Origin of the sequence: Burkholderia cenocepacia (assembly GCF_900446215.1) — a bacterium.
Taxonomy (GTDB): Bacteria; Pseudomonadota; Gammaproteobacteria; order Burkholderiales; family Burkholderiaceae; genus Burkholderia; species Burkholderia cenocepacia.
Genome location: NZ_UAQZ01000007.1, coordinates 346029 through 403145, shown reverse-complemented (window position 1 = coordinate 403145; position 57117 = coordinate 346029). Strand labels below are relative to the sequence as shown.

The 57117-nt window shown below is 66.5% G+C and carries 49 protein-coding genes (2 of these 49 running past the window's edge); 23 read left to right on the top strand and 26 right to left on the bottom strand.

The annotated features are described in order from the left end of the window. Positions 1-2435, bottom strand: the 5' portion of a protein-coding gene (locus DTA15_RS15805; protein WP_012493508.1) for a non-ribosomal peptide synthetase. 1939 nt of this gene lie to the left of the window's left edge; 2435 of the gene's 4374 nt are visible here — the first part of the coding sequence; its start codon is at positions 2433-2435; its stop codon lies beyond the left edge, outside the window. A gap of 123 nt (positions 2436-2558) precedes the next feature. After that, on the bottom strand, positions 2559-3500 hold the full coding sequence (locus tag DTA15_RS15800) for a helix-turn-helix transcriptional regulator (RefSeq protein ID WP_043033097.1): 942 nt from the start codon (positions 3498-3500) through the stop codon (positions 2559-2561). 217 nt (positions 3501-3717) lie between these two features. Between DTA15_RS15800 and DTA15_RS15795 the strand changes: the two genes are divergently transcribed. The 4 genes from DTA15_RS15795 to DTA15_RS15780 are packed head-to-tail and all read left to right on the top strand — an operon-like array spanning position 3718 to position 7869. Beyond that, complete coding sequence (locus DTA15_RS15795; protein WP_012493510.1) at positions 3718-5367, top strand: (2,3-dihydroxybenzoyl)adenylate synthase; 1650 nt, start codon at positions 3718-3720, stop codon at positions 5365-5367. Continuing rightward, positions 5364-6137, top strand: coding sequence for a thioesterase II family protein (locus DTA15_RS15790; protein WP_006484733.1), 774 nt, complete (start codon positions 5364-5366; stop codon positions 6135-6137). The genes DTA15_RS15795 and DTA15_RS15790 overlap by 4 nt, the downstream gene beginning before the upstream one ends. Further along, entirely contained in the window at positions 6134-6439 is a 306-nt protein-coding gene (locus tag DTA15_RS15785) for an isochorismate lyase (RefSeq protein WP_006484772.1), read from the top strand. The genes DTA15_RS15790 and DTA15_RS15785 overlap by 4 nt, the downstream gene beginning before the upstream one ends. After that, positions 6436-7869: an isochorismate synthase gene (locus DTA15_RS15780; protein ID WP_006484730.1), complete on the top strand. Its 1434-nt coding sequence runs from the start codon at positions 6436-6438 to the stop codon at positions 7867-7869. Before DTA15_RS15785 ends, DTA15_RS15780 begins: the two co-directional genes overlap by 4 nt. Before the next feature lie 12 nt (positions 7870-7881). Here DTA15_RS15780 and DTA15_RS15775 read toward each other — a convergent pair whose 3' ends face one another. Next, positions 7882-8766 (bottom strand): LysR family transcriptional regulator, encoded by an 885-nt coding sequence (locus DTA15_RS15775; RefSeq protein WP_012493511.1) that lies wholly within the window; start codon positions 8764-8766, stop codon positions 7882-7884. A 77-nt stretch (positions 8767-8843) separates the two neighbouring features. Between DTA15_RS15775 and DTA15_RS15770 the strand changes: the two genes are divergently transcribed. Then, entirely contained in the window at positions 8844-10145 is a 1302-nt protein-coding gene (locus DTA15_RS15770; protein ID WP_006484775.1) for an aspartate aminotransferase family protein, read from the top strand. 68 nt (positions 10146-10213) lie between these two features. On the opposite strand, the gene DTA15_RS15765 is transcribed toward DTA15_RS15770, so the two are convergent. Further along, a complete protein-coding gene (locus DTA15_RS15765) occupies positions 10214-10963 on the bottom strand; it encodes an SDR family oxidoreductase (RefSeq protein ID WP_006484718.1) in 750 nt (249 codons plus the stop codon). A gap of 41 nt (positions 10964-11004) precedes the next feature. Between DTA15_RS15765 and DTA15_RS15760 the strand changes: the two genes are divergently transcribed. The 3 genes from DTA15_RS15760 (at position 11005) to DTA15_RS15750 (ending at position 13365) form a co-directional block, all read left to right on the top strand. After that, the gene (locus DTA15_RS15760) at positions 11005-11979 is read left to right on the top strand and encodes an AraC family transcriptional regulator (protein WP_006493043.1); all 975 of its coding nucleotides are present in this window, start codon (positions 11005-11007) and stop codon (positions 11977-11979) included. 76 nt (positions 11980-12055) lie between these two features. Further along, a complete protein-coding gene (locus DTA15_RS15755) occupies positions 12056-12913 on the top strand; it encodes an AraC family transcriptional regulator (protein WP_006484752.1) in 858 nt (285 codons plus the stop codon). A 44-nt stretch (positions 12914-12957) separates the two neighbouring features. Beyond that, on the top strand, positions 12958-13365 hold the full coding sequence (locus tag DTA15_RS15750) for a DUF2000 domain-containing protein (protein WP_006484757.1): 408 nt from the start codon (positions 12958-12960) through the stop codon (positions 13363-13365). A 30-nt stretch (positions 13366-13395) separates the two neighbouring features. Here DTA15_RS15750 and DTA15_RS15745 read toward each other — a convergent pair whose 3' ends face one another. The 4 genes from DTA15_RS15745 to DTA15_RS15730 form a co-directional block, all read right to left on the bottom strand. Further along, positions 13396-13746, bottom strand: a complete 351-nt coding sequence (locus DTA15_RS15745; RefSeq protein WP_006484732.1) for a VOC family protein — start codon at positions 13744-13746, stop codon at positions 13396-13398. 65 nt (positions 13747-13811) lie between these two features. Then, positions 13812-14735: a DMT family transporter gene (locus DTA15_RS15740; protein WP_006484773.1), complete on the bottom strand. Its 924-nt coding sequence runs from the start codon at positions 14733-14735 to the stop codon at positions 13812-13814. Positions 14736-14748: 13 nt separating this feature from the next. Further along, on the bottom strand, positions 14749-15735 hold the full coding sequence (locus tag DTA15_RS15735) for a 2OG-Fe(II) oxygenase (protein WP_006484762.1): 987 nt from the start codon (positions 15733-15735) through the stop codon (positions 14749-14751). Between the two features lie 29 nt (positions 15736-15764). Then, a complete protein-coding gene (locus tag DTA15_RS15730) occupies positions 15765-16745 on the bottom strand; it encodes a hypothetical protein (RefSeq protein ID WP_006484709.1) in 981 nt (326 codons plus the stop codon). A 133-nt stretch (positions 16746-16878) separates the two neighbouring features. Between DTA15_RS15730 and DTA15_RS15725 the strand changes: the two genes are divergently transcribed. Next, complete coding sequence (locus DTA15_RS15725) at positions 16879-17730, top strand: LysR substrate-binding domain-containing protein (protein WP_006484768.1); 852 nt, start codon at positions 16879-16881, stop codon at positions 17728-17730. A gap of 93 nt (positions 17731-17823) precedes the next feature. Here DTA15_RS15725 and DTA15_RS15720 read toward each other — a convergent pair whose 3' ends face one another. The 5 genes from DTA15_RS15720 to DTA15_RS15700 form a co-directional block, all read right to left on the bottom strand. Next, the gene (locus tag DTA15_RS15720; RefSeq protein ID WP_006484776.1) at positions 17824-18525 is read right to left on the bottom strand and encodes an ABC transporter ATP-binding protein; all 702 of its coding nucleotides are present in this window, start codon (positions 18523-18525) and stop codon (positions 17824-17826) included. Then, positions 18525-19298, bottom strand: a complete 774-nt coding sequence (livG, locus tag DTA15_RS15715) for a high-affinity branched-chain amino acid ABC transporter ATP-binding protein LivG (protein WP_006484760.1) — start codon at positions 19296-19298, stop codon at positions 18525-18527. The genes DTA15_RS15720 and livG overlap by 1 nt, the downstream gene beginning before the upstream one ends. Next, on the bottom strand, positions 19295-20566 hold the full coding sequence (locus tag DTA15_RS15710; RefSeq protein ID WP_006484731.1) for a high-affinity branched-chain amino acid ABC transporter permease LivM: 1272 nt from the start codon (positions 20564-20566) through the stop codon (positions 19295-19297). Before DTA15_RS15710 ends, livG begins: the two co-directional genes overlap by 4 nt. 11 nt (positions 20567-20577) lie before the next feature. Then, a complete protein-coding gene (livH, locus tag DTA15_RS15705; protein WP_006484734.1) occupies positions 20578-21504 on the bottom strand; it encodes a high-affinity branched-chain amino acid ABC transporter permease LivH in 927 nt (308 codons plus the stop codon). A 183-nt stretch (positions 21505-21687) separates the two neighbouring features. Further along, positions 21688-22806, bottom strand: coding sequence for a branched-chain amino acid ABC transporter substrate-binding protein (locus DTA15_RS15700; protein WP_006484706.1), 1119 nt, complete (start codon positions 22804-22806; stop codon positions 21688-21690). 786 nt (positions 22807-23592) lie between these two features. On the opposite strand from DTA15_RS15700, the gene DTA15_RS15695 reads away from it, so the two are divergent. After that, positions 23593-24246 carry a hypothetical protein gene (locus tag DTA15_RS15695; protein WP_077180933.1) on the top strand — a complete coding sequence of 218 codons (654 nt, stop codon included), beginning with the start codon at positions 23593-23595 and terminating at the stop codon, positions 24244-24246. Between the two features lie 179 nt (positions 24247-24425). Here DTA15_RS15695 and DTA15_RS15690 read toward each other — a convergent pair whose 3' ends face one another. The 8 genes from DTA15_RS15690 to yfiR form a co-directional block, all read right to left on the bottom strand. Further along, positions 24426-24824: an immunity protein PIM1 family protein gene (locus tag DTA15_RS15690; protein ID WP_012493513.1), complete on the bottom strand. Its 399-nt coding sequence runs from the start codon at positions 24822-24824 to the stop codon at positions 24426-24428. A 48-nt stretch (positions 24825-24872) separates the two neighbouring features. Beyond that, positions 24873-26129 (bottom strand): RHS repeat domain-containing protein, encoded by a 1257-nt coding sequence (locus DTA15_RS15685; RefSeq protein WP_227743194.1) that lies wholly within the window; start codon positions 26127-26129, stop codon positions 24873-24875. A 302-nt stretch (positions 26130-26431) separates the two neighbouring features. Next, positions 26432-30979: a DUF6531 domain-containing protein gene (locus DTA15_RS15675; protein WP_006484765.1), complete on the bottom strand. Its 4548-nt coding sequence runs from the start codon at positions 30977-30979 to the stop codon at positions 26432-26434. Positions 30980-30986: 7 nt separating this feature from the next. Then, positions 30987-31409, bottom strand: coding sequence for a DcrB-related protein (locus DTA15_RS15670; protein ID WP_006484761.1), 423 nt, complete (start codon positions 31407-31409; stop codon positions 30987-30989). A gap of 21 nt (positions 31410-31430) precedes the next feature. Next, positions 31431-33551 carry a type VI secretion system Vgr family protein gene (locus DTA15_RS15665; protein WP_012493514.1) on the bottom strand — a complete coding sequence of 707 codons (2121 nt, stop codon included), beginning with the start codon at positions 33549-33551 and terminating at the stop codon, positions 31431-31433. A gap of 404 nt (positions 33552-33955) precedes the next feature. Beyond that, a complete protein-coding gene (yfiB, locus tag DTA15_RS15660) occupies positions 33956-34465 on the bottom strand; it encodes an outer membrane lipoprotein YfiB (RefSeq protein WP_012493515.1) in 510 nt (169 codons plus the stop codon). A gap of 86 nt (positions 34466-34551) precedes the next feature. Continuing rightward, on the bottom strand, positions 34552-35820 hold the full coding sequence (gene dgcN, locus DTA15_RS15655) for a diguanylate cyclase DgcN/YfiN (RefSeq protein WP_006484728.1): 1269 nt from the start codon (positions 35818-35820) through the stop codon (positions 34552-34554). Continuing rightward, a complete protein-coding gene (gene yfiR, locus DTA15_RS15650; RefSeq protein ID WP_006484729.1) occupies positions 35817-36512 on the bottom strand; it encodes a regulatory sequestration protein YfiR in 696 nt (231 codons plus the stop codon). The genes dgcN and yfiR overlap by 4 nt, the downstream gene beginning before the upstream one ends. A 438-nt stretch (positions 36513-36950) precedes the next feature. Here yfiR and DTA15_RS15645 point away from each other — a divergent pair, with 438 nt between their 5' ends. From DTA15_RS15645 to DTA15_RS15630, 4 genes are all read left to right on the top strand, one after another. Then, on the top strand, positions 36951-37838 hold the full coding sequence (locus DTA15_RS15645; protein WP_012493516.1) for a LysR family transcriptional regulator: 888 nt from the start codon (positions 36951-36953) through the stop codon (positions 37836-37838). A gap of 169 nt (positions 37839-38007) precedes the next feature. Beyond that, positions 38008-39519, top strand: coding sequence for an N-acyl-D-amino-acid deacylase family protein (locus tag DTA15_RS15640; RefSeq protein ID WP_006484727.1), 1512 nt, complete (start codon positions 38008-38010; stop codon positions 39517-39519). After that, complete coding sequence (locus DTA15_RS15635) at positions 39516-40856, top strand: MFS transporter (RefSeq protein ID WP_006484710.1); 1341 nt, start codon at positions 39516-39518, stop codon at positions 40854-40856. The genes DTA15_RS15640 and DTA15_RS15635 overlap by 4 nt, the downstream gene beginning before the upstream one ends. Positions 40857-40870: 14 nt before the next feature. Then, positions 40871-42211: an amidase family protein gene (locus DTA15_RS15630; protein WP_006484737.1), complete on the top strand. Its 1341-nt coding sequence runs from the start codon at positions 40871-40873 to the stop codon at positions 42209-42211. Between the two features lie 97 nt (positions 42212-42308). On the opposite strand, the gene DTA15_RS15625 is transcribed toward DTA15_RS15630, so the two are convergent. After that, complete coding sequence (locus DTA15_RS15625; RefSeq protein ID WP_006484714.1) at positions 42309-44555, bottom strand: xanthine dehydrogenase family protein molybdopterin-binding subunit; 2247 nt, start codon at positions 44553-44555, stop codon at positions 42309-42311. A 1-nt stretch (position 44556) separates the two neighbouring features. Continuing rightward, positions 44557-45051: a (2Fe-2S)-binding protein gene (locus DTA15_RS15620; protein WP_006484745.1), complete on the bottom strand. Its 495-nt coding sequence runs from the start codon at positions 45049-45051 to the stop codon at positions 44557-44559. Between the two features lie 117 nt (positions 45052-45168). Here DTA15_RS15620 and DTA15_RS15615 point away from each other — a divergent pair, with 117 nt between their 5' ends. Continuing rightward, complete coding sequence (locus tag DTA15_RS15615) at positions 45169-46062, top strand: LysR substrate-binding domain-containing protein (protein ID WP_006484763.1); 894 nt, start codon at positions 45169-45171, stop codon at positions 46060-46062. Between the two features lie 10 nt (positions 46063-46072). On the opposite strand, the gene DTA15_RS15610 is transcribed toward DTA15_RS15615, so the two are convergent. Further along, entirely contained in the window at positions 46073-46963 is an 891-nt protein-coding gene (locus tag DTA15_RS15610; protein WP_006484720.1) for a LysR substrate-binding domain-containing protein, read from the bottom strand. A 241-nt stretch (positions 46964-47204) separates the two neighbouring features. Between DTA15_RS15610 and DTA15_RS15605 the strand changes: the two genes are divergently transcribed. The 8 genes from DTA15_RS15605 to DTA15_RS15570 all read left to right on the top strand — a co-directional run bounded on the left by DTA15_RS15605 (position 47205) and on the right by DTA15_RS15570 (position 55873). Next, positions 47205-48107 carry an amidohydrolase family protein gene (locus DTA15_RS15605; RefSeq protein WP_006484723.1) on the top strand — a complete coding sequence of 301 codons (903 nt, stop codon included), beginning with the start codon at positions 47205-47207 and terminating at the stop codon, positions 48105-48107. Between the two features lie 34 nt (positions 48108-48141). Further along, positions 48142-49047: an amidohydrolase family protein gene (locus DTA15_RS15600; protein ID WP_006484751.1), complete on the top strand. Its 906-nt coding sequence runs from the start codon at positions 48142-48144 to the stop codon at positions 49045-49047. Positions 49048-49122: 75 nt separating this feature from the next. Then, positions 49123-50517 carry a UbiD family decarboxylase gene (locus DTA15_RS15595; RefSeq protein ID WP_006493041.1) on the top strand — a complete coding sequence of 465 codons (1395 nt, stop codon included), beginning with the start codon at positions 49123-49125 and terminating at the stop codon, positions 50515-50517. Then, the gene (locus DTA15_RS15590; RefSeq protein ID WP_006484736.1) at positions 50514-51128 is read left to right on the top strand and encodes a UbiX family flavin prenyltransferase; all 615 of its coding nucleotides are present in this window, start codon (positions 50514-50516) and stop codon (positions 51126-51128) included. Before DTA15_RS15595 ends, DTA15_RS15590 begins: the two co-directional genes overlap by 4 nt. Then, positions 51125-52228, top strand: a complete 1104-nt coding sequence (locus DTA15_RS15585; RefSeq protein ID WP_006484767.1) for a CobW family GTP-binding protein — start codon at positions 51125-51127, stop codon at positions 52226-52228. The genes DTA15_RS15590 and DTA15_RS15585 overlap by 4 nt, the downstream gene beginning before the upstream one ends. 61 nt (positions 52229-52289) lie before the next feature. Further along, positions 52290-53663, top strand: a complete 1374-nt coding sequence (locus tag DTA15_RS15580; protein ID WP_006484715.1) for a nucleobase:cation symporter-2 family protein — start codon at positions 52290-52292, stop codon at positions 53661-53663. A gap of 87 nt (positions 53664-53750) precedes the next feature. Beyond that, positions 53751-55133, top strand: coding sequence for an amidohydrolase family protein (locus DTA15_RS15575; RefSeq protein WP_006484764.1), 1383 nt, complete (start codon positions 53751-53753; stop codon positions 55131-55133). Between the two features lie 14 nt (positions 55134-55147). Continuing rightward, entirely contained in the window at positions 55148-55873 is a 726-nt protein-coding gene (locus DTA15_RS15570; RefSeq protein WP_006484770.1) for a maleate cis-trans isomerase family protein, read from the top strand. Between the two features lie 10 nt (positions 55874-55883). Here DTA15_RS15570 and DTA15_RS15565 read toward each other — a convergent pair whose 3' ends face one another. Next, positions 55884-56381: a PIN domain-containing protein gene (locus DTA15_RS15565; RefSeq protein WP_012493518.1), complete on the bottom strand. Its 498-nt coding sequence runs from the start codon at positions 56379-56381 to the stop codon at positions 55884-55886. After that, positions 56378-57117 carry the 3' portion of an XRE family transcriptional regulator gene (locus tag DTA15_RS15560; RefSeq protein WP_006484766.1) on the bottom strand. The gene runs 433 nt beyond the window's last position, so the window shows 740 of its 1173 coding nt (coding positions 434-1173); its start codon lies off the right edge, out of view — the gene reads right to left on this strand; it ends in the stop codon at positions 56378-56380. Before DTA15_RS15560 ends, DTA15_RS15565 begins: the two co-directional genes overlap by 4 nt.

Sequence of the window (57117 nt, the reverse complement as noted above, 5' to 3'; positions counted from 1 at the left end):
GCCGCCGGCACGGCCAGCGCCATTTCCAGCAGCGCGGGCGCCGAGTTCCACAGCGTCACGCGGTGCTGCGCGATCAGTTCGATCCAGCGTGCCGCATCGCGCGCTTCGTCCTGCGTCGGCAGCACGAGCTGCGCACCGGCGCCCAGCGCGCCGAACAGGTCGTACACCGACAGATCGAAATCGAGCGCCGACACCGCCAGCAGCCGGTCGTCCGCGCGCACGCCGAGCAGCGCATCGATCGCATCGATCGTGTTGACGGCCGCCGCGTGCGTCATCTCGACGCCCTTCGGCACGCCCGTCGAACCGGACGTATAGATCACGTAAGCCGTCGCCCGCGGCGCGACCTCGAGCGGCGCGGCCAGCGGCACATGCCGCAGCAGCGCGGCGATGCCGACATGCGGCAGCGGCCCGTCCGCGCAGGCGGTGTCGACGATCGCGGCCTTCACGCCCGCCGCGCGCTCGATCAGCGCCTTGCGCGCGACCGGCTGCGCGATGTCGAGCGGCACGTAGCACGCGCCGGCCGCCAGCACGCCGAATACGGCCGCGACCTGCTCGGGCCCGCGCGGCAGGCTGATCTCGACGGCATCGCCGTGCCCGATCCCGGCCGCGCGCAACCCGCCCGCGATCGCGAGCGCCTGCGCGGCCAGTTCGCCGCGCGTCACCGCGCGATCGCCGCATCGCACGGCGACGGCGGCCGGCTCGCGTGCGGCCAGCGCGAAGAAATCGTGATGCAGCGTGCGTGCACGGCCGGGGGCCGGCAACGCGTTGAGCGCATCGCGCACGCGCCGCTGCGCGGACGGCAACTCGACCGCGATCGGCAGCCGCCAGTCGCGATCGCACAGCGCCTGCACGAACGCGACATACGCGCCGAACATCGCGTCGATCATCCCGTCCGGGAACAGGCCGTCGACGCTGTCCCACGCAAGCAGCGCGCCGCCCGGCACGCGATAGAGCTGATGATCGAGCCATACCTGCGGCGTCTGCGAAATCATGTCGTGCAGATCGCCGAACACCTGCGCGAACGCAGCGGGCACGAACGGCTCGTCGCCGAGATTGCACGAGAACACGACCGGCGCCGCGCGCGGCGTGCCCTGCCGACGCGCATCGCGCAGCACGTCGAGCGCCGGATACGCGGCCTGCGCGATCGCACCGTGCAGCCGCTGCTGGAACGCGCGCACCGTGTCGGCCGCGCTAGCATCGGCGTGCACGTCGCATTCGACGAGCAACAGCGTCGTGAAATCGGCGATCACGCGGCCCAGATCGGGCGCATCGCCGTGCCGGTCGAACAGCGGCACGTTGAGCAGGAACGCCTGCCGGCCGCTCCAGCGCGCGAGCACCGCCGCGAATGCCGCACCGAACACCGACGACAACGTGACGCCATGCTGCGCGGCCCGCGCCTGCAGGCGCGTCAACTCGTCCGTGCTCAGCGTATGCGCGACGCGGCTGAAACGCGGCGCACGGATCGTTTCCGGCGCACGGGCGAGCGGCAGCGCCGGCCCTTCCGGCAGCGTCGCGAGCCGCGCCTGCCATGCGTCGCGCGCCGCGGCCCGCGCATCGCGCGTATCGGCCGCGCGACGCGCGAGCCAGGCCGGGAACCACGTCGACGGCGCAGCCGGCAGCGCCGACGGCTCGGCATAGGCGACGCCGATCTCCTGCATCAGCAGCCGCACGCTGTCCACGTCGGCCGCGAGCAGGTCGACGCTCAGCCACACGCGATCCTCGCCGCCGGGCATCTGCACCAGCCCCATCATGAACACTTGCGCGTGCTCGACGTCGAGACATTCGTGCGAGTGGAATGCGCGCAGCGACGCCCATTCGGCTTCCGCTTCGGCCGCCGTCCGGTCGCGCCAGTCCGCGTGCGCGAACACCGGCGCGTCCGGCGCCGCGACGATCTGCTGGCGGCCGCCGTCGAAGCGCGCGCGCAGCATCGGATGACGCTCGCGCACGCGCCGGCACGCGGTGTCCAGCCGAACCGGATCGATCGCGCGGCTGCGGAATTCGAGAAACGCGTGGCAACTCACGTTGCCGAGCACCTCGCCGTCGCCGCGGCCGAGCCAGTACGCCTGCTGCACCGCGGACAACTCGAACGGCGCGTGCACGTCGACGGCTTCGGCCGCGACGACGGCTTCCGCCCGCGCGATACGCGGCGCAGTCGCGAGCAACGCGGTCCACGCGCCGAGCGTCGGCGTACGCGCGAGCGCGTCGAACGTCAGCGCATGACCGAGCCGGTTCAAGCGCGTCTGCAGATACATCAACCGGATCGAATCGAGGCCGCAGCTCAGCAGGTCCTCGTCATCGTCGAGCGACGCGATCTCGTCGACGGCTTCGTCGAGCAGCTCGGCGATCAGCGCAACGAGCCGCGCGCGACAGTCAGTGGGAGAACAACAGGAAGGATCGGAATGGTCGGTAGTGGAATCGACAACGGTCTGGCTCATGGGCACGCCTTGTATGGGTCGTTCGACGGCGGGTCCGCGCGGCGGCGGCCACCTGTGAATGAGAATCTATCTCATTAACACCCATGAGCCCGGTCGATTCCTTTAGGCGGCCGGTCAGTTGTTTTAGATCGCCGCGCCCGTCAATTCCTCGGGATCCATTGCGTTGGGCGACACGCGAATATCGCTCGGCGAAATGCCGTAGCGCTTGCGGAACGCAATCGAAAAATGCGCGGGGCTGTAGCCGACGCGGTACGCGACGGTCGACACGTTCGCATCCTCCGCGCACAGCATCGCGTGCGCGGTCCGCAGCCGGTATTCCTGCAGATACGCGTACACGCTCGTGCCGAACACCTTGCGGAAGCCGGCCGTCAGCTTGCGCGAATTCATCCCGACGCGGCCCGCGAGCGCATCGAGCGTCGGCGGGTGCTGGAGCTCGCGCGTCAGGATGTCGCTCGCCGCATACACGCGCTCGACATCCGACGACGTGACCCGCACGTCGGCCGGCGCGGACTGCCGCTGCGTGGCCAGCAACTGCGCGCTCAGCGCGGTCAGCTCGAACGCCTTCGCCTTCAGGTAGTACTCGCGCACCGCACCCTCGAACGGGCAGGTGGCGATCTGCACGGCGAGCGCCTGCAGCGCCTTCGACGCCGGGCAACTGACGATGCGCGGATCGCCGCCCGTCGGCGCGAGCATCTTCTCCGGCAGCAGGCTCAGGTTGCGGTCGAGCGCGTCGAGGCCGAGCTGCACGATCGTGTAGCGCAGCGGCACGTCGCGGTCGTAGATCTGGTGGGTCGTGAATTCGCCGTCGTTGGCGATCACGCACAGGCCCGGCCCCTTGATGCATTGCTCGGGCTGGCCCGGCACGCGGCAGCGCAACTGCCCGCTCTGCACGAGGACGAGCTTCAGCCCTTTTTCGAGCGGCTCCTCGTACCAGTCACGGCTATCCGAGCACAGCGTGCCGCTCATGAGTTTCATGCCCGTGTCGATGTGCACCACACCCGGATGATTGCCGGGCACGAGCACCGGCGGGTGACGTCGTGACGAAGCGAAGGAGGTCGATCTCATCGGAGGTCCGTTGGTTAGGCGGCACGCGCGGACCGGCGCGCGCCGGCGGCAACCGGCCGATTGTCCGGCCGGGCCGGGCGGGTGCCGCGCGACCGGCGCCCGATCGAACGAAATTGCCGCGATATCGAAAGAAACGGCGCTATCGCAGCACCTGTTACAAATGATAATACCTCTCATTTACATTTTCTGACAACTTGCCGGAACCCAAGGTCAGCGCATGCAATCCTCCCCTTCCTCCCTGGCGGCGGCCGTGCCGGCCGACGCGCCCGACTGGCCCGACGACTTCGCGCGCCGCTATCGTGACGCCGGCTACTGGCAGGACACGACGTTCTTCGACGCGCTCGATGCCTGCGCGCAGCGCCATCCCGACGCGCTCGCCGTCGTCGACGGCGCGCTGCGGCTGTGCTATCGCGATCTGCTCGCGCGCATTCGCCGCCTCGCGGGCGGCCTCGCGCGCCTCGGCCTGGTACGCGGCGACGCGGTCGTCGTCCAGTTGCCGAACGGCGCGCGCTTCATCGAGACGTGCTTCGCGCTGTTCCAGCTCGGCGTGCGGCCGGTGCTCGCGCTGCCCGCGCACCGTCACTACGAGATCGGCGCGTTCTGCCGCTTCGCCGGCGCGCGCGCTTATCTCGGCGCGTCGCAGCTCGGCGATTTCGACTGCCGGCCGCTCGCGGCCGCCTTGCAGGCCGAGTGCCCAACGCTCGAGCACATCGTGATGGCCGGCGACGACCACGCATTCACGTCGTTCGACGCGCTGTACGACGCGGCGCCCGTGCTCGACTGCGCGGCGCGCGCCGACGATATCGCGTGCTTCCAGTTGTCAGGCGGCACGACCGGCACGCCGAAGCTGATTCCGCGCCGCCATCGCGAATACCTGTACAACGTGCGCGCGTGCAGCGCCGCGAGCGGGTTCGATGTCGACACCGTCTATCTGGCCGCGCTGCCGATGGCGCACAACTTCACGCTGTGCTGCCCCGGCACGATCGGCGCATTGCTCGCGGGCGGCCGGGTGGTGACGACCGCGCGGCCCGAGCCCGACCAGAGCTTCGCGCTGATTGCGCAGGAACGTGTCACGCATACCGCGCTCGTGCCGCCGCTCGCGCTGCTGTGGCTCGACGAGCAGCCGCAACGGCAGGCCGACCTGTCGAGCCTGCGCGTGCTGCAGGTCGGCGGCGCGCGGCTGATGGACCACGCGGCCGAACGCGTGACGCCCGTGCTCGGCTGCCGGTTGCAGCAGGTGTTCGGCATGGCCGAAGGGCTGATCTGCTGCACGCGGCTCGACGACGCGCCCGAACGGATCGCGCACACGCAGGGCCGCCCGGTCTCGGACGGCGACGAAGTGCGCATCGTCGACGCAACCGGCGCACCGGTCGCGCCCGGCGAGATCGGCGAACTGCAGGTACGCGGCCCGTACACGATCCGCGGCTACTACCGGCTCGCGGCGCACGACGCGACGGCATTCACGGCCGATGGCTTCTATCGCAGCGGCGACCGCGTGCGGCGCACCGCGGACGGCGACCTGGTCGTCGAAGGCCGCGACAAGGACCAGATCAACCGCGGCGGCGAGAAAGTCTCGGCCGAGGAAGTGGAAAACCTGCTGCTCGCGCATCCGCAGGTGCACGACGCGGCGGTCGTCGCGATGCCCGATCCGATGCTCGGCGAACGGACCTGCGCGTTCGTCGTCGCGCGCGCGCCTGCCCCGTCCCGACTCGTGCTGAAACGCTACCTGCGCGACTGCGGGCTCGCGGCGTTCAAGATCCCCGACCGCATCGAATTCATGCCGCGCTTTCCCGAAACCGGCATCGGCAAGACCAGCAAGAAATCGCTGCGCGACCTGTTGCGCCGCCAGTTGCAGGCGGCCGCATGAGCGCGCACCCGACCGATTCGAACTGGATTCGCGAGTTACGGCTGTCGCCGTGCCCGCGTGCGCAGCTCGTCTGCTTCCCGCACGCGGGCGGCACCGCGAATTTCTTTCGCGGCTGGAGCCGTGCGCTGCCGTGGGACGTCGATCTGCTCGCGCTGCAGTATCCGGGCCGCGAGGAACGCTTCGGCGAGCCGTGCCTGCCCTCGATCGAAGCGCTCGCCGGCCCCGCCGCCGACGCGCTGCAACGCTATGCGCACGCGCCGCTCGTGCTGTTCGGGCACAGCCTCGGCGCGGCGCTCGCGTACGAGGTCGCGGTACGGCTCGAGGCGCGCGGCGCCGCGCCGCTTTACGTGGCGGTGTCCGCACTGCCGCCGCCGCATCGCCAGCGCGCATCGGATCTGCACCTGCAATCCGACGACGCGCTCGTCGGCGACGTCGCCCGGCTGTCCGGCGATCACGCCGCGCTGCTCGCCGATCCGGAAATGCGCGCGATCTACCTGCCGATGATCCGCCACGACTACCGCGCGATCGAAACGTATCGGCGCGAGCGGCCGCCGCGCATCGATGCGCCGCTCGGCGTGATGCTGCCGCTCGCCGATACCGAGCTCGACAGCGACGAGGCGCATGCGTGGCAGGACGTCGCGGCGCGCCCGATCCGCGTCGAGACGTTCAACGGCGACCACTTCTACCTGCGACACCAATACCCGGCGGTGATCGCACATCTGGTCGAACGGATCGACCAATCCCTTCGTTACGGAAAGGAGTACACATGAAAACACCGGACGCCTGCACGGGGCTGCCCGACATTCGCGAAGCCATCGATCGTCTGGACGCCGACATCATCGACGCGCTCGGCCGGCGCATGCAGTACGTGAAAGCCGCGTCGCGCTTCAAGCCGGACGAAGCGAGCATCGCCGCGCCGGAACGGGTGGCCGCGATGCTGCCCGACCGGCGCCGCTGGGCCGAGCAGGCCGGCCTCGACGCCGACTACGTCGAGACGCTGTTCGCCCAGCTCATCGCGTGGTACATCGCGCAGCAAACGCAATACTGGCGACAACAGCGGGGGCTCGCATGAACGCCGGCCTTCCGCTGCTGCACGACACGTTCGCGCGTGCGGCCCGCCGCGCCGCCGCCACCGGCACGCCGACGCTCGCGTCGGTCTCGGTGCCGCTGCGCCCGCTCGACTTCTGCGACCTGATCGCCGCGTGGGACGACGGCGCGACGCCGTGGTGCTTCCACGAAGCCGGCGATGCGTCCGTCACGCTCTACGGCTGGGACTGCGCGGCCGAACTGAGCGCCACCGGGGACACGCGCTTTGCGCAGATCGATGCGCGTTGGCGCGCCCTCGTGCGCGACGCGGTCACGGCAGGCCCGCAGCCGCCGCGGCTGGTCGGCGGCTTCCGGTTCGATGCGCAAGGCCCGCGCAGCGCGCACTGGGCATCGTTTCCCGATGCGAGCATGATGCTGGCGAAGCTGCTGATCGTGCGCGAAGGCGATGCGCACTGGGCCGTCTGCCAGCAGGTCGTCGCCGCTCACGACGATCCGGCCGCGCTCGCGCATGCGTGCCTCGCGCGGATCGAGTCGCTCGGCGCGCTTGCGCCGGCCGCGGAAGACGACGCGCCGCAACTGCTGCACACGCAGGCGCTGCAGGCCAGCGAATGGCAGCACGAAGTCCGCCGTGCGGTGGATGCGATCCACGACGGCGCGTTCGGCAAGGTCGTGCTCGCCCGCGACGTGCTCGAACAGTACGCACGGCCCGTCGCGATCGCGCCGCTGCTGCGCCGGTTGCGACGGCGCGACGCGCATGCGCACCTGTTCGCGGTCCGTCGCGACGGGGCGTGCTTCGTCGGCGCGACGCCGGAACGGCTCGCGCGTGTCGCGGCCGGCGACGTGCGCACGCATGCGCTGGCCGGTACGATCCGGCGCGGCGCCACGCCCGACGACGATCGCGCACTCGGCGCCGCGCTCATGGCGTCCGCGAAGGAACGGCTCGAGCATGCGCTCGTCGTCGACGCCATCCGTGCCGCGCTCGCGCCGCTGTCGCGTGAGCTCGACGTGCCCGATCAACCGTCGCTGCACCGCTTGCCGAAGCTTCAGCACCTGAGCACGCCGATTCGCGCGACGCTGAATGCGGAGGCGACGCTGTTGCAGGTCGTCGCGGCGCTGCACCCGACGCCGGCGGTCGCCGGCCATCCGCGCGCGCCGGCGCTCGACCATATCCGTGCACACGAAGGCTTCGATCGCGGCTGGTATGCGGCGCCGATCGGCTGGATCGACGCGCACGGCAACGGCGATTTCATCGTCGCGCTGCGTTCGGCGCTGATCGCGGGCGGCGCGTGCCGGCTGTTCGCGGGCTGCGGCATCGTCGCCGATTCCGAGCCGGTCAACGAATATCAGGAAACCGAACTTAAGCTGTCCGGCATGCGGGCGGCGATCCGCGTGCGCGAGGCGGCGGCGGAGCGTCCGGGCCGCACGCAGGCGTCGGCTTCGTCGATGGTCGACTGATCGCGTCGACGATCAAAGCAATGGCAGCGTTTGCCGGATATGCTCGGCGAATGCTGCCGTCAGATGCGACGGCCGCTTCCGGTCGAACCTCAGCGTAATGCCCACCGCCGGCAACGGCGGCAAGCGCGGATCGCCGTGGACGATCGCGAGGTCGGCCGGCACGGCCGTCTGCGTCATCACCGCGAACGCCTGCCCCGAGCGCACCAGCGCGATCAGCCCGGCAAGACTGCTGCTCGCATACGCGACGCGGTAGTCGCGGCCGGCGCGATTCAACGCGTCGCAGGCCGCGAGGTGATCGAGCGTGTCGCGATCGGACAGCGCGAGCGGCAACGGATCGAAATGCGCGGGTTCGAGCCCCGGATAACCGATCCAGACCAGCGGCTCGCGGCGAATGACGTCGTCGGTCGCGCCGTCGTCCGGCACGGAAATCATCGCCAGATCGACCGCGCGCTTCTCCAGGTGTTCGACGAGCCGCGGCGTCGGCCCGCAGACGACTTCGACGATCGCCTGCGGATGCTGGCTCGAAAACTGCCGCAGCAGCGACGGCAGCCACACTTCGGCGTAATCATCGGGGCACCCGAACCGGATCGTCCCCGACAGCCCCGTGCCGCACAGGTCGGCCATCGCCTCGTCGTGCAGCCGCAGGATGCGCTGCGCGTGCACGAGCAGCCGCTCACCCGGATGCGTCAGCACGACGCCACGGCCGGTGCGCTGGAACAACGGCTGGTCGACCGCTTCCTCGAGCCGCTTCATCTGCTGGCTGAGCGCGGATTGCGTGCGGCCGACGCGCGCGGCCGCGCGGCTCAGCGCGCGCACCTCGGCGATCACGACGAACGAGCGCAGCAGGTCGATGTCGAGCGAAAGCGCCAAGGTATTAGCTCCTTTTCTACCTTGCATTAGGACTATTCGTTTCCATCAAACCAGACCCGCGCCTAGACTGCAAGCGATCCCTGCCCTTTTGCCGGAGCCGCCCGATGTCCCTGAACGACGATGCAACCTTCTGGCGCAACGCCAGGCAGCACCTGGTCCGCTACGGCGGCACGTTCGAACCGGTGATCATCGAGCGCGCGAAAGGCAGCTTCGTCTACGACGCCGATGGCCGCGCGATCCTCGATTTCACGTCGGGCCAGATGAGCGCGGTGCTCGGCCACAGCCATCCGGAGATCGTCTCCGTGATCGGCGAATACGCGGGCAAGCTCGACCATCTGTTCAGCGGGATGCTGTCGCGGCCGGTCGTCGACCTCGCGACGCGCCTCGCCGACCTCACGCCCGCCGGCCTCGACCGCGCGCTGCTGCTCAGCACCGGCGCGGAATCGAACGAGGCGGCGATCCGGATGGCGAAGCTCGTCACCGGCAAGTACGAGATCGTCGGCTTCGCGCAGTCGTGGCACGGGATGACGGGCGCCGCCGCGTCGGCCACGTACAGCGCCGGCCGCAAGGGCGTCGGCCCCGCGTCGGTCGGCTCGTTCGCGATTCCGGCGCCGTTCGCGTACCGGCCGCGCTTCGAGCGCAACGGTGCGTACGATCCGCTCGCCGAACTCGACTACGCGTTCGACCTGATCGACCGCCAGTCGAGCGGCAACCTCGCCGCGTTCATCGCGGAGCCGATCCTCAGTTCGGGCGGGATCATCGAATTGCCGGAAGGCTATATGGCCGCGCTCAAGCGCAAGTGCGAGGAACGCGGGATGCTGCTGATCCTCGACGAGGCGCAGACGGGCGTCGGCCGCACCGGCACGATGTTCGCGTGCCAGCGCGACGGCGTGACGCCCGACATCCTGACGCTGTCGAAGACGCTCGGCGCCGGGCTGCCGCTCGCGGCGATGGTCACGTCCGCGGCCATCGAGGAGCGCGCGCACGCGCTCGGTTACCTGTTCTACACGACGCACGTATCCGACCCGCTGCCGGCGGCGGTCGGCCTGCGCGTGCTCGACGTCGTACAGCGCGACGGTCTCGTCGCGCGCGCCAACACGATGGGCGAGCGGCTGCGGCGCGGCCTGCTCGACCTGATGGAGCGCTTCGACTGCATCGGCGACGTACGCGGGCGCGGGCTGCTGCTCGGCGTCGAGATCGTCAAGGATCGCCGCACCAGGGAGCCGGCGGACGGGCTCGGCGCGAAGATCACGCGCGAGTGCATGAAGCTCGGGCTCAGCATGAACATCGTGCAATTGCCCGGCATGGGCGGCGTGTTCCGGATCGCGCCGCCGCTGACCGTCAGCGACGAAGAGATCGACCTCGGCCTGTCGCTGCTGGAGCAGGCGATCACGCGCGTGCTGTAACGCTCCCCCCCACCTCACGCGCGCCGTCGCGCCGGCTCAACCTGCCGGTGCGACGGACTCCCGATCGATCACGCCGCTTGCGCCGCCCATGCTTCGGCGTCGGCGCCGGCCGGCAGCCGCAGCGGGCTCGACGGATCGGTCGCCGCGCGCCACACGGCTTCGGCAACATCCTGCGCATGGGTGATCGGCCCCGATGCATCGAGCATCCGCGCGACGGCCTGGCCGACGAATTCCGCATACGCTTCGTGGTCGAAGCCGTGCATGTTGGCCCGCGCGTTGTCCGCGAAACGCGTGTCGGGCGCGCGGCCCGGCAGCACCAGATGCGCGCGCACGCCGAACGGCTCGAGTTCGACCGCCATCGATTCGGTGAACGCATTCACCGCCGCCTTGCTCGCGCGGTACGCGCTGACGAGCGGCAATGCCTTCAGCGTGACGCTCGACGTGACGTTCACGACCACGCCGGCGCCGCGCGCGCGAAACTGCGGCAGCACCGCCTGCGTCATCGCGATCGTGCCGATCGTGTTGGTGTCGAACAGCGCGCGCACCGTGTCGAGCGGCGTGAGCTCGGCCGGGGCGGCCGCACCAAAGCCCGCGTTGTTGACGAGCACGTCGATCGGGCCGGCGGCCTCGATCGCGGTGCGAATGCTGTCCGCGTTCGTCACGTCGAGCGGCAGCACGCGCAAGCGCTCCGACGGCGGCAGCACGTCGTCGCCCGGCTTGCGCATCGTCGCGACGACCCGCCAGTCGCGGGCCAGGAAATGGCGCGCGATTTCGAGGCCGAAGCCGGAAGAACAGCCGGTAATCAATACGGTCTTCATGCAAACTCCTGGGGTGTGTTGAGCATGTGTCCGTACGATAGATGGCCGGAACCGTATTCGCTACAATCGAAAATCCGCTTTTCTTTTGCGAGAGTCCGGCAATGAGCGACCCGCTGACCGAAGTCGTGACGCTGCTGCAACCCGGCGCGCGGCACGCCAAGTACGTGCGCGGCGCGAGCCCGTGGGCGATCAATCGCGTGGTCGCCGGCGAGCCGTTCTACTGTGCGGTCCTCGACGGCGGGTGCCGGATCGCGATCGACGGGCACGCGCCGATCGAGCTGCTGCCCGGCGATTTCGTGCTGATTCCGGCGGCCTACGGCGTGGCGCTGTCGAGCCTCGACGCGCCGGCGCCGGGCGTCGAAACCGCGCCGCCCGTCCCGCTCGCCCCTGGCGAGTACCGGATCGGCGACCCGACCAACCCGATCGATACGCGGATGATGGTCGGCAACTGCAGTTTCGGTTCGCCCGATGCATCGCTGCTGGTGTCGTTGCTGCCCCGCTTCGTGCACGTACGCGGCGAGCCGCGGCTGACCACGCTCGTGCAACTGGTGCGCGACGAGTCGCACGCACAGCGGCCGGCCCGCGAGATCGTGCTCGCGCGCCTGCTGGAAGTGCTGCTGATCGAGGCGCTGCGGTTCACGACCGGCACCCACGCATCTCCCGGCCTCGTGCGCGGGCTCGCCGACAGCCGCCTCGCGGCCGCGCTCCGCCGGATGCACGAACGCCCCGCGCACCCGTGGACGATCGTCGAGCTCGCGAAGGAGGCCGCGTTGTCGCGCTCGACGTTCTTCGAGCGCTTCAGCCGCGCGGTCGGCGTCGCGCCGATGGAGTACCTGCTGACGTGGCGCATGGCGCTCGCGAAGGATCTGCTCCGCCGCAACGAAGGCCGCATCGCGGAAATCGCGGCGCGCGTCGGCTACCGCTCCGCGAGCACCTTCAGCGTCGCGTTCACGCGGCATGTCGGCCGCCCGCCCGCGCAATACGCGCGCGACGAACAGATAGCGATCGAACCATGAACCGCACCGCCCGCCCCCGTCGCCTCGCCGGCTGCGGATCCATCCCGTCACGCGATGACGACGTGCGAGGAACCCGATGACGACCGCGACGAACCGAACCGGCACGACCGACCACTGGCTCGTCGCGCGCCGCGATGCGGACACCGGCATCGAAAGCCTGCACGCGCATTTCACCGGCCATGCGTACGATGCGCACGACCACGACGACATGCTGGTGGGCTTCACCGAACAGGGCGTGCAGCGCTTCCAGTGCCACCGCTCGCTGCATACCAGCGTGCCGGGCCGCGCGATCCTGATCGAGCCGGGCGCGATGCACGATGGCCACGCGCCCGAAGCCGGCGGCTTCACGTACGGGATGCTGTACCTGCCGCAGGCATGGGTCGAGCGCGCCGCGCGCCGGCTCGACCTGCCGGGCCTCGGCAGCGTCGAAGCGACGTTCGGCCATACGCTCGTCGACGATCGCGGCCTCGTCGACGCGATCCGGAACGCGTTCTTCGCGATCCACGACAACGAAGGCCGGCTCGCACGCGACCAGACGCTCGACCGCTTGCTGATGCGGCTCGGCAGCCAGCTGGGCGGCCCGCTCGCGCTGGAAAGCGCCGTCGTGCCGCCCGCGATCGCGCGCGTGCGCGACCTGCTGCACGCACACATGGACGGCAACCTCGGCCTCGACGAACTCGCGAGCGTCGCCGGCATCGACCGGTTCCGGCTGACGCGGATGTTCCAGCGTGCGTTCGGCACGTCGCCGCACGCGTATCTCGTGCGCCTGCGGCTGCGTGCCGCGCGCAAGCTGCTCGCCGCCGGCCGCACGCCCGCGCAGGCGGCCGCCGACGTCGGCTTCGCCGACCAGAGCCACCTCGGCCGCTGGTTCCGCCGCGCGTACCGGATCACGCCGGCCGCGTACCGGCAACTTTGCACAAATGTTCCAGACTGATCGCGCGCGCCGTCCGATCATGAGCGCTCCAACCAGGAGCAAGCATGTTCGATACCAAAGTAGCGCTGATCGTGCGCGACGATCTAGCGGCGTGGCAGAAACTCAACGTGGTCGCGTTTCTCGCGACGGGTGTCGCGGCCGGTGCGCCGGACGCCCTCGGCGAGCCTTACGAGGATGCGGCCGGGCGCCGTTACAGCCGGATGCTGGGCCAGCCGATGCTGGTGTTCGCGGCCGACCTGAACGGCTTGCAGGCCGCGCATCGGCAGGCGCTGTCGCGCGAACTGACGATCGTGCCCTACGTGCGCGCGATGTTTTCGACCGGGCACGACGCGGCCAACCGCGCGGCGTTCCGCGCCGAGGATGCGGACAATCCCGATCTGGTCGGCCTGGCGCTGCACGGGCCGAAGAAGGCCGTCGACAAGGCGGTGAAGGGGCTGGCGCTGCATGCGTGAACGCCGGCGTACCCGACTCCCGTCGCCGGCTCAGCGATGCGCGAGCACGTTGACGAGCTTGCCGAACGGGTCGCGCACGTAAAACCGCCGTACGCCCCACGGTTCGTCGGCCGGCCCGTATTCGACGGACATGCCGGCCGCCCGAACCCGCGCGAGCGCTTCATCGACATCGTCGACCTCGATCGACAGATCGGGCGTCGGCGTGCCCGATCCGCCGTGCGACGCGAAGCTGATCTGCACGTCCATCTGCTCGGCGTTGCCGTAGGTCGCGATCCAGCCGTGGTCCATCAGCAGGTCGAGACCGAAGATCCGTTGGTAGAAGCGCCTGGCGTCGTCGATCGAGCGCGTATCGACGTTGGCGACGATCCGTTTGACTTTCATCGGGTTCCTTCACGAGTCGGGCAGTCTCGCGAAGCTACACCGGAATCGCGCGCGCAACCAGTGCGTCAGCGGCCGGCCGTCTCCATGTCCGCGCAGCGCGGCCGCGCGGGCCGCGCGCCGTGCTTGCCGGCCAGCCAGACGCCGATCGCGACGACGACGATGCCGACGTAGGTCGTCACCTCGATCCGGTCGCCGAACATCCATGCGGCCCACAGCAGCGTCACCGGCGGTTCGAGATAGACGAGCGTCGCCACGCGCGTCGCGGGCATGCGTTTGAGGAGCGCCCACAGCGACAGGTAAGCGATGAAAGTCGAGAACACCGTCAGCCACACGACCGACACCCACACGTTCGGCTGCGTCGGCACATGCAGGTCGCCGGTGACGAGCCCGCACGCCGCGAACAGCACGAGGCTCACGCAACCCTGCACGAACAGCGGCAGGAACAGCCCGTCCTCGTTGCTGCGCGCGGCCGTCAGCGCGCGGCGGCGCTGATAGATCGTCGCGATCGACAGTCCGAACGCGGACACCAGCGGCAGCAGGTACATCACGATCCCGACCGACCCGGCCGGCAGCGCATATTGCCCGCCGATCACGATGCCTACGCCGACGAACCCGACGACGAGCCCGGCCCACTGGCGCGCCCCGCTGCGCTCGCTGCCGCCGAACGACGTCATCGCCGCCGTGATGAGCGGCTGCAACGCCGCGACGATCGCGGCGATGCCCGGCGGCAGGCCATGCTGGATCGCGACGTACACACAGGCCAGATAGAGGAACTGCGACAGGAAGCCGATCACCGCGTGATAGCGGATTTTTTCGAGCGTCAGACGCGCGAGCTGGCGATTGAGGACGATCGCAAGGCACAGCGTGACGAGCAGGAACCGCCAGAACAGCAGATTGAACGCGCCGGCCGTCTCCGCGCCGAGCTTGGCGCCGATGAACCCGGAACTCCACGACAGGACGAAAACGAGTTGGAGCAGGAAAAGCTGCATGGCGCGACGGTTCTCAGAAAGTGGCCGGAGCCAGACGCTGGTCGCCCAGGTCTTCCGGCCGGATCGGTTCGAGCCCCAGGCGCAGGTACTGCAATTCGGCGTCGTCCCGAAGGGCACGCTGCAGCGCCAGCCAGTTGACGACGGTGCGCGGAATACCGTCGTCCGACGCGAGATGCCAGAACCCGTTGTCGTCCTCGCGCGTGGTCGGGCAATGAAACGACAGCACCAGCGACATGCGACGCCCGCCCTGAACCGGTTCGACGCCATGAAACAGCTTGCTGCCGTAGATCAGCAGCGCATCGCCCGCGTTGTCCAGATTCGCGGTCTTGACGTGTCGGCGCGCCCGATCGTGGCGATCGAACGTCTCCGCCATCGATTCGTAGAACAGAAAGTTGCCGCCTTCGTACTCGGCGCGATCCGACAACACGATGTTCAGCACGAAACTGGTGCCGTCGGTATGCCACATGCCCAGTTGTTCCTTGCCGTCGCGCTGGTCCGTCGGATAGTAGTAATTGAACTGCGAGCGCGCATTGGCCATCGGGTACGGAATCAACGGCACGCCGGCGAGGCGCGACACCCGCAGCAGGAACACGCGATCGTGCATCATGTCGTCGATGAACCGCGAGCGGCTCGTCACCGCCCGCACGCGCTTCGAGATGATCCAGTTGCTGCTCGACGCACTGCCCTCCAGCGCGCGGCCGATCTCGCGCAACGCGTCGACCGCTTCGTCGGAAAACAAGCCGCGCAGGTGACACACCGCGTTCAGCGCATCCGAGCGCGTACCGCGCATCGGCACGTCGCGATAGCCGAGATCGTCGAGGTTGCGGCGGTAGCGCACCTCGTAGCCGTCGCGCAGGCACGCGCTGGACCAGCGCATCGGTTCCGTCGACGCGTCGAGCCTGCCGCCGACGTTCGCGCCGACGGACAGCGACGTCCGCAGCGCCAGCCTCACCCGGCCGAACCCGCGCGCAAACACCGGCAATGCATTTCCCTTGTTCATCGCGTGCCTCGCTGTCGACGTTTCGCCATTCAGCCCTTGAACTGCGCAATCTGGTACACGACGCTGCCATCCCCGCTGCGCAGCTCGTCGATCACGCGGCAATTGCCGTGGCTCAGGCGAACGTGGCGGAATTGCTCCGGCGTGTATTTCAGGCAGACGTTGGTGATCAGATGCCCGTCGGCCCCCGCTTTCGACACCGGCTGCAGCGTGACCGCCACATGGAACTGGTCGCCCAGCAGATTGAGCCGCACGATCGATACGTGATGCTTGCCGAGCGGCTCGAAACCCTGCTGCCGGCTGACGATTTCGGAGAACCGCACCATGTTCTCGTTCTGGTAGAAGTTGTAGATGGGCTCTTCGCGCCCTTCCACGAGCAACTGCATCTCCGACACGACGTAAGTCGACTTGCCGCCGAGATTGCGAATCAGCCGGCCGATCGTCACCGGCAGCTCGTTGCCTTCCTGGAATCCGAGCATCGTGATGAACGTCACGTCCTGGCCCAGGTCGATATGGTTCCACTGCACGTTCCGGTAATCGTCGGCGATGTAGTTGAAACAGCCCGGCGTTTTCAGGAACGGCATGATCGCGTGCCGCATCGCGTCTTCCGACGACTCGTTGATGTCGACGGCCGTGTAACGCAGATGGTTCGGGCCGCCGCCGCTGACCGCCTTCATCAACTCGGTCGTCTTGACGGGCTCGGGCCCGAGCTCGATGTAATGCACATGGCGGCCGCGCGACAACGTCGCGAGCCGCTCGCTCAATGCGCCGATCGCTTCGCGTAACGACCCGTTACCGTCGCGATCCGCGCACAACGCCGGGCTTCGCACGCCCAGCTCGTTCAGGTTGCGCATCAGCGCAAAGACTTCGCGCCCCGCTTCCCGCCGCCGCGCATCATCGTCCGTGCGATGCAACGTCGAATATTTTTCGTGATTCTCGACCGTCCATACCGACTCCGCCTTCAGCTTCCTGTCCCGCACCAATGCATCTACGACAAAATCATTGATCGACATGAATCGTTCCCCGGATGCGTGCAACGCCCGACCGGCTGCCTGCCGTTGTCTGCCTGTTGACCCGAGAATATGGGATGCCCAATAATTCCGTCAATCGACATTACCTGAATCACTGATTCGGAAAAACCAAATCATGCCGCGTACCCTGGACGTCGACCTGCTGCGTACCTTCCACGCCGTCGCGAAGCTCGGCCGCTTCAAGGATGCGGCCGTTCATGTAAACCGCAGCCCGTCGTCGGTCACCGCGCAGATTCAGAAGCTGGAAGAGATGGTCGCGCAGCGGCTGTTCACGCGAAACAACCAGGCGGTCGAACTCACGCAGTTCGGCCACAAGCTGCTGAGCGACACCACCGAGTTCCTGCTGAGCCACGACCGGCTCGTCGAATCGCTGTCGCCGCAGATGCTGACCGGCAAGCTGCGGCTCGGCATCCCCGATTCCTACGCCGCGCACTTCATGGCCGAATTCCTGCCGCGCTTCGCCGCCGACCGGCCGCTGCTGGAACTGACGGTCGAAGCGCGCTCCAGCGAAGAGTTGCAACTGCTGTTCTCGCGTGGCCAGCTCGACATCACGATCGCCGTGGTGCCGAAAGCGCTGCAGCACGCCGAACTGCTCAGCAAGACGCATCCGGTGTGGGTCGCCGCGCGCACCTTCAAGTTCAATCCCGATGCGCCGCTACCGATCGCGGTGCAACTGCAGGGCTGCCCGTACCGCGACACCGCGCTGAATGCGCTGAAGAAGGCGAAGATCGCGCACCGGATGCTGCTCGAAAGCGCCAGCTCTCCCGCCGTGGAAGCGTGTATCGCGAACGGGCTGGCGGTCGGCCTGATCGAGCACGATCGCGTGTCGGGCAACCTGACGAGCCACGTCGCCGGCATCGTGCTGCCCGATCTGCCGCCGCACCTGATCACGGTGCTGACGGACGACAGCAATCGCGCCGCGCTGCATCTGCGCGACGTATTGAAAAGCACGTTCAGGATCGGATAACGAAGACAAGGCCGGGAACCCGGCCTTGCAAGCAGAAGTGAACCGCCGGAAAAACTGCCGCCGGCCCGTTGCAGGCCGGCGGGCTTTCTCTCGTCAACCGCCGAGATACGCCTGCTTGATGCGGTCGTTCGCGAGCAGGTTCGCGCCCGTGTCGGCCAGCACCACGCGCCCCGTTTCGAGCACGTAGCCGCGGTCGGCCACACCGAGCGCCTTGTTCGCATTCTGCTCGACGAGGAACACCGTGACGCCTTCGTCGCGGATCGTGCGGATGATGTCGAAGATCTGCGCGATCACGAGCGGCGCGAGGCCGAGCGTCGGCTCGTCGAGCAGCAGCAAACGCGGCTTGCTCATCAGCGCGCGGCCGATCGCCAGCATCTGCTGCTCGCCGCCCGACATCGTGCCGGCCCGCTGCGCCGCGCGTTCCTTCAGGCGCGGAAACAGCTTGAACACGTGCTCGATGCCGTCGTCGATCTCGTGACGGCTCGCGAAGAAGCCGCCCATCTTCAGGTTCTCGAGCACCGTCAGGCTCGGGAACACGCGCCGCCCTTCCGGAGAAATCGCCATTCCCTGCCGCATGATCTGGTGCGTCGACATCGCGGTGATGTCGTTGCCCTCGAACAGCACGCGGCCCGACGACGCGCGCGGCGTGCCGCACACGGTCATCATCAGCGTCGTCTTGCCGGCGCCGTTGCTGCCGATCAGCGTGACGATCTCGCCCTTGTTCACTTCGATCGACACGCCCGCGAGCGCTTCGACCGCGCCGTAGTGCGTATGGACCTGTTCCAGCTTCAGCATCACTCTTCCCCCAGATACGCCTTGATCACGCGCGGGTCGTTGCGGACCGCTTCCGGCGTGCCGATCACGATCGGCCGGCCGTGCTCCATCACGAGGATGCGGTCGGACACGCCCATCACGAGGCTCATGTCGTGTTCGATCAGCAGCACCGACACGCCGAATTCACGGCGCAGCTTGTCGATCAGGTGCTGCAGCTCGATCTTTTCCTGCGGGTTGAGGCCCGCCGCCGGCTCGTCGAGCATCAGCAGGCGCGGCTCGGTGATCATGCAGCGCGCGATCTCCAGACGCCGCTGGTGCCCGTACGACAGCGTGCCGGCCGGCCGGTTGGCGACCGACGTCAGCCCCATCCGGTCGAGCCAGACGGCCGCGCGTTCGAGCGCTGCCTGCTCGGCATGACGATACGCGGGCGTCGCGAACAGGCCGTGCAGCAGCCCGGCCTTCACCTTGCGATGCTGCGCGACGAGCAGGTTCTCGACGACGGTCAGCGACTTGAACAGCCGGATGTTCTGGAACGTCCGCACCAGCCCCTTCAACGCGATCTTGTGGCTCGGCAGCCCGCCAATCGCGTGGCCGTCGAGCACCACGTCGCCGCCGGTCGGCTTGTAGAAGCCGCCGACGCAGTTGAACACCGTGGTCTTGCCCGCGCCGTTCGGCCCGATGATCGCGAACACCTCGTCGCGGCGCACGTCGAAATCGATGCCGTCCACCGCGAGCAACCCGCCGAAGCGCATCTGCAGCCCGGCCACCTTCAACAGTTCTGCATTCGCGCTCATTGCGGCAGCTCCACGTGGGGACGGCTCGCGGGCAACAGGCCCTGCGGACGCCACATCATCATCAATACCATCACGAGACCGAAGATCAGCATCCGGTACTCGGCGAACCCGCGCGCGACTTCCGGCAGCACGGTCAGCAGGATCGCCGCGAGAATCACGCCGAGCTGCGAGCCCATCCCGCCGAGCACGACGATCGCGAGGATCAGCGCCGATTCGATGAAGGTGAACGATTCGGGATTCACGAGGCCCTGACGCGCCGCGAAGAACGCGCCGCCGATCCCCGCGAACGCCGCGCCGAGCGTGAACGCCGACAGCTTGATGCGCGTCGGGTTGAGACCCAGCGAACGGCACGCGATCTCGTCGTCGCGCAGCGCTTCCCACGCACGGCCCATCGGCATGCGGATCAGGCGGCTCGTCACGAACAGCGTGAAGCCCACCAGCAGCAGCGCGATCAGGTACAGGAAGATCACCATGTGCTCGCCGCTGTATTCCAGCCCGATCAGTTCATGGAAGGTCTTCGCGCCTTCGACGCTCGCCGAGCGCGCCATCTCGAAGCCGAACACCGTGGGCTTCGGAATGCTCGAGATGCCGTCCGGGCCGCCGGTGAGGCTCGTCAGGTTGTTCGCGAGCAGGCGGATGATTTCGCCGAAGCCGAGCGTGACGATCGCCAGATAGTCGCCGCGCAACCGCAGCACCGGGAAGCCGAGCAGGAAGCCGAACGTCGCCGCGGCGATCGCCGCGATCGGCAGGCATTCCCAGAACGACAGCCCGAAATACTGGTTCAGCATCGCGTACGTATAGCCGCCGACCGCGTAGAACCCGACGTAGCCGAGATCCAGCAGCCCCGCGAAACCGACCACGATGTTCAGCCCGAGGCCGAGGATCACGTAGATCAGCGCGAGCGTCGCGACGTCCACCGCGCCGCGCGAGCCGAAGAACGGCCACACGAGGCCGACCGCGAGCAGCACCCAGATGATCACGCGCTGCTGCCGCGCGCCCATCGTCGGCGCCGCCGGCAGCTTCACGACCGCTTTCGCGCGCATCAGCCACGGCTTGAACAACTGGAACAGGAACACGGCCGCGACCGCGATCCACACCGGGCGCCAGTGCGGCGTCAGCACCACCTGATAGCCGTCGAGCTTCAGTTGCAGCCCGAGCACCGGAATCGTGAGGATCGCCGTCAGGATCGCGGCGGCCACGGCGTTCTTCAGCGCCTGGCCGAACGACGCGTCGGCGGCCGGGCGGCGAACGGAAATGACTTGACTCATCTGCGTCTCCCTCAAACCTTTTCGATGTCCGACTTGCCGAGCAGGCCGGTCGGGCGGAAGAGCAGGATCAGCACGAGCAGGCCGAACGCGACCACGTCCTTGTACTCGGCCGGCATGTAGCCCGCGGCGAAGGTTTCGGCGAGGCCCAGCAGCACGCCGCCGAGCATCGCGCCCGGAATGCTGCCGATCCCGCCGAGCACCGCGGCGGTGAACGCCTTGATGCCCGCGACGAAGCCGATATACGGATTCAGCTTGCCGATCGTCAGCCCGATCAGCACGCCGCCGACGGCCGCCAGCATCGCGCCGAGCACGAACGTGAACGAGATCACGCGGTTCGTGTCGATGCCGAGCAGGTTCGCCATCTTCATGTCTTCCGCGCACGCACGGCACGCACGCCCCATCCGCGAATGCGAGATGAACAGCGTGAGCGCGATCATCAGCACGATCGTCACGCAGACGATCAGCAGACGCGCATACGGAATCGTCACGTCGTAGTCGCCGCCGAGATGGATGTCGAATGCGCCGGAGATCAGCACGGGCACCGACACGTCGCGCGCGCCCTGGCCGATCTGCACGTAGTTCTGCAGGAAGATCGACATGCCGATCGCGGAGATCAGCGGCACGAGGCGCGGGCCGCCGCGCAGCGGGCGATACGCGACGCGCTCGACCGCGAAGCCGTACAGGCCGGTGACGATCACCGACACGATCAGCGCGGCGCCGAGCACGAGCGGCAGCGGGTAGCCGGCGGAGATGCCGATGGCCGTCAGGGTCACGAGGCCCACGTACGCGCCGATCATGTAGATCTCGCCGTGGGCGAAGTTGATCATGCCGATGATGCCGTAGACCATCGAATAGCCGATGGCGATCAACGCATAGATCGCACCCAGCGTCAGGCCGTTGACCAGCTGCTGGGCGAATTGAGGAAAGAAGTCAGTCATGTGCGGGAAGCTCCCGTTGGCGCTGGGTCGCATGCCGTCGCCGGATCACGGCGCTCGGCCGCGCGCAACGCACGGTGTCGTCTCGGGCCGCCCGCTGGCGCGCATGGGGCAGATGCGCGGCCAATACGCACCCGCCCCGTCCGGGTTTCGGACAGGGCGGGTGCGCGGGCGGGTACTCCGTTGTTACTTGGCGGCGGTCTTCGTCGCGTCCTTGTGCCACGTGTACACGACGAACTTGAACGCCTTCAGGTCGCCCTGTGCGTCATACGCGACCTTGCCGATCGGCGTGTCGAACGTCGTCTTGTGCATGTACGCGGCGACCTTCGTCGGGTCGGTCGTCTTCGCGCCCGCGATCGAGTCGGCGATGATCTTCACCGCGGCGTACGACGGCATCTGGAACGGACCGTTCGGGTCGCGCTTCTTGTCCGCGAACGCCTTCACGAGCGCCGCGTTGGCCGGATCGGCCGAGAAGTCGGCCGGCAGCGTCACGAGCATGCCTTCCGAAGCCGGGCCGGCGATCGCCGTCACGTCCTTGTTGCCCACGCCTTCAGGCCCCATGAACGTCGCCTTCACGCCCTGCTCGCGCGCCTGGCGCATCAGCAGGCCCATTTCCGGGTGGTAGCCGCCGAAGTAGACGAAATCGACGCCTTGCGACTTCAGCTTCGTGATGATCGCCGAGTAGTCCGAATCGCCGGCGTTGATGCCTTCGAACAGCACGACCGGGATCTTCGCGGCTTCGAGGTCCTTCTTCACCGACGACGCGATGCCCTGGCCGTACGACTGCTTGTCGTGCAGGACCGCGACCTTCTTCGGCTTCACGTTGTTGATGATGTAGTGCGCGGCGGCCGGGCCTTGCTGGTCGTCACGGCCGATCGTGCGGAAAATGAAGTGGCGCTTCTTGCCTTCCGTCAGTTGCGGCGCGGTGGCCGACGGCGTGACCATCACGATGCCTTCGTTCTCGTAGATGTCCGACGCGGGAATCGTCGAACCCGAGCACACGTGACCGATCACGTACTTGATCTTCTGGCTGACGATCTTGTTGGCAACGGCGACGGCCTGCTTCGGTTCGCACGCGTCGTCCATCATCACCACTTCGAACTTGTTGCCGCCCGCACCGCCTGCCGCGTTGATCTGTTCGATCGCGGTCAGCGCGCCGGCCTTCACCATGTCGCCGTATTGGGCGACCGAGCCGCTCATCGGACCAGCGATGGCGATCTTCACGGTTTCCGCTTGCGCGGCGGCGGCGCCGGCGGCGAACAGCACGGCGGCGACGGAAATGGACGTAAGACGGGACAGCGTCATCTGGGAGCTCCTCGATGTTGTTTAGTCATACGGGCAAAGGCGGCATGACTTGCGCAATCGAACAGCACCCGGGGCGAGGACTGGGACACGCCCGAGACACATAGAAGACGGAACTCCGGCGGAATGTTGCGTAGCGGGGCCCGGCTCTTGCAGTCCCCGAAGGGGACGTCTGGTTCGGAAAGACATCGTGATGCGTCTTGCATTGCGCAAGCGTTTCGCCTGCCCCGCTTGCCAAATCGCTCGTTCGGAGGGATGGTCCGACAGCCATTGGCAAGGCAGTCGAAATTATATGGGCGTTTTTCAATCGTCTGTCAAAAATGCCTGTCGATTGAGGGAAAACACGTACGTTTTTGAGATGGGTGGGTGGCGATGGGGGCGCAACCGCGACGCGGCGACAACGTTTGCTTCGGGTGCAATCGGGTTGCTATTTTGGCAAGAAGGTGGGAGCGGGTTCCTTTCTGGGCTTGGCGTTCGGCGACGGGGATTTCCCGGTGATGCATTTTTTAGGTTGCCAAGGGCCCTGGTCGCTGGGGATCAATCGACTGATGATTGTGTTGGCACGCACCAGGACGGGGCGCTCAGTGAGGCGGCAAATATTACTGTTTATCTGAAAAACTAAACAATATGAAAGCTTTTTGATATTTTCATGAAATAATACGAGCTCGCTTCTGCAATCCAGCCAGCCTCCCTGCAAGTCGCGTTCGCCGCGCCTCGCAGTCGCTTCAGGGCCGCTTCGACGCCCCCTCGTCGCTCAGCCGCCAGCCAGTGATCTGCCGTTTTTGTTCAATGCACATCACCTGCTTCGGATCGCCCATGAATTGCCCAGTCCGCCTCTCTTCCGCCGCCGCGATCGCGTGCGCGCTTTCTGTTTCTGCTGCCCATGTTTCGGGACGCGATACGCTGACCGATCGGTCGGCCGGTGCCAATGTGTTTCGCTCGGAGCGGCGTGCGGCTGCTCGGGATGACGGGCGCGCGGTGAGGATGAGCCGCCCACGCGTACAGTTCGCCGCGCCTGCCGAACGTAGCCCGTTCGATACGCCGGATACGCGGCCATTGCGGGTAACGAGTGATGCGCTGGTGGCGCCGCTGCCCGCTTCTTCCGGGCGTGAACCCGATTTCGTCTTGCCGCCGAACCGCGTCGCGCTCGGCGCGGGCGGGAACGATAGTCTGGGTCGCGCAGTGCCCGGGTATGAGCAGCGCGAGCAAAACTGGCATGAATACCTGCGCGCGAACGGTTCTCGGCCTGCTGGTCGTGGCGGCTCGTATGCGCCGCAGCGGCCGTACGATGCGCCGCGTGGTCCTCACGGGGCGCCGAATCCGTTCGATCCGTCGGTGCCGCAGCCAGAGACGCGGACGTTTTATGACAATGGATCGGGGACGAAGTGCACGGCTACCGGTGGTGCGAGGACGTCGCGGTCGTCTTGCGATATTGCTTGGTGAGGTGGGATTTCGGGGTAGCGGCCGCTTACGGCCGGTCTACCCTGCCCGGCGCGCTGCGCGACGTTGCGCAGCGCGGTCGCATTTCGCGGCGTTGCCTTTTCATGTGCGTGATGATTACGCCTGCCCGGCTCAATATCAATCCGCGCCTTGCGCGCCCGGGACAAAACACGCATCGTTGATCAGCCACATTCCACGTCCCCGTCATCCTCATTCAGCGGGAAAGTCCCCATTTTATAGCTGCTCCACAAAACCCTAACGGGCCAGCTATCCGGTTTCCCTGCCAACATGCTCTTTGCGATCAGTTCGACGTCGTCTGAAACTCTTCCGGCGATGTCGGAATTTCCCGAGACTCGAAACGAGAGTTTGAATGCCTTCTCTCTAATAGAATCCAAGAATTTCTTGTCGTCAGCCACGAGGGTGAGTCTATCGACCTCGTTAAATGCCTGCATCCAGTGATCGTCGAATGATGCGGCATCCCTTTTGCCAAGTAGGCCATCGAAATCCAGTCTAGCAAAAAAATCGAAAAAGCCCGGCTTGGATATCTCCGAATCGATACTATTCAAAATCTCATTTGGCATTCAACAATCCCTGTTCCTTGTGCCGTTGGCGCCAGAGCAGCGCTACCGTCAGTATAGATTCTCACACCCTCCGGGCTGAGGGATAACTACCATTGAGCTTCCAGATCCGCCGCCCATACACGTCATACTCGAAGCGCTTGTCCTCGAATACCTTGAGCCGGTTGTGCTCGACGTAGCCACCCGGGTGATCGCTCGACACCAGGTTAGCCGCCGCATCCCAGCGAAACACTTCCGACGGCAATCCCGGCCCGCCGCCTGTTCGATGCGCCCCGTCGGGTCATACCGATAGCTCGTCGCGCCGTAGCGTTGATCGCGCTTCTGATCACGTCGCCTGCAGCAGGCGTAGTGCCACTGCTTCGCAAGCAACTCGCCGCCCGCCGTACCGTGCTGTGCGGTTTGTCGAGCACGGCGCCCCACTGCGTCATACCCGAAATGGCTCATCAGCTTGCTCTGCGTCCGCAGCACCTCGCGATGCAGATCATCCCGTTCGATGTCCGCAACCGCGGCACCGTCGAAACGAATCTGGTGCGCGTGCTCCGACCCGGAATGCAGCCAATCGATCGTGCGCCCGCCAGAAATCGTCGTGCTGACGCGGTTGCCAAGCTCGTCGTAGGTGTGTGCGAGCCAGCCGGTCGGCGTGTATTCCTCGACGACTTCTCCACGCTTGTCGTACTTCAGGCTGACGCGATTCTTCAGCGATGGTCCGCGCGCGGCGAGCGTGTACAACTCGGCCGATGTGATCCGGCCCGCCTCGTCATACCGGTATTCGCAACGTTCGTGCGCGACGTGCTTCGCCGTCAACCGCCCGATCACATCGCGTTCGTATCGCGTCTCGATCTGCCCGTCGCGCACGATCGTGCCTTGCCCGCAAACGTCGTACTCGTACGCACGCTTGTGTCCATCGAGACCAATCTGCGCGGAAACGAGATCGCGACGGTCATACTGAAAGCGATAAGTCTCACGGTTCTCGTCGGTCAGGCTCGCCAACCGGTACGCCTCGTCATAGCCGAACTGCACGACCCGCCCAGCCGCATCCGTTCGAGACGAGAGCAATCCCCGCGGATTGACTTCGTAGCGCGTGCTGCCCTGATTCGCATCAATGACCTCGACGAGACGCCCCGCCGCATCGTACCGAAACGTTAGACGCGCACCATCGACCGTCCCGATCCCCGTGCCCCCCATCGCATCCGTTTCGCACACGGTAGCCTGCCCGGCCGCATCGGTCACCCGCGTGAGCGCACCGCGTGCGTCATACGCAAACCGCGATGCAAACCGCGTGACCTTGCCGGAGCAATCGGTATACACGATCAAGCCAGCGCCGTTAAGACGGCATGCGCATTAGACATTCGCGCAAGCGCTTAATCAACTCTGGGTTTCCAGTGCAATCTATGGGGCGAATATTGTCGAGCGCCGGGACACTCGAATTTATCCACTTCTGTGCAGACTTCGGCCCAGCAACCCAGTAGATCGTATAAGCAAGATCAAGTTGACCATTTAGATCCTTGGCGAGATTCTGGACCTCTGGCAAATCCTTATATTTCGCGAAAAGATCGGAGAACTCCTTCCAGCTATCGTCGCCTGCATAATACTGTTCTAGCTGATTCAAATCAGAACCCTCCAAAGGAAATTAAATTGGCACCATCGGGATTCCGTGCCGACGGCGCAAGAATTCCATCATAGCCGTTCTGGCTGGCCCAGTCCCCCAGTTTGTGAGTGTATTCGTAGTTGTTCCCGGTGATGTCTTCAAGTGTGAACGGCATATCCATTGCCGCCGCAGTTTGCTTTCGCACGCTAGGGTCCGTCAAATCCAAGACATTATTAAGCGTCACGTCCTTGCTGATCAATTCCCGTGTCGACAGATCGACATCCCAATGCGTCACCTCAGCAAGAGCGGTCGCGGGCGAATCCGCACCATAGACGCCACCCAGACCTTTCTTGGTGTATCGATGCCGTGCCGCAACGTTCCATTCGTGCGCGTCCCACGTTGTGTCGAATCGCTCCGGCATCTCATAGCGATAGGCTCGCATACTGATCTTCTTTCCTGCTGGCTTGCATCCCTGCAAACCCAACGGATCAATCCATTGGGAGGGATCATGCACGTACGCTTGCGTCCGAGCTCCACCAAGCAGTCCGATCGGGTCCGCGCTTAGGTACTGTCCAGAATCTGGATCGTAATACCGGTTCAGGTTGTAGTTCAGTCCCGTCTCGTCATCCGCCCATTGACCGGAGAAGCGCAGAGTCGTATCGATTGAAGTCGCGCCGCAGTCCGCGTCATTGGCTGGTCGCTTGACCGGCAACAACTTTCCCCATAACGAATAGGCGGCTTTCCAGACGGGTCGCCCCTGTTCATCGAACACCGTCTTCGGCCGGCCTATTTGATCCGTCAAGATAGGGAAGAGACCATCGTCTGTCTCCTGCGCGAGCGGCAAAAAACTGCCCGGCTCGATATGCCAGGTCACGACTTGGCCCGTCGTGCCGTCGCGCTGCTCGATCCAGCGTTCGGCAAGCATCGGACCGTCCCACAGGAACTTCACCGTTTCGCGGCCACCGACTTGCTGCTTCTCGATCCGGCGATTGAAAGCGTCGTAGCGATACGCCCAAACACCGCGCTCGGGCGTAACGACCCTCACGAGCCGATTGAGCCCGTCCCACGTGTATTGCCACGTTTTCGGCCTGACCCCCGGCTGTTCGACCGTCTTCTCGATCGTGCGGCCACGTGCATCGTATTTATAGCGTGCGTAGCCAACCTGTTCCGGCAGACCTCCGCGGCGATAGTGGTGGGCATCCACGGGTGCCCGTTGCCCGTGCGCGGCAATGTTCATCACAGCGTCGTAGCGGAAGTGCTCGCTCGGCTGCAGCAGACTTTCTGCGCAGATGATCTGGCCGCGCTCATCGCGCTGGTAGGTGAGCGTATCCGCGCCGGTGTCGACTCGCTCCAGTTGCCCGGCTGCGTCGTAGTGATAGACCTGCCGCGTCAATTGCTCCAGCGCACGGGCCGGATCGGCTTGCAAGGCATCGAAGGCTACGGCAGGCCCCGCAATCTGCCGGCGTATCCGGCCGAGCGCATCGTACTGTTGCTGCGCGACAAAATCTCCCGCCTCGCGGCCAATCTCGCGCCCTAACCCATCACGCCGGATCGTCAGTTGCCCGACTTGCGTCAAAGCCCCGGATACATCGTACGCATAGGTGGTCTCGCGCCTAGGTGTCATCCGCAGACGGCGTTGTCCATCGGCGTCGTAGACGTGCCGCAACAGTTCGCCATGCTGATCTTCGCCGATCAAGCGGCCATTCCTGTCGTAGGCAAAGCGCGTCACATGAGTGTGCTCACCCTGGACCTCCGCCGACGCCAATCGGCCGCTCGCATCGTAGCGGTAGGCAAGCTTCACGTCGCCGGCATCGATCTCGATGAGTCGGTCGGATGCATCGTACGTATAGCGCCACTGGCCACCGTCGGGCAGTGTCTTCGTCAGCAGGCGACCGACGGCATCGCGGTCGTATTCGGTCGCGCGGCCTCCCCAGTCAATTTCGGCCGCGAGACGCCCGGCCGCGTCGTAGCGGTACGTGTAAGTCTCTCCCAGCGCATTGATAACCTTCGTCAGCCGGGTCGCATGGTCGTACTCAAAACGCGTTGCATGTCCGGCCGCGTCGATCGACGCCGTCAGCAGATCGAATGGACCGTAGGTTCGCTGGATCGTACGTCCTAGCGGATCGATCCACTCGACGGGCAGGCTCTCGCTGTTATAGCGTGCCCTCGATACCGAGCCATCGGGGCGCGTAACGGCGCTCAGCAGACCGCGCGGATTTGCCGGGCCGTCAGCATAGTCGTAACGCGTCACATGCCCGTCGGGCGACGTTTCCTCCAGCAGCCGGCCCAGCGCGTCTATCTTGCGCCTAAAGCGCGCACCCGTTGGCAACTCGATGTCGGTCAGCCGCAGCCGGTCATCGTAGTCCAGGCGTGTCTCGCGATCACCTTGAACTACTCGCAGCAGTTCGCCACGGGGCCCATAGCGATAGGTCGTTTTGTTGCCGTCCGGCTCGGTCCGTGCAATCAACCGAGACAGATGGTCGTACTCGAGCTTGATCGTGCCGCCGTTCGGCAAGCGCGCCCCGGTTAGGCGCTGCTCATCGTCATAGTCGAAGTCAACCGTCCTCCCCGAGCTTTCGACGACCGAAGTCAGTTGGCCTCGCTCGTCGTATCGATAGTCCGTCCGTCGGCCAAGCGGATCAATCCGGGCCATCAAACGACCAAGCTCCCATTCGGAGTAAGTGCAATGACCGAGCGGATCAGTTTCGGCCGTTACAAGGCCTTCGTCGTTATAGGCGTAGGTCCATTCGCCATCGACGTCAATCACGCGTGTGCAGCCGGCTTCGTAGATGAATCGGCCCGTGTGATAGCCCTGCCGTGTACCTGTTTCGACTACACGACCAGCGGTGTCGTACCGATATCGAACATCGGTCTGGTCTGTATCCCGCCATTGGGTCATCCAGCCGTGTTCGTCGTACGCGTAATAGAACTGCCCAAACTGGAAGCTCGCCACATGGGTAAGCATGCCGTTCTGGTAGTCGTAGCCCACAAGCGTTCTGGAACCACCGTCCGCATCATGGAGAACGATCCGTTGCAGCTGACGGTCGCGGCCAGGATAGGCAATCTCGAGCCGATAGCCATCGCTATGGACCATGCCGCTCAAACGGCCAGCAGTATCGTAGGAAAGAACGATCGCGTTGCCGTCGAGGTCCTCGACCCGTTCGAGGCGAGACGAGCGCCCGTCGACGAGCGGCGCGAAAATACGCAGTTGTCGCGTGTCACGATCGAAGATGCGCGGTTCGAGTCGGCTTCCGACCAGCCGATAACGCGGCTCACGAAGGTTGATGCCGTTGAGCGCCATATCCGGCGCGTCAAAGCCGATCACCAGGCCAGCGCCGTCGTGGAATCTCACGAAGCGGCCACCATCGAACGTCAATCGCTGCGACCAGTTGTCCGACCAGCGGTGACCGAGCAATCCATGATCGTCCGATCGAGTCCGATAGCGTCGTTTGAACTCAAGGGGCAAGATTCCGGGAATGGCCAGATCCGTACGGATCTCCAGCATTTCTCCGGATACCGGATCAACCGGGTCCTTGCACTTCGGTCGATTCTCGTCCTTGATACCCCTCTGCTCCGCCGATCGGGTGGGTTCGGGCCGGAATTTTTCGCGCACCGCCCGCAGCCCCTTGCCGCCAACTTTTCCAACTCCGCCGCCTACAATCCCGCCGATCAAGCCCGCCAGGAATTCCTGCGTCGCGGACAGCTCCGGGTTCTTCGGGCCATAATTTCCGGTCGTCTTGTCGATCCAGATACTGTTGCGCCCCGAATTGACTTTGCCGCTGCAGTGGGTCTCGTGGCCGATCCGCACCAGCGGCAGCCCGTTGACGAACACGGTTTTGCTGCCGTCGACGAGCGCCTGCGGCGCGCCGGAATGGTGATCGCATTTCACCAGGTCCGTGACACGCGCCACCTTTTTGCCTTCAAAATATACGTTGCTCGAACCGGTGACGATCTCGCCACAGTTGCTGCCCATACTTTGGCTGGCCGACGCGAGCGCACCACCAAGCGTCAGGCCGCCGGCCATGCAAGCGCCAACGATCAGCGCCCCGGCGAGTCCACCTGTTGCCACAGTCGCCGCCACTGCCACGCCAATCGCAACCCCCACGGCAATGCCGGCGAGAATCCCCATAAAACCTGACGAGTGCGCGATCCGATCGCCAATGCATGCGGGGTGTGGATCGCCTCGGCCGATGGTGAGGCCCAGTGCGTCGCCAACCTGTGTGAACTCCTTCGACAGCCAGCCGGTCACGCCAACCTTGTCGAGCGCCCAAGCTCCCCCGACTGCAATCGCGAGCGGAAGCATGACGGTGCCCGCCGCAACCGCGCCCGCACCCAGTGCCGCCCCGCCGGTCGCGCCACCCGCCAGCGCTGTACCGGCCGCACTCAGCCCGGCGGCCGTCCCCTCAACGGCGGTCAGGCCCGCATCGGCGCCAAGCATCCCATAGTTGAGGTGCTCGTAAAACGGCTGCTCGGCCGCTTTCGCGGCTTCACCGTCCTCCAGCTTGGCGATCTGATCGAGACGTTCCTGTGCGCTGCCGCTCGGTTCGTCGTAACTCGGCGTGTCCGACATTGCAGCCTCAGATCGGATCGCGCAACTGAAGGCTCTGAATCACCGCCCGGATTTGTTCGCGCTGTGTGTCACTCAGCGTACCGGGCGCAGTGAAGGTGAGCATCAGGACAACCTGCCCGTATTCCACCATCGTCAGCCGCTGGTGAATGGGCGCCTGGTTGTTCGTCCAGGTAAACTCGTGCACATGCGCGGCGCGCCCGGAAACCGTGGCGTCTTCATTTGCCACCTCGGCATAATCCGGAACCTGCTTCGCCACCTTCCGGATTTCGCTTGACACATATTCGGCGAACTTCATGCCCCACGGCAACCGCTCGCGCGTGATCACGAAACTCACACCCTCCGTGCCAGTCGCTGCCGACACAAATACGTTCATCGTTTTGTCCTGCCACTCCACGGGCAGCGCCAACGTGCCTTCCTGCATCTGGTACATGCTTTGTTATCCTTATCGGTGTTAGCCGTTCTTCGGGTTGATGTCGGTCCGAGCCGCCTGAATATTGATGTTGCTGTCATCCAGGTGGATCACCGAATCGCCCTTATAGATGTCGATCGAGTCGGCTGTCATATGGATCCGCGTGCCGCCATCGCCGCCGATCTTGATCCAGAGTTCCTTGGCTTCCAGTGTGTGCACACCCTGCGGAGTCTGGTGCAGCGTATTGCCCTGCACGACAACGTCCGACAGGTTGCCAACTGCGACGGCCGTCGTATGGTTGCCCTTGCCAACCTCGACGGTCCGGTCGCCTTTGAGAACTTGAGTCCACTGCGCGTCCTCGACAACGGTATGCATGTCCTTCTGCGCATGCATGTAGAGCATCTGTGCGCCATTGACGTCGCTCATCAGCAACTCGTTCGACCCCTGCCCCTTGTGCGTCTGGCTCTTGATCCCCATCGTCTGGCCGGCCGCGCCGTGATACGGGTTGCCCTGCTCGCCGTTGAACACGCGGCCGACGATCACGGGGTTATCCGGATCGCCCTGATTGAACGCCACCAGCACTTCCTGCTTGATCCGCGGAATCGCGGCCGCGCCCCAGCCGTCTCCCGCCCACGGCTGCGACACGCGCACCCACATCGAATCGGAGCCGTCCTTCTTGCCGCGCCGGTCCCACGGGAAATGCACCTTCACCGCGCTGCCGTTCGTATAGATTTCCTCGCCCTTCGGCCCGACGACGATCGCCGATTGCGTGCCGTGAATCACCGGCTTCGGCGTCGCGCGCGGCGCACGGTACGGAATCTTCTTCGGCAGCAGCGAGAAGCTGTTGCGGTACGGCAGCTTCGCACTGTGCTGCGTATAGTCGTTCACGGCCTCGTGACGCACGTGCAGGATCACGTACTCCTGGTTGTTCTCGAGGACGGGGTGATTCGCGACGGTCACGGCGCCGGCCGTGGTCATGCGCCACGCGTAGCCGCCGCCGGTATAGCGATGGGCTTGCGCCTCCTCGGCCTCCATCGCGAAACGGGCGTAGCGGTTGCCGTCGTCACCATGGTCGTACAGCGACTGGTGCTCGAAGCGCTCGGTCGCATCGAGCCGCGCATGCTTGAGGTTTTGCGGCCCGGCCTCGACCAGCATCAGCGGCGACGACGGATTCTGGTGATTGAAGTCGCGGAACGTGACCTTGCCGACGCCGAAGCGCCGGCCTTCGTGCAACTGATCGATGCCGCTGTCCTCGCTGGCCTCGGTCGCGGCGAACGGCACGGTGGCGAGCCCGTCGATCGGGCGGAACAGCAGGTTCGTGTCGCCGATCACGAGAAAGTGCTTGTCCTTCTCGTAGCGGTGCGTCCACACGAGCCCTTCCTGCTCCATCAGCCGCGCGCAGAAGTTGTAGTAGCTCTCCTGGTACATCACGACGTACTCGAGCGGCTTCTGGCTGGTCCGGATGTCGAACGTGAAATCGGAAAAACCGTGTTCCTGGAAGATCTCGGTGAGGATGTCCTGCGCGGTCTTGTTCTGGAAGATCCGGCAGTCGGTCGAGCGCGTGAGGAACCAGAACCACGGCACGGCCGTCAGGTGGTATTGCGTGACGTTCCCGGGATTGCCGGCCCGGTCGAACGACGCGACGTAGCCGTCGAAGTAGCGGTCGCCCTCGACTGCCCCCGACGCGACGACGCGTTCGAGCGTCGACAGGCGCGCCTGCTGATCGAATCGGATCTTGACCTGCTGGCCGATCAGATCCTCCGGGCGCAGGTCGTGGCGATGCGACAGCAGGTCGAGGTGGATTTCCGGCAACCGGTTCACGTGCTCGTCGACGACGGCCGCGCTGACCAGCAGCACATCCGGGCCAAGCGGCGTGTCGAGTGTCACGTAACGGTTGAGCTGGGTCAGGCGCGCGGGGTTGGCGGCGCCGTTGATCGCTTCGGCGATCGCGCCGGGCGTCTTGTCCATCAGCGAGAAGCCGGTCTGCGCGAGCTGCATCGCGCGCTGGACGGTGTCGACGTGCCCGGCCAGCCCGGCGAGCGGCCCGAGGCTGCCGGCCACGCTCGACGCCACCGGGCCCGCGAGGCCCCCGAGTGCGCTCAACGAGCCGAGCGCACCACCGCCCAATCCACTGGGAATACCCCCGTTCGGAGCGAAACTCATTCTTGTTCCTTGCGTGTGATCTCAGGTTCCATGAGCCGGCTCGCCGGCCCGAAGCCCCGATAATGTAGGGTAAAACCCGACTGTGCGAAAGTCTCGCGCAAACGTTTGCCTTTCGACCCTAAAACCGAAAAACCGGGCCAGCAGTGAAGCTGACTGAAGGCTATCTATCCCCCACGGCTGCGCAGTACGACGGTCTGCAATGAAAACCGTGTCAGCGCGCGTGTCGATAACCTGGACCGCCCGGAACACCGTGACGATCAACGGATGCTCGGGTGTCTGCGTGACAATGGTAAGAAACCGTCCAGACCGACCGCACCAAGGCATTCCCGGGTCGGTGTTTGAACAAACATACTAGGCAACCTGCTGGTCGGCAGGCGTGCAATCGCCATCACGGCGCACTTCCCTCACCGCGGCGAAACCACGATCGCGGCCCGCCGATTCTGCGCCCTCCCCACCGGCGTCTTGTTGTCCCCCACCGGATCGCTCTTCCCTCGCCCCACGACCGCGATCCGCTTCGCATCCAGCCCGACGTCGGCCAGTTCGACGGCAACGACTTCAGCCCGCCGTCTCGACAACTCGAGATCGTAAGCCGCCGTCCCCTCGTCATCCGAGTACCCGTACACCCGCACCCCGTTGATCCCCGCCGACCGCAACGTCCGCCCGATCCTTTCGACGATCCGCCGCACGTCCGGCTTGAGGTTGTACCGGTCGAAATCGAACAGAATCGGCCCGGTCGATCCGAACTCGAATCCCTGTCCGGTCTCCTGGAATCCGGCCGACTTCAGCGCCGTGACCTGCGTCTGCGTCAGCCCGCGATGAAGCGGCGGCGTCTTGCAGCCCCCCAGCAGCATGCACAGCAGCAGTGCGCTCCCGACGCACATCCGCCCCATGCTCACAGGAAACGAGTGGTTCATTTCGCATCCCCTTCCATTGCGCCCGCCCGGCAAGCGCTTCTTTTAACCGCCGCCGCGGCCTCGCCCGCAGCGCGAGTCGATCGACCTCACACCGGCCCTGCAACGCTCTCCGCCAGTTGCCACGATCCCGGCCGCGCGCGCTTGGCGCGGTACATCGCGATATCCGCCGCGCGCAGCAAGCCGCTCGCGTCCGACGCGTGATCGGGATACAGCGCAACGCCGGCACTCATCATGGTGGCCACCACGCGGCCGTCGGACAACTCGATCGACGGCGCCATGCCGGACAAAATCTCGTCGGCGATCCGGCACACGCTGCCCGCTTCAGGCACCGCCGCCAGCATCACCGCAAATTCGTCGCCGCCCAGGCGCGCGACGACATCGGTCTCGCGCACCCGCGTGCGCAACCGCGACGCGATGCCGATCAGCACCGCATCCCCGGCGTCGTGGCCGAGACAATCGTTGATCTCCTTGAAGCGGTCGCAGTCGAGATACAGCACGGCGACCCGCTGCCCGGTCAATGTGGCGTCGCAAAGCGCAAGCGCGAGGCGCGATTCGAACTGCACGCGGTTGGGCAACCCGGTGAGCGCATCATGCGTGGCCTTGTGTTCGAGCGACGCGTTCTCGTCGCGCAGCGTGTTCTGCCAGTCTTCGAATTCGTCGAGCAGCGCGTTGAAGTCGTCGCCGAGCTGGTTCAGTTCGGCGATCGCCGCCGGCTCGACACGCCGCGCGAACGCACGCTCGCGTCGCACCGCATGCGCGACGCCCGCCAGCGCGCGCAGCGGCGACACGATGTTGCGCAGCAGACGCTTCGAGCTGACATACGCGCCGAATACGCTGACGGCCAGGCAGCCGAGAATGCCGCCGACGCCCCCGAGCAGGAATCCGAAGAACTGATGCCCGCGGCCACGCACGACGACGTGGCCGACGATGATGCCGTCATGCATCACCGGGACGGTCACCGGCCCCGGCAGCGCCACATCGGCGACGGCGCGCTCGAGCCGCGCGACCCCGTTTCGGGCCGGTAACTGCCACGTGGCGAACAGTTGCCCGTTGCTGTCGGTGACGACCACCTGCGCGACGTCCTCGTCGCCGGCGATCATGCCGATCGCCTCGTTCGCCGCGACGCGGTCGCCGAACACGAGGGCCGCCTCGACCGTGTAACCGAGCGAGCGCGCCAGCAGGTTCAGGTTGTTGCCGGCATACGCGCGCAGCGCGATCACGGCGACGACGATCAACGACACGGCGGCCATCGTCACGGCGACGAACGCGAGGCGCAGGTGCGCACGACGCAACACGCTTTGCAGCGTCGGGCGCGGCAGGCGCGAAGCGGGAACGGGGAGCGCGGAGCGTGTCATGGCGTCACCGGCCGTCGTGCGAGATTGAGAACATTCGGATGCACGCGCACGCCGCTGCGCGCGACGGCATCGAGATTGATGTCGAACGACACGCGGTCGCCGTCGACGTTGAGACAGAACATGCCGCCCGCGGTGCAGGACGGATCGTGTTCCGCGATCGTCAGCACCGGATGGCCGGCCAATGCGGCTCTCACCCGCGCGCGCTCGTCGTTGCTCAACGTGCCGAGATAAACGACGTCGCACGCGATGCCGAGCGACGGATCGTCGAAGCGGACGCGTTGCACGTCGAGCAACGTCGAGCCGGCCTGCAGCGTGTCGGTCAGGCCACGTGCGTAGTCGGGCCGCCCGGTGACGCACAGATGCAGACGAACGGGCGTCGTCGGCCAGCGCGTGAAGCTGATGATGCCGAGCACGACCTGACGCACGGCCGTGTCGTGTGACGACATGCCCGGATCGACGGGGTTCGCGGCGGGGACGATGTGCGCGTTGTCGGGCGGGCCGTCGGCATCGGTCGGTGCCCCGGCGAGTACGGCCGGCGCGGCCCCCAGAACGCAAACGATTGCGAGCAACGCGTGGCGCAGCGAAGTGATCCGGCCGGGCCGGCTCGTGGTCCGTGCGGCGATCTCCGCCGCGCCCGTTGGCGTCGCCGCCGTCGCAAGACAGGCAGCCGCCGCGCACACTTTCGCTTCCATGATGGCAACATCCGCTGGCATCGCTCCGGCGCTGCCTCCTGCCTCCCTCCATGCGCATGCAAGCACCGAATGACGCGCACGATTTCTTCATCTTAGGTAAAAATTCGGATCACCAAGCAGTGGGAAACACCCGAGAAAACGTCGGAAAGTATGCGGATTCGATGCCACCGCCCGGGGAGGCGGCCGAACGCGCGGGCCGACGTCGATTCATCATCGACGTCGACGGATTGATCAGCGGATTGGATGCCGGTGCGCGGCAAACGTCAGACGTTCGTCAACGCTGCGACGGCTCGTGCGTCAGTACGCGGGCCACTCGTCGCCGACCCGGCCGGCAATGCATGTACGCTTGCGGCGATCATCAAGCGAGACCGGCGAGAATATCCGCGAGGCCTGCCGCGATACGTCGGCATGCCGGAGTCGGTCAACTACTGGAACGCCATGAAAGTCGAAAACTCGGAACTCGAAGCCTTCGTCGCCGTTGCGGAACTCGGTACGTTCCATCGCGCGGCGGAAAAGCTGAACCTGACCCAGCCGGGACTGTCGCGCCGCATCCAGAAACTCGAACAGACGCTCGGTGTCGAGTTGTTCCAGCGCACCACCCGCAGCGTGACGCTGACGGGTGTCGGCCGCCAGTTCCTGCCGATGGCGCGCGAGCAGATCGCGCAGCTCGGGATGATGCTGTCGTCGATCCAGGACATCGCGCAAAAGCGATACGGCAAGGTACGGCTCGCGTCGATCCCGACGGTCGTCGCTCAGGCGTTGCCCGACGTGCTGCGTCGCTACGCCGCCAAGTATCCGCACGTCGCCGTGCAGATCCTCGACGGCAATCACGACTTCGTGCTGTCGCAAGTGCGCGCGGGCATCGCCGAATTCGGCGTGAGCCTGCATCCCGGCGACGACGACGATCTCGTGTTCGAACCGCTCTTCACCGACCGCTACGTGCTCGCGGCCCACGACGCCGATCCGCTGGCGCACGCCGACGCCGTCACGCTCGGTGAACTGCGGCACGCCAAGCTGATCATCGGCGGTCGCGACAGCGGCAATCGTCTGCTGCTCGAAATGCTGATGGGCCAGGAAGCGGTGCGAACCCGCTGGTTCTATGAGGTCGAGCACATCTCGTGCGTTGCCGCACTGGTAGCGGCCGGGGTCGGTTGCGCGATCCTGCCGGAGAGTGCGCTGCGTGCTTACGGTTCGCCCGCGGTACGCACGGTGCCGATCGCGAGCCCGACGATCGAGCGCCGGGTCGGCATCGTGCGGCATCGCGCCATCTCGATGTCCAGCTTCGCGAGCGACCTGCTTGCGCTGGTGCAGGCGTCGTTCGCATAACGCCGCGGGCCACACGGCGGCGCGACAGCGCCCGCATTGATGCCGGTTTCGCATGAATCGCGAGCCGAACGGCATTGGACTCGCGAAAAATGGCTGGAGACGATGGTGGCGAACATGAACGACGGAAACGGGCGCGGCCCGGCTCCGCGCGGATTCTGGAGGAACCACCATGCATTTCGACGTGATCCTGCGTCGCGGCGAGCTGATCGACGGCACCGGGGCCGCACGCTTCGAGGCCGATCTCGGCGTAACGGGCGAGCGCATCGCCGCGATCGGCGATCTGGGCGGCGCGACGGCCTCGCACACGCTCGATGCGGGCGGCCTCGTCGTCGCGCCGGGTTTCATCGACAGTCACACGCACGATGACGCATTCGTGCTGACCGATCCCGACGTCGAGCCGAAGGTTGCGCAGGGTGTCACCACGGTGATCGCCGGCAATTGCGGAATCAGTCTCGCCCCGCTGCTCGCCAACCGCGAGGTGCCGCAGCCGCTCGACCTGCTGGGCGCGTGGCAGGCGTTCCGCTTCCCGTCCTTTCGCGCCTATCTCGACGCGCTCGACGCAACGCCCGCCGCCGTCAATACGGCGGCCCTGATCGGCCACTCGACGCTGCGCGTGCGGCACATGGCCGATCTCGACCGCGCGGCCAGCGCAGCCGAAATCGCGGCGATGGCGGCCGACGTACGCGAAGCGATGGCGGCCGGTGCGTTCGGCGTCTCGTCGGGCACCTTCTATCCGCCCGCGGCAGCCGCGCCGACGGAAGAACTGATCGACGTGTGCGCGCCGCTGCGCGAGACGGGCGGCGTATTCGCGACGCACCTGCGCGACGAAACCGATGCGATCATCGCATCGCTCGACGAAGCGTTCTCGATCGGCCGCGCGCTCGACGTGCGCGTCGTGCTGTCGCATCACAAGGTGGCCGGCAAGGCCAACCACGGCCGCTCGGTCGAAACGCTCGCGCATATCGACGCGCGGCGCAAGCTGCAACCGCTGTGTCTCGACTGTCATCCGTATCCGGCCACGTCGACGATGCTGCGCGCGGATCGCGTCCGTCAGTCGTCCCGCGTGATTCTCGGCTGGTCGAAGCCGCATCCCGAACTCGCGGGCCGCGATTTCCACGAACTGCTGCCGCTGTTCGGCAATTCGGTGGACGCCACAATCGACGCGCTACGCCCCGCCGGCGCGATTTACTTCGTCATGGACGAGGCGGATGTCGAGCGCATCATTCGGCACGAGCTGACGATGGTCGGCTCGGATGGACTGCCCAACGACAAGCGCCCCCATCCGCGGTTGTGGGGCACGTTCCCGCGAGTGCTCGGCGAATTCTCCCGCGAGCGCGGCCTGTTCCCGCTGGAAACCGCCGTGCGCAAGATGACGGGCCTCACAGCCGAGCAGTTCGGCATCGCACGGCGCGGACGGCTCGCGGTCGGTCACTACGCCGATCTCGTCGTGTTCGATCCGGCACGCGTGATCGATCGCGCAACGTTCGCGAGCCCGACGCTACGCCCCGAAGGCATCAAACACGTCTTCGTCAACGGACGGGCCGTGCTCGAACATGGCCGTCACACCGGCGCGCGTCCCGGCCGGGCGCTGCGCCGCGACGTCCAGGATCGCCTGGCGGCGACGCGCGCTCGCGCGATCGCGACAACCGGCCCCGAGTCAACCTGCACGGAGTCACCATGACGAATCCCAACGGCGCCGCCACGCCGCGCGGCTTGCACCGCGGCTCGAGGCCGCACGCCGAATCCGCCACGCCCGGGCTCGACGCACTTTATGCGCGCCTGAGCCGACGCATCATTCCGCTGATCCTGGTCTGCTATTTCTTCGGCTATCTCGACCGTGTCAACGTCGGCTTCGCGAAGCTGCAGATGGTGACCGACCTGCATCTCACCGACGCGGCCTACGGCGTCGGCGCGGGCCTGTTCTTCGTCGGCTACCTGCTGCTGCAGGTGCCGGCCGGCTGGCTCGTGCGGCGGATCGGCGTGAAGCGCTGTCTCGCCGGCTCGATGCTGACGTGGGGCGTCGTGTCGGTCGCCACGCTCGCGACCCGCGACACCGCGAGCTTCTATGCGTTGCGCTTCCTGCTCGGCGTGACCGAAGCAAGCTTCTTTCCGGCCGTGATCGCGTACTTCAGCGTGTGGTTTCCCTCGCACCGGCTCGCGAAGGTCATGGCGTTCCTGTTTCTCGCGATGCCGCTCGGCGTGATCGTCGGCGGCCCGCTGTCCGGCTGGATCATGGACGCCACGCACGGCGGCTTCGGGTTGCGCGGCTGGCAGTGGATGTTCCTGATCGAAGGCCTGCCCGCCATCGTGCTTGGCGGCTATCTGCTCGCCCGCGTGACGGAACGGATCGACGATGCAGCCTGGCTGACCGATACGGAAAAACGGATGATCCACGCGGAAATGGCTCAGGAAGCGGCCGGCAAGCGTACCCGACTCGGCGCTGCGCTGCGCGAGCCGACCCTGTGGCTGCTGTTCGCGACGTCGTTCCTCTACAACGTCGGCAACTACGGGCTCGTGTTCTGGATGCCGACGATGGTCAAGGCGCTCGGATCGCTGAACAACCTCGAAATCGGGCTGGTCAGCGCCTTCCCGTATCTGGTCGCGTCGGTCGCCATGGTCGCGAACGCGCAGCATTCGGTGCGAACCGGCGAGCGCCGCTGGCATACGGCGCTGCCGGTCGCGCTCGGCGGCGTTGCGTTGCTCGCGAGCCTCGGAATGCGCGCGCATCCCGTGCTTGCGGTCGCGTGCCTGACCGCGGGTGTGGCCGGCATCATGAGCACGCTCGCGATGTTCTGGAGCCTGCCGTCGCGGATTCTCGCGGGCGAAGCGGCCGCGGGCGGCGCCGGGCTCGTCAATATCGGCGCGGCCGTCGCGGGATTCTTCGGGCCGACGCTGATGGGCTATGCAACGGGATTGACCGGCAGCACCGAACTCGGTGTCGCGCTGCTCGCCTTCACGCTGTTCGCCGCCGCCGCGCTGATCCTGGCGATTCCGCGTCGGCTCATGGTGCGCTCATGAGCGCGGCGCCTTCGATGCGCAGTGCGCTGGCATTGGCGGCGGGCGTGCGCAGCGGGCGGGTGAGCGCGGAGTCGCTCGTGCAAACCGTGCTCGCCGACATCGCCGCGCGCGATGACGCGATCAATGCCTGCGCACGCACTTTCGACGAACGGGCACGGCGCGACGCGCTGCGCGTCGACCGCCTCGTGCGGGACGGGGACGACCCGGGCCCCTTGGCAGGCGTGCCGTTCCTCGTGAAGTGGAATGTCGACGTGGCGGGCTACCCGACGGTCGCGGGATCGCCCGCGCGCGCCGCGTTGCCACCCGCCAGCGCCGACGCGGCAACGGTCGCACGATTGCGTGCGGCCGGCGCGGTCCCGATCGGCGCAACCCACATGGACGAACTCGCATGCGGCGCCACCGGCGTGAATCCACACTATGGCGCGGTGCACCTGCCGGCCGACCCGACGCGCATGACGGGCGGCTCGTCGAGCGGCTCCGCCGCCGCGGTTGCCGCCGGATACGTGCCGCTCGCGCTAGGCAGCGATACGAACGGATCGATTCGCGCGCCGGCGGCGCTGTGCGGCGTCTGGGGATTCCGCCCCGGCGACGGGCGGCTGTCGCGGGCCGGCTGCCTGCCGTATGCCGCATCGCTCGATACCGTCGGCGGGTTCGCGAACGATATCGACGATCTCGCGGTGCTGTACGACACGCTGTGCGAAGCCCATGCGCCGCGCTCGAACCCGGTGCGCGATCCGGGCGTGCCGCTACGCGTCGCCGTGCTGACTGGCGATTTCGAAACACATGCCGATGCGGATGCGCAACGCGCCGTCCGGCGCGTGGCCGCCTGCCTGCGGGCGCGCGAATCGGTGTCTGTCGGCAGCGACGAAGTTGCGAACGTGCGCGAAGCGGCGCTCGTGATCTCGAATGTGGAGCTGGCACGCGCCCATAGCGGGTTGCTCGACGGGCCGGCGGCACTCGTATCCGAACACCTGCGCTCGCGCATCGGAATCGGCCTCGCCGTCCCCGGCGCCGTGTATCGCGAGGCGCTCGCCTGCCGTGCCGCGTGGCGCACGCGCCTCGAAGCGCTGTTCGCGTGCTACGACGTCCTGCTGGCCGCTGCGACGCCGTGCGCGGCGCCGCACTTCGCCGACGCAACCGTCGATATCAACGGCGTCGCGCTCGCCCCCGCGAAGGCGCTCGGCCTGCTCACGCAACCGATTTCATTCGCGGGGCTGCCGGTCGTCAGCGCACCGTGCTTCGCGTCGGGTGAACTGCCGGTCGGCGTGCAGTTGATCGGCTCGCCCAGCGACGACACCGCGTGCTTCGTCGCCGCGCGGCAATTCTCGGCCGAATGGCGCGCGATGGTTCGTTAGCCGGGCCCCGGTACGGCATGCCCCGTGCGAAGCGCCTGGTTGTGCGAAACGATCCTCGCCGCGCATGCCGCGCGTCGCCGCGACTGTCTTTCGCGTGCTATGTCAACGCCGACAGATCGAACGGCGTCTCCCGCAACCGCTTGCCCGTCAGCCTGAACACCGCATTCGCGATCGCAGGCGTCACCGCGGGGCTCGACAGTTCCCCCACCCCGCCCGGTTTCGCCGGATCGCCCTGCACGACATGGATGTCGGTGTCGGGCATGTCGCGCATCCGCATCACGCGATACGTATCGAAATTCGACTGCTGCACGCGGCCGTGCTTGAAATCGATGCGATCGGCGGTTGCATGGCCGAGCCCCCACATCAGCCCGCCGTACAGTTGCTCGTCGACGCCCGACGGCGACACCGCGATCCCGCAATCGGCCACGCACGTGAGCTTCTCCACCTTCACCGCGCCGTCCTGGCGCACGACCCGCGCGACCACCGCGACATAGCTGTCGTACGCCTGGTTCGTCGCCACGCCGAGCGCGACGCCGTCCGGCAGCGGCTGCCCCCAGCCGGCACGCCGCGCGGCCTCCCGCAGCACGGCCGCATGACGTGGCCGGTCATGCATGTGCGCGAGCCGGAATTCGACCGGGTCGCGCTTCGCCGCATGCGCGGCTTCATCCATCACCGATTCGACGGCGAATACGTTCGGGATGTAGCTCACCGCGCGAAACCAGCCTGTCGGCACGCCCGTCTCCATGCGGATCCAGCCGATATCGCGATGCGGCGCACGGTACGCGAACTCCCATTTGGTGAGCGCTTCGGTCGTGCTGAAGTCCATCCGGTCGGTGCGCTCGAGATAACCGGGCTCCCACTGCTGCGGCGACGCGGGCATCACGCCACGCAGCCACAGCGACGCGAGATTGCCCTGCGCATCGAGCACCGCACGCGCACGGTGGTGGCTCGCCGCGTGATAGAACAACGCGCGCATCTCGTCCTCGCGGCTGTTCATCAGCTTCACGGGCTTGCCCGTCTTCACCGCGAGCCACGTCGCCTCGAACAGCCAGTACTTCGCTTCGCGCGCGCCGAAACTGCCGCCCGACACGAGCTCGTGCAACGTCACGCGATGTGCGGGAATGCCGCCGATCACGTCGGCCGCTTCCATCGCGGTGGACGGCACCTGCAGCCCGCCCCAGTATTCGATGCCGCCGTCGTGCGCCCACACGGTGAGGTTGATCGGTTCCAGCGGATTCGCGGCCTTGTGCGGCATCGAATACGACGCTTCGATCGTGCGTGCGCCGGGCGCTTTCGCACGCGCGGGATCGCCGTCGGCGATCGTCGGTACGACGCGCGCGGTCGGATCGTCGATCCACGCCGCCTGACGCGCGGCGAGCGTGCCGCTGTCGAACGTCTCGAACAGGCTGTCCTCCCATTCGATCGTCAACGCGGCCTGTCCCTTGTGGGCCGACCAGTAATCGTCCGCGAGCACCGCGACGCCGGCCTGGTTGCCGCCGAGCACGTCGGGGCGCGGCGGAATCTGCAATACCTCGCGCACGCCGGGAATCGCCAGCGCGGCCTTCGCGTCGACGCTGCGCACGCGTCCGTCGATCACCGGCGCGCGCGTGACGACCGCCACCCGCATCCCGGGCAGCGACACGTCGATGCTGTACGGAAACGAACCATCGGCCTTCTGCGCGGCGCCGCGCTTGCTGCGCAGCTTGCCGATGTAGCGGAACTGCGCGGGGTCCTTCAGCGCGACCTGCGTCGGTGCTGGCAGTTGCGCGGCGGCCCGCGCGAGCGACCCGTATGTCGCACGGCGCCCGCTCGCCGCATGCAGCACGGCGCCATCGGCCGTCGTGCACGTCGAGGCGGGCACGCTCCATTGCCGCGCCGCCGCGGCCACCAGCATCGCCCGCGCAGTCGCACCCGCGCGACGCAACCGCTCGTATTCCATCGCGACGCTCGTGCTGCCGCCGGTCGAGAACACCTTCCACAGCGGATGGATGTAGTCGGCGAAGAACGGATCTTCCGGCGTGATCACGTCGACGCGAAACGGATCGACGTCGAGTTCCTCCGCCACCACCGCCGCGAGCGCGGTACGCGTGCCGGTGCCCGAATCGTGCTTGTGCACGACCAGCTTGATCGTGTCGTCGGGCAGCACGCGCACCCATGCGTTCGGTTCGAATTCGCCCGCGGACGGATGCGGATCGCCGCTCGCACGCTTGCCCGCGGCCGCCGCATCGGGCATCCGGAAACCGATCGCGATGCCGGCGGCGAGCAGCGCGGAAGTCTGTTTGAGAAAGCGACGACGCGGCGTGTCGTCGGTGCCCGGTGCATCCGTTGCGTGATCGTCGCGCATGTCACGCCTCCTTCACGGGTTCGGCGGCAGCCTTCAACGCCGGATCGCCGGCGGCCGCACGCCTGATCGCACGGTGAATCCGTGCATAGGTGCCGCAGCGGCAGATGTTGCCCGACATCGCCGACACGATCGCCGCGTCATCCACCGGCTGCCCGCCGTTCAGCAGCGCGGCGGCCTGCATCAGCTGCCCTGGCTGGCAATAGCCGCATTGCGGCACGTCCTCCGCCACCCATGCAAGCTGCAGCGGATGGCGCCCGTCCGGCGACAGCCCTTCGATCGTCGTCACGTGCCGCCCGTTCGCGGCGACAGCGGGGATCAGGCACGACCGCACGGCCTGCCCTTCGAGATGCACGGTGCACGCGCCGCACAGGCCCTTGCCGCAGCCGAACTTCGTGCCGGTGAGCCTGAGCCGGTCGCGCAGCACCCACAGCAATGGCATGTCGTCCGGTACATTCTCGAGCGAATGGCGTGTATCGTTCACGACGATGTCGATCATGTGCAGTCTCCTGATTCACATTCATGGGGCGGTGCGCGGTTTCGGAGCATTATCGAAACGCGATGGGCGGCCACGCCAGCGATCATTTCGTCGAATCCCTGTCAGTCGGACTAACAGATGCTCAAGCGATACCCTTCGATCCAGTCGATGCAGGCGTTCCTGCAGGCCGCGCGGGTCGGCAGTTTTTCGAGCGCGGCGCGTCAGCTGGCGCTCACGCACAGCGCGATCAGCCAGCAGATCCGCTCGCTCGAGGAATTCATCGGCCAGCCGCTGTTCGCGCGGGCCGGCGGCCGCGTGATCCTGACCGACGCGGGGACGCTGTTCGCGAACCAGTTGTCGGACGGGCTCGAACAGATCGATCGCGCGCTGTCGTCGGTCAAGGGGCGCACGACCGCGCCGTCGCTCCGGCTCGACGTCGATCCCGAACTGATGCAGGGTTGGCTGCCCGCACGGCTGCCGGAACTGATGCGCACGCTCGACGGCACGACGCTGACGGTGCTGTCCGCGCCGCGCCACGACCGCGATGCGTTCGATCGTGTCGATATTGCGCTGCGCTATGGCTACGGGGAATGGGAAGGCGTGGACAGTGCACTGGTCTGCCCCGACCGGCTGACCGCGATGGCCGCACCGGCACTGCTCGCCCGCTACGGGCTCGCCGCGCCGCTCGCGCCCGAGCAGGTGCTGGAGCTGCCGCTGCTCGGCTATACGAAGCGTTCGTGGATTCCGTGGCTCGAAGCGGCCGGGCTGGCGCCCGTCGAACCGGAGACGATCGCCGTGTTCGACAACGCGGCCGGGCTCGTCGCGACGCTGGCGTCAGGGTGCGGCGCGGGACTGGTGCGCGGGCTGCTCGCCGCCGATGCGTTGCGCGACGGCCGGCTCGTCGAGCTCTGCACGATCGCGATTCCGACCCACTACAACCTCCATGCGATCTGGCCGCGCGAGCGGCACGCACGCGTGAAACCGCTGATCGACGCGATCGGCGCGCTGGTCATGCAATCGCTCGCGCGCTGACCCGCGCGCTTCAGGCGGTGAATTCCGCCGCGACCTCGCGCACGGTATCGAGAAATGCGCCGAGCACCGCCGACGTATCGTCCGCGCGGTAACGCGCCTGCAGCGATACCTCGAGCGCCGGCGGCAACAGCGGCACGAACGCGACGCCGCCCGTCGAGATCTGCCGCGACGACGCCGGCAGCAGCGCGACGCCCAGCCCTTCGCGCACCAGCGACAGCAGCGTGTGCACCTCGACGACCTCGTGCGCGATCCGCGGCGTGAAGCGCGCATCGACGCAACTCTGCTGCAGGAAGCGCGCCAGTTGCGAATGCCGCAGGCCGAACGACACGAACTGCTCGCCGGCCAGCTCGCCGAGCGCGATCGCAGCGCGTGATGCGAGCGGATGGCCTGGCGGCAGCACGGCCACGGCCGTCTCGCGCACGACGATCTCGCTGCGGATCGACGGATCGTCCTGGAACAGCCGGAAGAAGCACACGTCGAGCCGCTTCTCCTTCAGCGCATCGATCTGCGCGGCCGGCGTCATCTCGTGCAGCGACCAGTGCACGTGCGGATGGCGTTCGGCGAACACGCGCAACGCGTGCGGGATCGGCGCGACCATCGCCGAGCTGATGATGCCGACCGCGAGGCGCCCGACTTCGCCACGCCCCGCGCACCGCGTCAGATCGATCGCGCGATCGAACTGCGCGACGATCAGCGGCACCTGTTCCTTCAGTGTTTTCCCTGCCTCCGTGAGTGCGACGCGATGCTGCGAGCGCACGAACAGCGCGGTGCCGAGCTGCTCTTCCAGCAGCCGGATCTGCTGGCTCAGCGGCGGCTGGGAGATATGGAGCCGCGCGGCGGCGCGCCCGAAATGCAGTTCGTCGGCCAGCACCGCGAAGTAACGCAACACACGCATGTCCATATCGCAAACGTATCAAGAGCGTCAGTAAAAAATATTGTACAGAGCACATTCGGCTTGTGACACTCGGTCTCAAGCAGCAGTGCACGCCGCAGTGTGTCACTCGATGCCGGCGAGGGGAAGGCGCGAAAAAAAAGCGCCTTGCAAAGGGCCGCATGAATCCGACCGACAGGTCGCTTCATCGACGTGCCTGCCCGCGACCCGGCAACCGGCTTTTCCGGTTCCTCTCAAGGAGATCGAGTAGATGATCATCGACACCAGCTGTTACCCGACGAATCTCGTCGACCTCGCGTGGCGCCACGACGGCCCGCCGTTCACCGGCGAACGCCTGATCGAGACGATGAACGGCCCGTTCCTCATCAACGGCAAGCCGCGCCGCGTGGACAAGGCGTTCATCCAGCCACCGCAAGGCAACACCATCTATACGTATACCGACGGCGAAAAGTCGGGCACCGAATCGATCGACGCGTACATGGCGTACACGGTCGAGATGGTGCACCGGCATCCCGACCGCTTCATCGGCTGCTTCGTCTACAACCCACGCTGCGGCGTGGAGAACGGCGTGAACGCAATCGATCACTACGTGCGCAAGCTCGGCTTCAGGATGGTGCAATTCCAGGCCAACATGCATGCGTACCGGCCCGACCGCGCGCTCGACTGGCTGCGTCCCGCGCTGAAGAAATGCGCGGAACTCGGCGTGCTCGTGAAGCTGCATACCGGCGACGGCCCGTACAGCATCCCGACCGAGTGGGTGCCGATGATCAAGGAATTCCCGACGGTCAATTTCATCATGGCGCACTTCGGTGTGCAGACGGGCGGCGTCTATTGCTTCGAGCCGTTCCAGCTCGCGATGGATCTGCCGAACGTGTATTGCGAATCGGGCTGGTGCCTGCAATCACGCATCGTCGAATTCGCGAAGGTGCTGCCGAAGCACAAGATCCTGTTCGGCTCCGACACGCCGCCGAACGAACCGGGCATGTGGCTGCGCCTGCTCGAAGTGCTGTGCTTCGACCCGCCGCAAGGGATGAATCTCGACGAGGACACGCTCGAGGATTACCTCGGCAACAACACGGCGCGCATGATCGGCCTCGAACCGACGCCCGCGCCGCGCACCGTCGACGAAGCGAAAGCGTTGCTCGCCGCCTGACGCGCGCCCCTCTCTCCCGATTCCGGAGCATTGCATGATCATCGATACGCACCTGCACCCCACCAACCTCGTCGACGAGGCGTGGCGCCATACCGGCGAACCGTTCACCGGCGAACGACTACTGAAGATGATGGACGGCCCGTACATCATCAACGGCAAGCCGCGCCGCATCGACATGGGGTTCATCCAGCCGCCGCCCGGCAACACCGGCTATCGCGACGGCAATCGCCGCGGCCGCGACGGCATTCGCGACTACATGGCGTACATCGCCGAACTCACGCAGAAGTACCCCGACCGCTTCATCGGCAACTTCACGTACAACCCGCGCTGGGGCCCGGAAAACGGTGCGGCGGAGCTGGAATTCCACATCAGGGAGTACGGCTTCAAGATGGTGAAGCTGCACGCGAACATGCACGGCTACCGGCCGGACCGCGCGCTTGACTGGCTGCGCCCCGCGATGAAGGTGTGCGCGAAGTACAACACCGTCGTGCTGATCCATACGGGCGACGGGCCGTACACGATTCCGACGCAGTTCTACCCGATCATCCGCGAGTTTCCGATGGTGAACTTCATCATCGGTCACTTCGGCATCCAGACGGGCGGCAACTACTCGTTCGAAGCGTTCTGGATGGCGATGGACACGCCGAACGTGTATTGCGAATCGGGCTGGTGCTACCAGTCGCGGATCGTCGAATTCGCGCGCGAGCTGCCGCGCAACAAGATCGTGTTCGGCACCGATTCGCCGCCGAACGAGCCCGGCATGTGGCTGCGCGAGCTGGAAATGCTGTGCGGGCCCGCGCCGCAGGGGATGGATCTCGACGAGGACGGCCTCGAGGACTACATGGGCAACAACATCGCCCGCCTCGTCGGCATCGAGCCGACCAGGCCGCCGAAGGATCTCGACGAAGCACAGAAGCGCCTGACGGCGACCTACGTGTAACGCGCCGGCGCCCGGACCGCGTGCCGCCGTGCACGCGGTCCGGCCTTTTCCCTTCCGCATCCGACGGAGTGCATCATGGCGTCGAGCCTTTTCGCCGAGCAGCAGGATTTTCATCACTTCGCGACCGCCTATCGCGAACGCTTTCCGGACGACGTGCTGACGATCGCGCAGCCGCTGTCCGCCGATCAGGACGTCACCGCCGTCGTCGCGTCGCTCGCCGCGCGCGGCCGGCACGAGATGCTCGTCTGCGAGCGCATCGACGGCCTGTCGACGCCGCTCGTCACCAACGTCTTCGCGTCCCGCACGCGTATCGGCCGGCTGTTCGGCGTCGACGCGAAGGGGCTGTTCGACGCGTGGCAGCAGCGCGCGAACGCGCCCGTCGCGCCGGTCGTCGTGCCGCACGGCCCCGTGCTCGATCATGTGGTCGAAGGCGACGCGGTCGATCTCGCGCACCTGCCGATGATCCGCCACTTCGAAACCGATCGCGGACCATACGTGACCAACGCGGTGATCGTCGCCGAAGATCCGGTGACGGGCATCGCGAACCTGAGCTATCACCGCTCGATGCCGCACGCGCGCAACGCGCTGGCGACGAGCCTGCATTCGCGCGGCCATCTGTGGCGGATGCTGCAAACCGCGAAAGCCCGCGGCGACACGCTGAAAGTCGCGATGGTGATCGGCGCACATCCGCTCGTCATGCTCGCGGCCGCCGCGCGCGTGCCGTTCGGCGCGGACGAACGCGCGATCGCGGGCGGGCTGTTCGGCGCGCCGTTGCAGCTCGTGCGCACGCCGCGCCACGGCATCGGCGTACCCGCCGCCGCCGAGTTCGTGCTCGAGGGCACGATCGATCCCGATGCTCACGCCGAAGAAGGCCCGTTCGGCGAATTCACCGGCTACTCGTCGGATCGCTCGACCAACAACGTGCTGCGCGTCGACACGATGATGCGGCGCGACGACGCATGGCTCGTCGACGTCGTCGGCGGCCCGTACGCGGAACACCTGACACTCGCGCGGCTGCCGCGCGAAGCCGAGATGAGCGAGAAGCTCAAGGCGCGCTTTCCGGCCGTCACCGCGATCCACTATCCGAATTCCGGCACGCATTTTCACTGCTACGTCGCGCTGAAGCAGTCGCGCGACGGCGAGGCGCGCCAGATCATGCTGGCGTTGCTCGGCTGGGACCCGTACCTGAAGAACGTCGTCGCGGTCGACAGCGACATCGACATCACCGACGACGCGCAGGTGCTGTGGGCGATCGCGACGCACTTCCAGCCGCATCGCGACCTGTTCGTCGTCGACGGGCTGCCCGGCAGCCCGCTCGACCCATCGTCGTCGGCCGACGGCACGACGTCGCGAATGGGCGTCGACGCGACCCGCGGCGCGCGCTTCGACGGCGTGCGCGCCCGGGTCGGCGACGCTGCAATGCAGCGTGCCGCGCATCTCGTCGCGCAACTCGCCGGAGCGCCGCGATGAGCGCGCGGCGGCTCGTGGTCGGCATCAGCGGCGCGTCCGGCTTCGTGTACGGGATACGGCTGCTCGCGCTGCTGCGCGAACTCGACATCGAGACGCACGTGGTCGTGTCCCGCGCCGCCGCGCTGACGATGGCGCACGAGACCGATTTCAAGCTGTCCGACGTCGCCGCGCGCGCGAGCGTGCTGTACCGCAGCGACGACATCGCCGCGCCGATCGCGAGCGGCTCGTTCCGCACGCTCGGGATGATCGTCGCGCCGTGCTCGATGAAGACGCTCGCGGAGATCGCGAGCGGGCTGTCGGCGGGCCTGATCGCGCGCGCCGCCGACGTCGCGCTCAAGGAACGCCGCCGGCTCGTGCTGCTCGCACGCGAAACGCCGTACACGCTCACGCACCTGCGCAACATGGCCGCCGCGACCGAGATGGGGGCGATCGTCGCGCCGCCCGTGCCGGCGTTCTATGCGCGCCCCGCGTCGCTCGAGCAGATGATCGACCACACGCTCGGCCGCGTGCTCGACCTGTTCGACCTCGATTCCCGCACCGTCCATCGCTGGAAAGACAGCGAATCACGGCCCCATCCGCAGCCCAACCGACTCAACGGAGACGCGTCATGACCCACATCCACACCACCCACAGCGACGTCCAGAAGATTCCGGTCACCGTGCTGACCGGCTTCCTCGGCGCGGGCAAGACCACGCTGCTGAACCATATCCTGCGCGAGAAACACGGCCGCAAGATCGCGGTGATCGAGAACGAGTTCGGCGAAATCGGCATCGACGGCGGCCTCGTGCTCGAATCGACCGAGGAAATCTACGAGATGACGAACGGCTGCGTGTGCTGCGTGGGCGCGGTGCGCGAGGATCTCGTGCGGATCGTGCGGATGCTGGTCGCCCGGCCCGACCGGCTCGATCACATCATCGTCGAGACGAGCGGGCTCGCCGATCCGTATCCGGTCGCGCAAACCTTCTTTCTCGACGATCCGATCGCGAAGGAAGTCGCGCTCGATGCGGTCGTCACGATGGTCGACGCGAAGCACATTCGCGCGCACCTCGACGATCTCGTGCTCGACGGCCGCGACAACCAGGCGGTCGACCAGATCGTCTGCGCGGACCGCATCGTCATCAACAAGGTCGATCTCGTCGACGCGACGGACGTCGGCGCGCTGACCGCGCGGCTGCGCGAGTTGAACAGCACCGCCGAGATCGTGACGTCGAGCTACGCGCAGGTCGATCTCGATCGCATCCTCGGGATCGGCGCGAACGAATTCGCGCAGATTCTCGTCGAGAGCGACGGGCTGGCGGTCGAGGCGCCGCATGCGGACGAACACGAACACACGCATGCGCACGGCCACGACGCACACGGCGATCATCCGCACGACGACCACGACGATCACCACGAACACGACGCAAGCGTATCGTCGGTCGGCATCGAAGTCGACGCGGACGTCGATCTCGACGCGCTCGAAGCCTGGCTCGGCGAGCTGCGCCGCGCCGACACCGCGAACCTGTTCCGGATGAAGGGCATCCTCGCCGTGCAGGGTCGCGCGCAGCGCTACGTGCTGCAGGGCGTGCACGGCGTGATCGAACTGCGCGCCGCGCAGGCGTGGGGCTGCGAGCCGCGCTCGTCGCGCATCGTTTTCATCGGCCGCGATCTCGATTGCGCCGCGCTGACCGACCGTTTCCATGCCTGTCTCGCCGCGCCGGTCGCGGCCTGACGGGCACGCCAGGCGGGTGCGCCATGCGCCCGCCCGATAACGAACCTCAGGAGACACGCCCATGAACTCTGCTTCACATCCCGTCGATCGGGTCCTGCCGCGCCGCCAGATGCTGACGCTCGGCCTGCAGCACATGCTCGTCGCGTATATCGGCGCGATCGCGGTGCCGCTGATCGTCGCATCGGCCTTGAAGATGTCGCCCGCCGATACGACCGTGCTGATCAGCACCGCGCTGTTCTGTTCCGGCATCTCGACGATCCTGCAAACGGTCGGCGTGTGGAAGCTCGGCGTGCGCTTGCCGATCCTGCAGGGCGTCGCGTTCAGCAGCGTCGGCCCGGTGATCGCGATCGGCCTGACGCCGGGCGTCGGGTTCGCCGGCGTGTGCGGCGCGGTGATCGGCGCGGGCATCATCACGACCTTCGCGGCGCCGCTGGTCGGCCGGCTGCGCCGCCTGTTCCCGCCGGTCGTGACGGGCTGCATCGTCACCGTGATCGGGCTGCAGCTGTTTCCGGTCGCATATCAGTGGGCCGGCGGCGGCGACGCGGCGAAGCTGCAGTTCGGCGAGCTGTCGTTCCTCGCGGTCGCGCTCGTCGTCGCGGTCGTGATCCTCGCGGTCAACCGCTTCGCGAACGCGTTCCTGCGCAACCTGTCGGTGCTGATCGGGCTGGTGGCCGGCAGCCTGCTCGCGATTGCGCTCGGGATGGGCAACTTCACGAACGTCGCGGCCGCGCCGTGGTTCACCGTGCCCTACCCGTTCCATTTCGGCACGCCCGTGTTCGCGATCGTGCCGGTGCTGACGATGGTCGTCGTGATGATCGTGCAGATGGTCGAATCGATGGGCCTGTTCGTCGCGATCGGCGACATCGTCGAGAAACAGGTGAGCGAGGAGGACGTCGTGCGCGGGCTGCGTGCGAACGGCATCGCGAGCGCGATCGCCGGCACGTTCGCCGCGTTTCCGTTCATCGCGTTCATGGAGAACGTCGGGCTCGTGATCCTGACCGGCGTGCGCAGCCGCTGGATCGTCGCGGTCAGCGGCGTGCTGATGTGCGTCGTCGCGCTGGTGCCGAAGATCGGCGCGATCGTCGCGTCGACGCCGTCGGCCGCGCTCGGCGGCGCGGGTATCGCGATGTTCGGCGTGGTCGTCGCGGCCGGCGTGCAGACGCTCGCGAAGGTCGATTTCGAGAACAACCGCTACAACGTGCTGATCGTCGGCTTCACGATCGCGACCGCGCTGATTCCGGTGATGGCGCCGAAGGTGTTCGCGCACATGCCCAACTGGACGCAGCCGTTCCTGCACAGCGGCGTCGTGATCGCCTGCCTCGTGTCGGTGCTGCTCAATGCGTTGCTCAACGGCGTGCCGGCGGCCGCCCCCGTTGAAACGCATGCCCGTGCCGATGCCGCGCCCCGCAGCCCGATGGCGCGCGAGTGCGACTGACCGGCTTCATGCCACGCGCGGCCTCACGGCGGCGCGCGGCGCACGACAACCCGTGACCCGACTATCCGAATCCGAGGAGACCCGACCATGAGCGTTCCTTGTTCTTCGCTGCTGATCCGCCACCCGCTCGCGGTCATGAGCGGCCACCCCGGCGACGCCGCGCGGCTCGGCCGGCCCGACCTGCGCATCCGCGACGGCCGGATCGAGACGATCGCACCCGATCTCGCGCCGCTACCCGGCGAGCGCGTGATCGATGCGAGCCATTGCGTCGTCTATCCGGGCTGGATCAACACGCACCATCATCTGTTCCAGAACCTGCTGAAAGGCGTGCCGGCCGGCATCAACGCCGACCTGCAGGCATGGCTTGCCGCCGTCCCGTATCCGCGCGTCGCCCGCTTCACGCCGGAGCTCGCGCGCATCGCCGCGCGGCTCGGCTTCGCGGAACTGCTGCTGTCCGGCGTGACGACCTGCGCCGATCATCATTACCTGTACCACGCGGGCGGCACGACCGAGACCGGCGACCTGCTGTTCGACGAAGCCGCCGCCTTCGGCATGCGCTTCGTGCTGTGCCGCGGCGGCGCATTGCAGGCGGCCGGCGATCATCCGGGGTTCGCCGGCACCGCGCTGCAGCCCGAGACGCTCGATCAGATGCTCGCGGATATCGAACGGCTGAAGGCGCGCTATCACGACGCGGGCGCGGCATCGATGCGCCGCGTGGTCGTCGCGCCGACGACGCCGACCTTCTCGCTGCCGCCGGACCTGCTGCCGGAAGTCGCGCGGGCGGCGCGCGGCATGGGTCTGCGGCTGCATTCGCACCTGTCCGAGACGACCCGCTACGTCGATTTCTGCCGCGAGCGCTACGGCAAGCTGCCCGTCGAATTCGTCGCCGAGCGCGAATGGCTCGGCCCGGACGTGTGGTTCGCGCACCTCGTTCATCTCGAGGCGAGCGAGATCGCGATGCTCGCGGACACCGGCACCGGCTGCTCGCACTGCCCCGTCAGCAATGCACGGCTCGGCAGCGGCATCGCGCCCGCGCCGCGCATGGCGGCGACCGGCGTGCCGGTGTCGCTGGGCGTCGACGGCGTCGCGTCGAACGAATCGGGCAGCATGACGCACGAGGCGAATTTCGCGTGGCTCGTGCATCGCGCGGCGCACGGCGCGTCGGCCACCACGATCGAGGACGTGCTGCATTGGGGCACGCAAGGCGGCGCCCGCGTGCTCGGGCTGGATGCGGTCGGCACGCTCGGGGTCGGACAAGCCGCCGATCTCGTGCTGTACGACGTGAGCGGACCGCGCTTCAACGGTTTCCACGACCATGCGATCGCGCCGGTGGCGGCCGGCGAGCCCGCGCCGGTGAAGTACAACATCGTGAACGGTCGGATCGTGGTGGACAACGGCGAGATCCCGGGGCTCGACCTTGCCGCGTTGCGCCGTGCGGCCGTCGCCGCGGTGCGGCAGTTGCTCGACTGAGCGGAGGCCATCCGATGAATCCGCGCATCCGCATCGGCATCCTGACGCCGTCGTCGAACACCGCGCTCGAGCCGCTGACGAGCGCGATCGTCGCCGGCCTGCCACACGTCAGCGTGCATTTCGCGCGCTTCACCGTGACCGAGATCGCGCTCAGCGCGGCCGCGCTCGACCAGTTCGACGCGGCGCACATCCTCGTCGCGGCGCGGCAGCTCGCCGACGCGCGCGTCGACGTGATCGGCTGGAGCGGCACGTCGGCCGGCTGGCTCGGCTTCGAACGCGATGCCGCGCTGTGCCGCGGCATCGAAAAAGCGACCGGCATCCCGGCGACGACGTCGGTGCTCGCGCTGAACGAGTTGCTCGAGCGCACCGGCGTGCGGCGGCTCGGCCTCGTCACGCCATATCTCGACGACGTGCAGCAACGGATCGTGCGTCAGTATGCGCAGCTCGGCATCGACTGCGTGGCCGAACGGCATCTCGGGCTGCGCGACAACGCCAGCTTCGCGGACGTGCCCGATACGCAGCTCGCGGCGTTGATGCGCAAGACGGCACAGGCGCGGCCGGATGCGGTGGCGACGTTCTGCACGAACCTGCATGCCGCGCATCTGGCCGGGCCGTTCGAACAGGCGACGGGCATCGCGGCTTACGACACGGTGTCGACGGTCGTGTGGAAGGCGTTGCGGATGGCCGGCGTCGATACGGGCGTGCTGGCGCGGTGGGGAAAGCTGTTCTCGATGAGTTGATGCTTGTCGGTCAGAACTGCCAATCCTGCTGATGCATGAATTCTTCGAGATCAATGCATGGGATTTCGAAATGCGCGCATACATTGGGTATCTTCGCTGCATGCGGTTTAGGCACAAGTCCGTCGCCCGCATGCAACCATCCCTCTTCCGTCACAACCGTCCCCAGACAGACCTTGGCGCACGCTATAACGAACGGATCAGCGACTGGCGTCCCTTTGAGTCGCTGCTGTTGACCGATAAGTGCCTGAAAATGTTTGATCTGCAAAATCGAAGCGACAAACCGCAATTCGTCCGCGCTCGGCGTCGTGAACAGTGATCGGTTGCCTTTCACCCACGTCAATACATCTGCACTGACAGCCTGTCGCTCGATCTCGTTCAACACTTCTCTAGTCGAAATCAATCGCCTCTGACCCACGAGCTTTTCGATGCCCTGCCAGATACTTCGGAACACACGCGGATAGAAATGTTGCAACGATCGAATGGAACTGGTGTCAAACACATAAATCATGCACCGGCCCCATGAAGAACATGCTCTTCGAATCCGGCAAAGCTTTTGGGTTTGATGCCGAGAAAGTCCGCGGCCTGCTCAAGCGTGATTTGATGCCGATAGTGGCGTCCGACGACCTCCCGAGCAAAGCGGTCACTCAGATATGCGCCTTGATTCGCATAGTAGCTTCCTCCCTTCGCCTCTCTCTGCTGCGCTGACCAGATCGTTGCCTTACGTTTGTAGAACGCCTGACTCACTCGTCCCTGGTCCAGCAATCGCCGCAGCACCGCCTCACGACTCACACCAAAATAGCTGGCCAGTTCGGCGAACATCTCGTCGGGCGCGGATTCAACGTCGGAGGGATGTCCTGCCACGAGGCGGTCGAAAGCCGATGGTGGAATCAGTACTTCCGCTGCTATGGCGTTGCAGAATCGCTCAATTTCCCGCTCCGCTTTCGGAAGCGCATCAATATAGCCGGAATCGAGCTTGCTCAACCCATTCATGCTCAGGAGCAAATGCGCCAGTTCGTGCAAAAGACTGAATATCTGACGCGTCTTCGTCGTACTGTTGTTGAGATAAATGATCGGGAATGCCTCGTCCATCAGGCAAAATCCCGAAATCTCGCGCTGCTTGAACGACGACTTGAAGACAAAGACACCAGCGTCTTCGATAGCCTTCCGCCACTGTTTGAGCGCGAGATCATCGTTACGCCACGAGGTCTGCTCATCGAGCGTGATACCCAGCAAGCGACGAACCT

What these genes read in the sequence shown, in the direction of transcription:
- DTA15_RS15800 (WP_043033097.1), bottom strand. Translation starts at nt 3,500, where the DNA reads ATGAGATCGACCTCCTTCGCTTCGTCACGACGTCACCCGCCGGTGCTC.
- DTA15_RS15795 (WP_012493510.1), top strand. Translation starts at nt 3,718, where the DNA reads ATGCAATCCTCCCCTTCCTCCCTGGCGGCGGCCGTGCCGGCCGACGCG.
- DTA15_RS15790 (WP_006484733.1), top strand. Translation starts at nt 5,364, where the DNA reads ATGAGCGCGCACCCGACCGATTCGAACTGGATTCGCGAGTTACGGCTG.
- DTA15_RS15785 (WP_006484772.1), top strand. Translation starts at nt 6,134, where the DNA reads ATGAAAACACCGGACGCCTGCACGGGGCTGCCCGACATTCGCGAAGCC.
- DTA15_RS15780 (WP_006484730.1), top strand. Translation starts at nt 6,436, where the DNA reads ATGAACGCCGGCCTTCCGCTGCTGCACGACACGTTCGCGCGTGCGGCC.
- DTA15_RS15775 (WP_012493511.1), bottom strand. Translation starts at nt 8,766, where the DNA reads ATGCAAGGTAGAAAAGGAGCTAATACCTTGGCGCTTTCGCTCGACATC.
- DTA15_RS15770 (WP_006484775.1), top strand. Translation starts at nt 8,844, where the DNA reads ATGTCCCTGAACGACGATGCAACCTTCTGGCGCAACGCCAGGCAGCAC.
- DTA15_RS15765 (WP_006484718.1), bottom strand. Translation starts at nt 10,963, where the DNA reads ATGAAGACCGTATTGATTACCGGCTGTTCTTCCGGCTTCGGCCTCGAA.
- DTA15_RS15760 (WP_006493043.1), top strand. Translation starts at nt 11,005, where the DNA reads ATGGCCGGAACCGTATTCGCTACAATCGAAAATCCGCTTTTCTTTTGC.
- DTA15_RS15755 (WP_006484752.1), top strand. Translation starts at nt 12,056, where the DNA reads ATGACGACCGCGACGAACCGAACCGGCACGACCGACCACTGGCTCGTC.
- DTA15_RS15750 (WP_006484757.1), top strand. Translation starts at nt 12,958, where the DNA reads ATGTTCGATACCAAAGTAGCGCTGATCGTGCGCGACGATCTAGCGGCG.
- DTA15_RS15745 (WP_006484732.1), bottom strand. Translation starts at nt 13,746, where the DNA reads ATGAAAGTCAAACGGATCGTCGCCAACGTCGATACGCGCTCGATCGAC.
- DTA15_RS15740 (WP_006484773.1), bottom strand. Translation starts at nt 14,735, where the DNA reads ATGCAGCTTTTCCTGCTCCAACTCGTTTTCGTCCTGTCGTGGAGTTCC.
- DTA15_RS15735 (WP_006484762.1), bottom strand. Translation starts at nt 15,735, where the DNA reads ATGAACAAGGGAAATGCATTGCCGGTGTTTGCGCGCGGGTTCGGCCGG.
- DTA15_RS15730 (WP_006484709.1), bottom strand. Translation starts at nt 16,745, where the DNA reads ATGTCGATCAATGATTTTGTCGTAGATGCATTGGTGCGGGACAGGAAG.
- DTA15_RS15725 (WP_006484768.1), top strand. Translation starts at nt 16,879, where the DNA reads ATGCCGCGTACCCTGGACGTCGACCTGCTGCGTACCTTCCACGCCGTC.
- DTA15_RS15720 (WP_006484776.1), bottom strand. Translation starts at nt 18,525, where the DNA reads ATGCTGAAGCTGGAACAGGTCCATACGCACTACGGCGCGGTCGAAGCG.
- livG (WP_006484760.1), bottom strand. Translation starts at nt 19,298, where the DNA reads ATGAGCGCGAATGCAGAACTGTTGAAGGTGGCCGGGCTGCAGATGCGC.
- DTA15_RS15710 (WP_006484731.1), bottom strand. Translation starts at nt 20,566, where the DNA reads ATGAGTCAAGTCATTTCCGTTCGCCGCCCGGCCGCCGACGCGTCGTTC.
- livH (WP_006484734.1), bottom strand. Translation starts at nt 21,504, where the DNA reads ATGACTGACTTCTTTCCTCAATTCGCCCAGCAGCTGGTCAACGGCCTG.
- DTA15_RS15700 (WP_006484706.1), bottom strand. Translation starts at nt 22,806, where the DNA reads ATGACGCTGTCCCGTCTTACGTCCATTTCCGTCGCCGCCGTGCTGTTC.
- DTA15_RS15695 (WP_077180933.1), top strand. Translation starts at nt 23,593, where the DNA reads ATGCACATCACCTGCTTCGGATCGCCCATGAATTGCCCAGTCCGCCTC.
- DTA15_RS15690 (WP_012493513.1), bottom strand. Translation starts at nt 24,824, where the DNA reads ATGCCAAATGAGATTTTGAATAGTATCGATTCGGAGATATCCAAGCCG.
- DTA15_RS15675 (WP_006484765.1), bottom strand. Translation starts at nt 30,979, where the DNA reads ATGTCGGACACGCCGAGTTACGACGAACCGAGCGGCAGCGCACAGGAA.
- DTA15_RS15670 (WP_006484761.1), bottom strand. Translation starts at nt 31,409, where the DNA reads ATGTACCAGATGCAGGAAGGCACGTTGGCGCTGCCCGTGGAGTGGCAG.
- DTA15_RS15665 (WP_012493514.1), bottom strand. Translation starts at nt 33,551, where the DNA reads ATGAGTTTCGCTCCGAACGGGGGTATTCCCAGTGGATTGGGCGGTGGT.
- yfiB (WP_012493515.1), bottom strand. Translation starts at nt 34,465, where the DNA reads ATGAACCACTCGTTTCCTGTGAGCATGGGGCGGATGTGCGTCGGGAGC.
- dgcN (WP_006484728.1), bottom strand. Translation starts at nt 35,820, where the DNA reads ATGACACGCTCCGCGCTCCCCGTTCCCGCTTCGCGCCTGCCGCGCCCG.
- yfiR (WP_006484729.1), bottom strand. Translation starts at nt 36,512, where the DNA reads ATGGAAGCGAAAGTGTGCGCGGCGGCTGCCTGTCTTGCGACGGCGGCG.
- DTA15_RS15645 (WP_012493516.1), top strand. Translation starts at nt 36,951, where the DNA reads ATGAAAGTCGAAAACTCGGAACTCGAAGCCTTCGTCGCCGTTGCGGAA.
- DTA15_RS15640 (WP_006484727.1), top strand. Translation starts at nt 38,008, where the DNA reads ATGCATTTCGACGTGATCCTGCGTCGCGGCGAGCTGATCGACGGCACC.
- DTA15_RS15635 (WP_006484710.1), top strand. Translation starts at nt 39,516, where the DNA reads ATGACGAATCCCAACGGCGCCGCCACGCCGCGCGGCTTGCACCGCGGC.
- DTA15_RS15630 (WP_006484737.1), top strand. Translation starts at nt 40,871, where the DNA reads ATGCGCAGTGCGCTGGCATTGGCGGCGGGCGTGCGCAGCGGGCGGGTG.
- DTA15_RS15625 (WP_006484714.1), bottom strand. Translation starts at nt 44,555, where the DNA reads ATGCGCGACGATCACGCAACGGATGCACCGGGCACCGACGACACGCCG.
- DTA15_RS15620 (WP_006484745.1), bottom strand. Translation starts at nt 45,051, where the DNA reads ATGATCGACATCGTCGTGAACGATACACGCCATTCGCTCGAGAATGTA.
- DTA15_RS15615 (WP_006484763.1), top strand. Translation starts at nt 45,169, where the DNA reads ATGCTCAAGCGATACCCTTCGATCCAGTCGATGCAGGCGTTCCTGCAG.
- DTA15_RS15610 (WP_006484720.1), bottom strand. Translation starts at nt 46,963, where the DNA reads ATGGACATGCGTGTGTTGCGTTACTTCGCGGTGCTGGCCGACGAACTG.
- DTA15_RS15605 (WP_006484723.1), top strand. Translation starts at nt 47,205, where the DNA reads ATGATCATCGACACCAGCTGTTACCCGACGAATCTCGTCGACCTCGCG.
- DTA15_RS15600 (WP_006484751.1), top strand. Translation starts at nt 48,142, where the DNA reads ATGATCATCGATACGCACCTGCACCCCACCAACCTCGTCGACGAGGCG.
- DTA15_RS15595 (WP_006493041.1), top strand. Translation starts at nt 49,123, where the DNA reads ATGGCGTCGAGCCTTTTCGCCGAGCAGCAGGATTTTCATCACTTCGCG.
- DTA15_RS15590 (WP_006484736.1), top strand. Translation starts at nt 50,514, where the DNA reads ATGAGCGCGCGGCGGCTCGTGGTCGGCATCAGCGGCGCGTCCGGCTTC.
- DTA15_RS15585 (WP_006484767.1), top strand. Translation starts at nt 51,125, where the DNA reads ATGACCCACATCCACACCACCCACAGCGACGTCCAGAAGATTCCGGTC.
- DTA15_RS15580 (WP_006484715.1), top strand. Translation starts at nt 52,290, where the DNA reads ATGAACTCTGCTTCACATCCCGTCGATCGGGTCCTGCCGCGCCGCCAG.
- DTA15_RS15575 (WP_006484764.1), top strand. Translation starts at nt 53,751, where the DNA reads ATGAGCGTTCCTTGTTCTTCGCTGCTGATCCGCCACCCGCTCGCGGTC.
- DTA15_RS15570 (WP_006484770.1), top strand. Translation starts at nt 55,148, where the DNA reads ATGAATCCGCGCATCCGCATCGGCATCCTGACGCCGTCGTCGAACACC.
- DTA15_RS15565 (WP_012493518.1), bottom strand. Translation starts at nt 56,381, where the DNA reads ATGATTTATGTGTTTGACACCAGTTCCATTCGATCGTTGCAACATTTC.